The following is a 53,999-nucleotide window of genomic DNA, read 5'->3' as shown; positions in this document are numbered from 1 at the left end:
TGCGCCAAGGGAGTGGTAAGCTCGCGCTGCATGATGCCGGAATACCATGATAAATCGGCGTCCAAAGTCTCCTGTCGAAGGCCTTGGGCCCAATCCTTTATCGACGCGTCGCACTCGCGCCGCGTGGTGTGCCAAGCCATGCCGGTGGGGCAAAGTTCGGTGTCCGGACCCCCTGGCTTGGGCAAGGCGGGATCAAAACGGGACAACCAGATTTGATCACACCAAAGAAGATGGTTGAGGGTGCCCAAGATCGAGCCGAAAAACGCCTTGCGATCTTGCGTTAACGCATCCTCGTCCATCACCTCAATAACGCTTGCCAACTGACTGTTTTGCCAAGCGTTATATCGCGCCATTTCCTGAGCATAACCGGGGGTGATCACGCAGCACCCTGCCAATCGATCGCGCAGACCTCAGCCGATTTGCCGCCGAAATCCCAAACCCGCCCATAGTCGCGGACCTTAGATTTCACCCCACGCGCCGCCGCGATATTCGGTCCCATCCAATATTTGGAGTTGGTGATCTTCACCGGTTCGCCCGGTTCGGCCCCGGCGAGCAGTTCGATCTCGCCGTTGATCTTCCGGCCGATGTTAATGACACGGCGGTTGCCGTCGCGAATAATCTCAACCGGGGCACGTTCGGCGCCGATGATCTCACTCACCAGCATGGTAAACAGCCCCGTTGTGCCGCCCGCCGCGCCGCTGAAGATTTTCAACAGCCCGTCATAGGCCGCCTCGCTCGCGCGGTCGTCCACATAGGCGGCGACCTTCCAGTTCCCCTCGCCCATACGGCCAGGGATGTCGACCAACAGGCCCACGTTCAGCCCTGCCAAATCCTCCCCTTCGAAATGGCCTTCGTCGATCACGATGCCCATCCACGCATGGCAGTGGCCTTCGGTCGGCAAATGCGCGCCAAGGCTGACCACGCAGGGGCAGAAGACGTCGCAAGAGCAGTTGAGGAAAAGCTCGCCTTTTACGGCCCAATTCGCGGGTGTCATCTCTCTGTTTGGCATATTATCCTCCTGTGAACACGGGCCAACCCGCCACGACGAACGCGCCGAGGATCAGGGTTAAACCCATTGGTTTTGTTACGTAATGTCCGATTTGCGGTAGCTTTTCGATGACCATGAAAAGCGTCGCCAGCCCCATCCAAGCAAGGTTCATCACCCCACCAGCAAAGCCCAGCAACATAAAGCCCCAGCAGCAGCCCGCACAAAAGGCGCCAAGGCCCAATCCCATGCGGAAACCGCCTGCGACACCGGGGCGCCAATGGCCCATGAAATACATCATCGGAGAGTGGCAGACGCCGTGGCAGACCTCCTTGGCGCGGGTGAATTGGAACAGGCCGACGCCCAGTAGCAGCGCCGCCGCAGTCCAGCGCGATTTGGCGATGCCCAGCATGTCGATGACCCCGCCGTGCAAGAGAAGCAATTGCAGCCCTGCGATCCCCGCCGCAAAGGCAAGCCAGACCGCGAAGTAGCCTGCAAGCACCGCCAGCCAGCCCGCGCGGGTGCCGTTGGCCGAGGTCATGAGGTCTTCGTAAGCGCGCAGCGTCGGGACCATGGTCGGGACCATCATCGCAGCCATCATCGCCCCCCACATCGTGAAAAGCGGAAAGAAGCGCGCCATGGGCATATACATATCCATGCCCGGATCCATCTGCCGCATCCGTTCACCCATCGTGCCCGGACGACCCAGCAGATCGACATCCATCTGCATCGCCATGCTGTACATCATCCACCAAGCCGCTAGAATCAGGGCGAAAAACCCCAGCCAAAGTGTTGACCGTACCATGCCCGTCATCGCCGCCCTCCCCTGCGTGCTCTTGTAGATTTAATGTCAGACAATTAAACTCCTCGCAAACACTAATTGTAAGACATATGAAAATCGATCCAAGCAGCCCCGCCGATCTATCGGCTCAAATCGCCACGGCCATTCGCGACGCCATCATCGGCGGGCGTCTGATCGTCGACCAACGCCTGCCATCTGAGGCGGAATTGGCCGAGCAGTTCGAGGTCTCTCGCCCCACGGTGCGCGAAGCGTTGAAGCGCCTTGCCGCGCAATCGCTGATCCGCACGCAGCGCGGGGCCACGGGGGGCGCTTTCGTGAATCGCCTCAGCTTTCTAGATGCTTACGCGCAGCAGATCACCACATCTACGTTGCTATTGTCGATGAACGCGGTGAGTTTCGAAACGGCATGCGAAGCCCGCTTCGCCCTAGAGCGCGCATGCGCGCCCCTCTCGGCAGAGCGGCGCACGGCGGATCACCTTGCCACGATGCGCGCTGAAATCCACCGGCAGGCGCAGGCGGGGCTGACCGATGAAGCGTTCTGCGCGTCCGATGTCGCCTTCCACCGGGCGCTGGTTGACGGCGCGGGCAACCCGGTGCTGAGCTATCAACTTGCCGGTGCGGTCGAAGCCATGCAGCCTTTGATGAATATTATCACCTTCACTGCAAGAGATCGGGCGCGGATCATTGCCCTGCACCAAGAGATCGCCAATGCCGCAGAAGCGCAGAACGGCAAAGCGGTAACGGCAGGATTGACGGCGCTGGAAGCGGAGACCCAAGACCTTGCCCAGAGCGTTTTCGCCGCGCGTGCTGCGCGGAACGCCGGAAAGGCTGGCTGAGAAGTTGCGACTTCACTTATAAATCAATGGGGTGCGCGTGAACCTTGATGTCATAATTTCCCGCCGTCGCACCCCTTGCAATTCACCCATGACGGCCCTACTTTAATCTTGTCCTTCGGGACTATGGACATAAACGCGCTCGTAATAAGCGGTTCGGACCCGGGGGCGGTACCCGGCGGCTCCACCAAACATCCTTCATTTGGGGATCATGGGGCCGAAATAGGATCGACGAACGTCTAAAGGGGTTGCTTTGTTTCGGTGAGATACCACCGTTATCGGTTCAAACTGTACAATTGCAAATGACAATCGTGCTCCAGTTGCGATGGCCGCGTAAGCGGTTTCAGCGACTGAAATCTAAGTCCTTAGGCTTTGCAGCTTAAGGCGGGGTTCGCAGGTACCTGGCAACAGAAACCTGCACTTTTCCCCTCCATATCTCGGCGAATTCAATTGCTTGAGCGGTGTTCTTGACCCTGTGCTTCCGTGCCCCTATCCGTTATAAAACGAAGCCGCTGTGGCTTCTTTCGCGCAGGAAGTTCGCATGACCCCGCCCAGCTGGCCCGAAATGTTTCGCGTCTTCGGACGCATCGGGCTGATGTCATTCGGCGGCCCCGCAGCGCAGATCGCCGTGATGCACCGTGAGTTGGTCGAGGACCGCCCGTGGCTAAGCGAGCAGACCTACCTGCGGGCGCTCTCACTCTGTATGCTGTTGCCCGGACCGGAAGCGATGCAGCTGGCGACCTATGCAGGCTGGCGTCTGCGCGGTGTGGCTGGCGGGCTGCTCGGCGGATTGCTTTTCGTGGTGCCGGGGGCAGCATTCATCGCTGTGCTGGCTTTGCTATATGCGTGGTATGGGCAGTTGCCCCTTGTGCAGACGGCTTTTCTCGGCATCAAAGCCGCCGTCATTATCGTGGTATTCCAAGCGCTTCTGAAAGTTTCTTCAAAGGCGTTGCATGGGCGTCTTGGCTGGGCGCTGGCCTTTGGGTCGTTCATCGGCATTTTTGTTCTGGGCTTGCCATTTCCACTGATCATTCTGCTGGCCGGTGCCATCGGGATGTTGACCAAAAGCCCCACTGCGGTGGCCGAGCCGGCAAATCTGCCACCTGCGCGCAGTCTGCGCACCCTGCTGATCTGGGGCGGGCTTTGGGCCGCGCCGCTTGTGCTTTTGGCGCTGCTGGGTGAGGATTTTCTGCTGCAACTCGGCCTGTTCTTCTCCAAGCTCGCTGTGGTGACCTTCGGCGGTGCCTATGCCGTGCTGGCCTATATGACCCAGACAGTGGTTCAGGATTTCGGTTGGATTAACACGGACCAAATGATTGACGCACTCGGCTTGGCCGAGACGACGCCCGGCCCGCTGATCCTCGTTACGCAATTTGTCGGGATGTTGGCAGGCTTTGCCCAAAGCGGCCCGTCGGGCGCGCTCGCTGCCGGGCTGCTGGCGCTTTGGGTGACTTTCACGCCATGCTTTTTGTGGATTTTCCTTGCAGGCCCGTATCTTGAGGCGCTTTCTGAACAGCCGAGCATCGCGGGGGCGCTGCGGGCCATCACGGCGGCAGTGGTGGGGGTTATCGCCAATCTCTCGGTCTGGTTTGCGCTGCATGTGCTGTTTGATCGGGTCGCCCCTGGGGTCACCCTCGCCCTGCCCGCGCCGGTTTGGGCAAGCTTCAATCCGCTGGCCGCCGTGCTCACCCTATTGGCCGCTGTGCTGATGCTGGCGCTCAAGCGTGGTTTTGTCGTCACGATGATCCTGCTCGCGGTGCTTGCTCTGCTCCTTCGCGCGATTTAGCGCCGCGCCCCCTTTCACTCGCCTGTGAATGGGGTATGCTGACCCCTGCCCATCGCCCGGACCGGAGAGAAGAATGAGCCGCAGCATTGATTACGGCAACCTGATGCACGAAGCCATGCGGGGTTTGATCCGCAGGGTCTTGCAGGATGTATCGGACCAAGGGCTACCGGGGAATCACCACTTTTTCATCACCTTCGATACCTCGCACCCGGATGCGGAATTGGCCGATTGGCTCTCCGACCGTTATCCCGATGAGATGACCGTGGTGATGCAGCACTGGTACGATGGGCTTGATGTTGGCGCAGACGGATTTGCCATCACGCTGAACTTCGGCGATGCGCCCGAGCCGCTTTATATTCCCTACGACGCGATCCGCACCTTTGTGGACCCTTCGGTGGAGTTCGGCCTGCGGTTCGAACAGCAAGAAACCGAAGAAGAAGACGAAGATCGCGATGAGGCCACGCTTGACCAAACCGATGAGGAAGAGCTGGAAGTCGCGGAAGAGCCCGCCAAGGACGCCGAGATCGTCTCGCTCGATTCCTTTCGGAAGTAGCGCAGGATTGGCCGTTAGCGCCATCCCTGCATTGCGCAGACCGTAAGGCGCAGGTACACCGCTGGGCAACGATAAGTCACAGCAGGAGCCACAAAATGGCCGATACCCGCACCGAAACCGACAGCTTTGGTCCGCTCGAAGTTCCTTCCGATAAATATTGGGGCGCGCAGACGCAGCGCTCGATCATCAACTTCCCAATCGGCTGGGAAAAGCAGCCCATCGCCATCGTGCGCGCGCTTGGCGTGATCAAGAAGGCCTGCGCGCAGGCCAATGTGGCACAGGGTTCGCTTGATGAGGACCGCGGCAAGGCGATCGTTCAGGCCGCTGGCGAAGTTTTTGAGGGCAAGTTCGACGACAACTTCCCGCTGGTTGTCTGGCAGACCGGCTCGGGCACCCAGTCGAACATGAACGCCAACGAGGTTATCGCCAACCGCGCGATTGAGCTTATGGGCGGCACCATCGGGTCCAAGGACCCAGTGCACCCCAACGATCACTGCAACATGGGCCAGTCGTCAAACGACACTTTCCCAACCGCCATGCATATCGCCACCGCGATGACGGCGCGGGACGTGCTGCTGCCGGGGCTGGAGAAGCTGCACGGCGCGTTGCAAAAGAAAGTCGAGGAATTCGACGGCATCATCAAGATCGGCCGCACCCACACGCAGGATGCGACGCCTCTGACGCTGAGCCAAGAATTCTCAGGCTACACCCATCAGGTCGCCATGAGCATCGCCCGCGTGCGTGACGCTCTGGGCCGCATTTATGAGTTGGCGCAAGGCGGCACCGCCGTTGGCACCGGGCTGAACACCAAACAGGGCTGGGCCGAGACCGTGGCGCATAACATGGCCGAGATCACCGGCCTGCCCTTCGTCACCGCGCCGAACAAGTTCGAGGCGCTCGCCGCCCATGACGCGATGGTGGAGATCTCGGGCGCGCTGAAAACCGTCTCCGCCAGCCTGTTCAAAATCGCCAATGACATCCGCCTGCTGGGGTCCGGCCCGCGTTGTGGTCTGGGCGAGTTGATCCTGCCCGAGAACGAACCCGGCTCGTCGATCATGCCGGGCAAGGTCAACCCGACCCAGTGCGAGGCGCTGACGCAAGTCTGCATTCATGTGATGGGCAACGACGCGGCGGTTGGCTTTGCCGGGTCTCAGGGACATTTTGAGCTGAACGTCTACAAGCCTATGATGGCCTATAACGTTCTGCAATCCATGCAGCTTTTGGGGGACGCCGCCTCGGCCTTCACTGATAATCTGGTGGTTGACCTCAAGGCCGACGCGGACCGCATCGAAAAGCTGATGCGCGAGTCGCTGATGCTGGTGACCGCGCTGGCGCCCGAAATCGGCTATGACAATGCCACCAAGGTCGCCAAGACCGCGCATAAGAACGGCACCACGTTGAAAGAAGAGGCCATCGCACTGGGCTTCGTGGATGCCGAAACCTTTGAACGGGTCGTGCGGCCCGAAAATATGATCGGACCAAAATGAGTGCGCCCATCAACCTTAACAAGGTGAAGAAAGAGCGAGACCGTTCGTCTCGCAAAGCACGCGCGAACGAAAACGCCGTGGGTTTTGGCCAGACCAAAGCGCAGAAAGAAGCGCTGAAAGCCCGCGCCGAGCAGATCGCCCGCAATCTGGAAGCGCATAAGCGCGAGACATGAACGCGCGGCCCCGCAAACATTCGGTGACCCTACGGGGTCACCGGACATCAATCTCTCTCGAAGATGAATTCTGGGATGAGTTCCGGGCCATTGCCGCCGCGCGGGGGCTGCCGATCAATGCGCTGGTGACTGAAATCGACGCGGCGCGTGGGCTGGACATCGGGCTTGCCGGGGCAATCCGGTTGTTCGTGTTGCGCGCGTTAAAGGAACGTTTACCAAAGGCAGATTAGCGTCGGGCCATGGCCCTCGGATCCCCTCTCTCACCCGCCGCTTGGCTGGATGATATTTTTGCCTCTAAGGCGGCCATTCGCGGACAGGTCATTCGACGTAAAGCGCGCGATATTGAGAAGTTTGTCGGACGCCAAGAATTTGAAGACGAATTGAAACGTCGAGGTTTCCAAGCGATTGAGAACGCCGGACAGGTCATCATATTTTGCAATAGAGAACCCATCCGGCGGATTGCCTAGCCGTTTTCTTTTAAAGAAAACGGATCCGGAATTTTCAAAAAATTCCGATTTAGCAGATCGACGCTTGGTAAATCTTCTCGATGTTCTGACCAAGCGCCTCGTTGAACTCCGCATCTGTCATCTTGACGTTCAGCCCTTCAGTCAAAGCGCGCGAGAAGCTGGCGATCATGGTGCGGTTCTTGCCCAGCCGTTCGCAGGCTTCCGCCGTGGAGTAGCCGCCCGATAGCGCAACGACACGCAGCACGTTGGCGTGGCCGGCCAGTTCGTCATAGAGACCGGCTTTTTCAGGAATCGTCAGTTTCAACATCACCATCTCGCCCTCGGGCAGCGCGTTCAGGTTCTTTTCAATCTCTCCGCGCAGGATCTCTTCGGCCTCTGCCTTCGTGTCGGAGTTGATGTTCACCTCAGGCTCAATGATCGGCACCAGACCGGCAGCGCAAACCTGTTTGGCCAGTTCGAACTGTTGCGCCACCACGGCGGCGATGCCGTTCTCGTTGGCCTCGTGAATGACCGAGCGTTCCTTGGTGCCAAAGATGCCGTGTTTCACCGCGCGGGCCAGCAGATCGTCGATCTCCATGATCGGCTTCATCATCTGCACGCCGTTGTTGGTTTCCTCCAACCCCTTGTCGATCTTCAGGAAAGGCACCACGCCCCGGTCTTCCCACAGGAGCTGGGCGACGGGTTTGCCGTTGATGCTGTCATCCATCGTGCGCTCAAAAAGGATTGCGCCGATTACTTTCTCGGAGGTGAAATCGTCGGCCAGAATGATCCGCGCCCGCATGTCGTGGACGGCTTTGAACATTTCTGCGTCGCCGTTGTAATCCGACGGTTCCACGCCATAGAGGCTCAGCGCCTTGGGGGTGGAGCCGCCCGATTGGTCGAGCGCCGCGATGAAGCCTTTGCCGCTGTTCATTTGCTCAAGTTGCGCCTTGTCGTAGCCCATGTCACCCACGTCCTATTTTGATTCCGTTCGCTGCGTTTCTAATTGAAACGCAAAGCCGATGATAGAAGCTAGCGCCTTGATAGCGCTAACCAAATGCCCTTATCTGAACGGACGGTCAAATGTGCGACTGGCACCGGCACGCGGTCAGGCTGGGCGGTCACGCGAAAGTCTCGCAGGATACGCGACAGGATCAGGGGCCCTTCGACCATGGCAAAACCCGCGCCAGTGCAGACCCGTGGCCCGGCAGAGAATGGGATAAAGGCGTCGCGCTGGCACTGCTTTCCGTTTTCGGTCTGCCAACGGGTTGGGTCAAAACCATCAGGATTGTCCCAAAGCCGTTCATGCCGGTGCAGGTGCCACGGGCTGAGCACCAGTTGCGCCCCCTGTTTCACCTTTCGGTCGCGAAACGCTTCGGGGCAGCGGTTCTCGCGCACCATCATCGGCACGGGTGGATAAAGCCGCAGCGTCTCACGAAACACATCGCGGCTAAGCTTGAGCTTTGACATCACCGCGAAATCACAGGTCTCAAGCGCCTGTGCCTCTTCCGCCAACCACTCCTGCCATTCGGGATGGGTGGCCATGAGATAGAGCGCCCAAGCCAAAGCCGAGGCGCTGGTTTCATGCCCCGCGAGGAAGAAGATCGCTACCTGATCAACCATCTCCTCGGTGTCGAAGATCTCACCTGTTTCGGGGTCGGCTTGGGTCATGATCTTGGTGGCTAGGTCGTCGGGCGCGGTGCCCGCTTTGATCTGCGCCATCCGCTCTTGGGTCAGGTCCGTGATCAGCGCCCTGATTCGCGCGGCGCTGGCCCGCGTGTCGCGCCGAAACAGGCGCGGCATCCAGCGCGGTAGCGGCAGAAGTGCCCCAAGGTTCAGGATCGGCTGGCTGCGCTGGTAATTGCGAAACTCATCAAAGACCGCCCGGGCAACCTCATGTTCGATCGGCAGGGAAAATAGCGTGCGAAAGATCACATCGGCTGCGGCGTGGCTGGTCTCGGCTTCGATCTCGACCACCTGCCCCGCCTTGCCTCCCAGCCGTGTGGCGGCGGCCTCTGCTGCGTCCCACATCGCCGGAAAGGTCTCGCGCAGCCGGCCGCCTTCAAAGGCGGGGTCGATGATGCGGCGCTGGCGTTTCCATGTCTCGCCGTTGGTCAGAAAGACAGAGTTGCCCAAGAGCGGGCGCAGCCCCTCGCCGATCCGGTCGGATTTCGGAAAATCCTCGGGGCGGTCTTTCAAAATGGTCTTCACCAGTTCGGGCTGGTTCATCAAATAGCTGCGGAAGAACGGCGTTTTGAATTCTGCCATCCATGCCCGATAAAGCCGGGCGGGCTGGGCCGAGAGGATATCGGCGCGAAACAGTTTGGCATAGCGCCAGAGCGACACACGGTCGGGCCGCGCGGGGGGCTTGGGCGGTTGGGTCATGCGGCGACAGAGGTGTATTTGCTGACCGCGTGGTCGATCCGGGATTTCGACGCGGGCCGCCCGTCATAGCGCGCGGCCAAGGTCTGTGGCCCGGCGGTGATCTGGAAATAGTCATAGTCGCGCGGGCGGTCGAAGGCGCAGAGATACTGGAAATGCAGCCGAAAGAACCGCCAGCGCAGCGCCTTCCAGCGGGCGGGGCTAAGCGTTTGGGTGAAGGCAGCCGAAAAGACCAGCGGCCAACGTTTCCCCTCAGGCGCCACGCCGGAGACCGAGACCGGATCGCAAAGCGCAAAGGCGCAGCCATCGCCGGGGGCCGTCACGTCGACCCATGCCAGTTCCTCGCGGGTTGAGAGATAGCGCAGGTCGCCTCGCAAACGCTCGGCCCGGGGCAAGAAGGACACCATTGGCACCACCTGCCCGAGCGAGAGAAAACCCAAGGCAGGCCCGCGCTCGGGCACCCTGCCCCCGCGGATCAGATCGGCCAGTACCGAGACGCCCAGATGCGCGCCGGATGAGTGGCCGACAACCAGTACCTCGTCGACATCCTCGGTCAGAGCAGCGGCGATGTCATTGCCAAACTGCGCCATGCGGGCTTCCAACTCCGGCGGGTTCGCGCCCCGCGTGGCGGCGGAATAGGCGTAGTCATGCATCAGGTAATAGGCGAAAAACTTGCCGTCTTTCTTTTTAAACCAGCGCAGCAGCGCGATGCACAGCCCAGTGCCCACTGCCGCGAAGGCGAGCCGCGCCGCCCAATGGTCCGTCACCATTCCAAGGGCGCGATAGGTCAGCAGGCCAAGCGCCACAGCCAGCAGCGCCTGCACAATCAACATCCCCACCGGATAAAGCGCCGCAATAACCGGCCCCTTGCGCAGGCGCATCAGCCGCCAAAGCGCGCCGGAGCCGATGTAGACCCATGCGGTGCGCAGCAACTGCCAATAGGTCGCGGGGATCGAATTGCTCATGCTTTCGCGCACGATGTCGGACCAGACCAGCACTTCGACTTGCGAGGTCACCTGATGACCGTCGATCCCAGCGTTAACGCGCCAGCCGTAATTGCCCTTGCCCGCTTTTGGTTTCAGCGCAATCTCATAGCCCGAAATCGCGGCCTGCGCCGCGCCCTCCTTGCGGTAAAGCTCACGGTAGCGGCGCGGGTGAATCGGATCGTAGCCGGGGATGTAGAACACCCGCCGCGTTTTCACCGTCTTTGCCTGCCCTGTGCTCACCATGCCCGCCCTCTTCTTCGGCATAGTCTAGCCGCAATTCGGGGCAAGATTAAGGCTTAACCTACGGTTGCGAGAATCGGAAAAGTCTCAAGCAGCCAGAAGGAAAAGGCGGTGAATGCGCCGGTCAGCAGCGCCAGACCAACAATCACCAACAGGCCCCCCATGATCCGCTCGATCAGCTTCATATGCGGTTTGATCCGGTTCATCAGCGTCATCGCGCGGGTGATGAACATCGCGGCCAGCAGGAAGGGAATGCCAAGCCCCGCCGCATAGACGCCCAGCAAAAGCGTCCCGCGGGAGACGGAGGCCTCGCTTGCTGCCAGTGACAAGATCGCGCCCAGCTGTGGCCCGATGCAGGGGGTCCAGCCAAAGGCAAAGGCCAGCCCCAAGACATAGGCGCCGAAACTCGACCCGCCCTTGTCGCCCGCGTCCATCCGCGCCTCTTGATCGAGAAACGGAATGCGAAAGAGCCCAATGAAATGCAGGCCGAAGACAATTATCACCACACCGGAAATTTTAGCGAGAAGCGCCTGATTCTGTAAAAAGAACATCCCAAAGGCCGAGGCGGTGAAGCCCAGTAGGATGAACACAGTGCTCAGCCCCAGCACAAAGAACAACGCCGCCACGACCGCCCGCCGCCGTGCGCTGGATTGGCTGGACATGTCATTGATCGACACGCCCCCCATATAGGCCAGATAGGGTGGCACGATGGGCAGCACGCAGGGCGACAGGAAACTGAAAATCCCGGCAACCAGAGCGATGATCATGGCCGGCAGGATCCCGGCGTCGATGAGGCTTATATCAAACATGACCAACTCCTAGACCGACAACGCCCCGGCGTCACCTGTCATATTGTCACAAGATCGTGGACCTCGGGATTGGCTTGGATTAACTGGTCTTATGAAGATCGAAAAACTGGATGCCACGGGGCTTCTGTGCCCCCTGCCCGTGCTGAAAGCACGCAAACGACTGGCGGCCCTCGCGCCGGGCGATCAGCTTCATATGACAGCCGATGATCCGGCCGCGGTGATCGACGTGCCACATTTCTGCGTGGAAGCCGGTCATGCGCTGACCGAAACCCGGACCGAGGGCGCGGCAGAGCTTTATATCATCACCAAAGGTGGCTGAGCCGGACCCGGCCGGAACGCGCGCTTCAACCCTACGACAGAATCGAAAACGGCGGGCCTGAAAGCCCGCCGTTTCCTTTTATATGTCGTGGCTTAGCTGCCCAGCGACCACCAGCCCCGGCGTTTTGGCTTGGGCTTTTCGGCGGGTTGCTCTTCCACCTTTTCGGCCACCGGCTCAGGAGCCGTTTCGGCAGCGGGCGCTTCGGCTTCCACCAGCTGGGCCGTGGGTTCGGGCTGCGGCTCAGGCTGCGGTGCTTCCGCGACAGGTGTGGCAGTTTCCGGCGACGGCGTCGCGTTGGTCGCTTCGGTCGGCAGTGCTTCGGCCATCGCCTCGGGCGTGGCTTCGGCTACCGGCTCGACCGGCTTGGCTTTGGCCCGGCTCCGGCGCTTGGGTTTTGGCGCGGGTGCGGCCTCTTCCTCGGTCGCCACGGCGTCTGTTGTCACCGTCTCTTCTGCCGCTTCCACCACGGGCTTTTTGGTCCGGCGGCTGCGCTTGGCCTTGGGCTTGGGCGTCCCTTCACCTTCAGCCTCGGCACTGACCTGTGGCGTTTCGCCTTCTGCGGCGGCAAGCGCTTCGGGCGCGGGTTCCGCTTCGGGGGCTAGTTCGGCTTTGGGCTTGCGCGACCGGCTGCGGCTTTTGGGCTTGGGCTTTTCCTCGGCGTCGGTGTCGGCTTGCGCTGCCTCCGCTTCTACCGGTTGGGCTTTATCGCCTTCGTCCGGCTTCGCCTCTTCCTGCTGCTGACCACCGTTCTGATCGTCTGCACCATTCTGCTGCTCGCCATTGCCATTGCGGCCACGGCCACCCCGGCTGCGACGACGACGGCGGCGGCGTTTGGATTTGCCCTCGCCCTCGTCACCATTGCCGTTGCCATTCCCGTTTCCGTTCTCGGATTGCGGGGCCTCCTGTGCGGCGGGTGCCTCTTCCACTTCGACCTCTGCGGCGCTCTCATCCTCGTCGATCTGATCCATCAGCGATGTATCGACCGAAACGACGTGATCCGAGACGGGCGGCACGGTGCGGGTGGCGGTCTTGAACTTCTCGATGTGGAAATCGGGGCTGACCAAGGTTGGGTCGCCTTCGATCCGCACAGACATGCCGTAACGCATCTCGATATTGGCGATATGCTCACGCTTTTGGTTCATCAGGAAGTTGGCGATGCCCACGGGCGCACGCACCAGCACTTCGCGCGAACGGCGGCGGGTGCCCTCTTCTTCGATCTGGCGGATGATCGACAGGGCGAGGTTGTCGTCAGAGCGCACCAGACCGGTGCCGTGGCAGGCGTGGCAAGGCTGGGTCGTCGCCTCGATCATGCCGGGACGCAGACGCTGGCGCGACATTTCCATCAGGCCAAAGCCCGAGATGCGGCCCACTTGGATGCGCGCGCGGTCGGTCTTGAGCTTGTCTTTCATCATCTTTTCGACGGCGGCGTTGTTCTTGCGCTCATCCATGTCGATAAAGTCGATGACAATCAGGCCCGCGAGGTCACGCAGACGCAGCTGACGCGCCACTTCGGCGGCAGCCTCAAGGTTGGTCTTGGTCGCGGTCTGCTCGATCGAACCTTCCTTGGTGGCCCGACCAGAGTTCACGTCAATCGCCACCAGCGCTTCGGTCACGCCGATCACGATATAGCCACCCGAGGGCAGTTGCACCGTGGGGTTGAACATGCCCGAAAGGTAGCTTTCCACCTGATAGCGCGCAAAGAGCGGCAGGCTTTCGTTGTAGAGCTTCACGTTTTTCGCGTGGGACGGCATGATCATTTTCATGAAGTCCTTGGCGATGCGGTAGCCGCGCTCGCCCTCAACGTGAATCTCGTCAATCTCGCGGTTATAGAGGTCGCGGATCGAACGTTTGATCAGGTCGCCTTCCTCATAGATTTTCGCGGGCGCGATGGACTTCAGCGTCAGCTCGCGGATCTGCTCCCAGAGGCGCTGGAGGTATTCGTAATCGCGCTTGATCTCGGCCTTAGTGCGTTTCGCGCCGGCAGTCCGAACAATCAGACCTGCACCCTTGGGCACTTCGATCTCAGTCGCGATTTCTTTAAGTTTCTTACGGTCAGCCGCATTGGTGATCTTGCGCGAGATGCCGCCGCCGCGCGCGGTGTTGGGCATCAGCACGCAGTAGCGACCCGCAAGGCTGAGGTAGGTGGTCAGCGCCGCGCCCTTGTTGCCGCGCTCTTCTTTGACGACCTGCACCAGCAGGATCTGGCGGACCTTGATGACCTCTTGAATCTTGTAGCGGCGCGGGCGCGGTTTGCGCACGGGGCGAATGTCTTCGCTGTCATCTTCGTCGGCGACGGATTCGATGGAATCGTCTTTCGCCGTGGCATCGCTGCCTTTGTCGTCTTCGTTGTCGGCGTCGTCGGCCTGGGCGTTGCTGGCGTCAGCGTCATCGGACGTAGCCGCTGCCGTTTCATCTGCCTTAGCAACCTCGGCCTCGGCTTCGCCGTTCTCAGGCTCTTCGACCGGCGTTTCCGCGACCCGCTCCATGGGCGAGCTGCCCTCTTCGCTGTCGAGATCAACAGTTTCCATACCGGCGATTTGATCGCTGTTGTCGTCAGCTACCTCTGCTGTGACCACGGCATCATCGCTGTTGGTCTCAGCCGCTTGGCTTTTCGATCGGCTGCGCGACCGCGAGCGGGTCCGCTTGGGCTTTTCGTCTTCGTCGTCTTTGGCGGCCTGCGCTTCGGCATAGGCGCGCTCTTCTTCCAGCAGCGCCTGACGGTCGGCCACGGGAATTTGGTAATAATCGGGGTGGATTTCCGAGAACGCGAGGAAGCCATGACGGTTGCCGCCATAGTCAACAAAGGCAGCCTGAAGCGACGGTTCGACCCGTGTAACTTTGGCTAGATAGATATTGCCGGCAAGCTGGCGTTTGTTTTCTGATTCAAAATCGAATTCTTCGACCTTGTTTCCGTCCACGACCACAACGCGAGTTTCCTCGGCGTGGGTGGCATCGATAAGCATTTTCTTAGACATAGATCCATTATGCACAGCACCCGCGCACGGAAGGCCCCTGGCGGGGCATCGGGCTGGGAGGTGTGACTTGTCAGGGCGATGGAGGACGCGGCAACAGCAGGGCCACGAATGGCCCCCATCTGTCTGCTCTGAGCATCTGCGCGCGTCATCGCGGTTCTTCTCCGATGCGAGGGCCTTTGCGCCTCTCCCATCCATTAATTAGCTGTGCTTCGGTTGGGCTAACCCTCGCGAATATCAGCGGTTCTTCGGCCGTTTCCGGCCCAATCGGTCTGCTGGCCCCCCGGTGTCGGGCTGGCACGGCAGCGAAACTGTCAAAAGTCACCATACGCCAGTCGGGCGTTACAGGACTTATCCGGCTAGTTAAGGGCTTTAAGGGGTGAAACACAATGGTCAATCGAATGAGCAACAGTCAAATGCGGTTTATCTCGGGTCGGTTGACAAGGCGCATGGGCTTGGAAACATTCAGACTGTCGCCGCAAGGATCGCTGGGCGGCACCATAGAATTGCTTTGCCGCCCCCGCGGCCCAGAGTTTCAAAGGACCGCTTCATGCAAATATTCCTGCGCCCCGCGCTTTGTCTGACCCTTTTGGGCCTTGCCGCCTGTGATGAGATCGCCGTGGCCGATAATCCGGCGGCGCTGGCCGAGTTGCGCGGGCAGAAAAGCTGTGTGGCCGCGGTGACCCAGCAAACCGGCGCGGCGGGTGTCGCCGTTAATACAACACGCCCTGTGGTGGAGCTTTATCGTCATATCGTTGACGTACCCGGCGGCGCGAGTTGGTCCTGCATCACCGATCCGAATGGCAAAGCGGTCGAGATTGCAGAGCAGCGCAGCGGTTAAACCGCGCTGCTTAAGGGGCGTGGTCAGAGGTAATCTGACCGCTGCAACCCGTATTTCGCCATCTTCTCGTTCAGCGTCCGGCGTGGCAGGCAAAGCTCGTCCATCACGCTGGCGATAGAGCCCTTGTGACGGCGCATGGTGTTGTCGATCAACATGCGCTCGAATGCCTCGACATATTCCTTGAGCGGTTTGCCTTCGGTGGTCATCACCGGCTGCATCTCGTCATGGTCGCTCATCAAGAGGGAGGCGATGGTGCCCGAGCCGCGGCGCGATTGCAGCACGGCGCGTTCGGCCACGTTAATGAGTTGGCGCACGTTGCCGGGCCATGGCGCTTGCAACAACTGTGCCGCCTCTTGTGCACTGACCTGAGGCGCCTCGCAGCCGTATTCATCCGCGAACTGATCGCTGAGCCGGGTGAAGAGCGTCAGGATATCCTCACCACGCTGGCGCAGCGGCGGCACGGTGATGCGGAGCGCTGCCAAACGATAAAACAGGTCTGATCGCAGCGCGTCTTCCGAGGTGCGCCCGGCTTCTTGCAGGTTCGAGATGGCGACGATTCGTGTCTCTGCCGGGGTGCCTTGTTCGTTGATGGCGCTTAACAGCCGCGCCTGCAGGCTTTCGGACAGGGCTTCGATGTCTTCCAACACCAATGTCCCGCCGCGCGCTTCTTCGATGGCGGGCAGTTGCGCGTCTTCGGGCTGCATCGGGCCGAACAGCCGCTTGGCGAGCGCGTCTTCCTCCAGAGCACCACAGGAGACGAGGACAAATTTCTTGCCCGCGCGGCTGCCGACCGCGTGCAGCGCATGGGCCACGAGGGTCTTACCGGTCCCGGTTTCTCCGTCGATCAGCACATGCCCATCGGCCTGCCCCAGATCGAGGATATCTTCGCGCAGGCGTTCCATGACGGGCGATTGGCCGATGAGCTTTTTCATCAGCTGGCCGCCGTCCGACAGCTCACGCCGCAGGGCGCGGTTGTCCATCACCAGACGCCGCGCATTGGTGGCCTTTTTGGCCAGTTCGCTCATCCGGTCGGGGTTGAAGGGCTTTTCAAGAAAGTCGAAAGCGCCGACGCGCATCGCTTCGACCGCCATCGGCACGTCACCATGACCGGTGATCATGATGACCGGCAAAGCCGAGTCGCTGCCCATCAGCTTTTTCAGGAATTGCATCCCGTCCATGCCCGGCATTTTGATGTCGGAGATGACGATGCCCGGATAATCCGGCCCCAAAGTCTTTAGCGCGTCTTCGGCGCTGCCGAAGGTTTCCGTGTCATACCCCGAAAGGGCCAGCCACTGGCTGATCGACTGCCGCATGTCCTGTTCGTCGTCTACAATCGCGATTTTCATTGCCTGAGCCATGCGTTCACTCCGCCGCTTCTATCTTCGTTTCATCTGCCAATATAGGCAGTTGCATCTCAAATACAGCGCCACCGTTTTGTCCGTTGCGCGCCATAAGCCGTCCCCCAAGGTCGTTGACGATCCCCGATGAAATGGCAAGACCCAGCCCAACACCATCGCCGGGCTGTTTGGTCGTGTAAAAAGGTTCGAACAGCGCGTCCAAGTCCTCAATCCCCGGGCCATTGTCGCGCACGGTTAATGTCGCCGTCTCCCCCGCTGATAGTATAATGTCCACCTGAGGGTTTCGTTCCGATTTTGTTGCGTCTAATGCGTTTCTTAACAGGTTTACCATAACTTGTTCGATCCGCATACGGTCTCCCATCACCATGACGGGATTATCGGGCAGGATGCGGCTGATCTGAACCTGTCGCTGGCGCAACTGCGGCTCCATCATCGACAGGGAAGACGCCAGCGCCGCGCCCATATCAACCGGAGAGAAGGCCTCCTGCCCCTTGCGGGCATAGGATTTAAGCTGCCGGGTGATCGCGCCCATTCGTTCGATCAGGTCGTCGATGCGCCCAAAGGACGACAGCGCCTCATCCTGCCGGTTGCGGTTCAGCAAAAGCCGCGCGCCCGCTAGATAGGTTTTCATCGCCGCAAGCGGTTGGTTCAACTCATGGCTGACGGCGGCAGACATTTCACCCAATGCGGCAAGTTTTGATGACTGTTCTAGGGTTTGCTCGGCCACGGCGAGGGTCTGTTGCACCCGCTTGCGCTCAGCGATCTCACGTTGGAGGGCAAGGTTCAGGGCCCTGAGTTTCGCCGATTCCCGTTGAAAGATCGCCAGCCGCCCCGCCGTGCGGCGGCTCAGGAAATAGAAGGCCAACGCCAGCAGGATCGCAAAGCCCATGACCTCCAACGCCAGCACGCCGTTCACCTTTTCGCGGACCGAGGCATAGGTTGTGTAGCTGCTCATCCGCCAGCCGCGGAACGGTATCCGGTTTTCCAGCCGCATCACCGCCTCGCCCTGCAGATAGGCATCGGGCGGCAGCGCGGTCCAATCGGTGGTGGCTTGAATGGCGCGTTCAATGGCGCTTTGGGGCGTGTGGTTGGCCAGCGCTTCGGGTTCTGTCAGCCCGCGCCAACGCGACTCGGTGGCGAGGATAATCTCGCCCGTGCTGTCCATCACGATGACCGCGTCCGAGATCCCGGCCCAAGCCCGTTCAAACTTTTGCAGATCAACCTCAACGGCGATCACCCCAAGTGTGGTCCCGCCAGACTGCATGCGCCGCGAATAGAGGAAGCGATAGCCGCCCTGCTCACGCTCAATGGTCGAAAAGATCGTCGCATTTGAGCGGATGGCATCAACGAAATAGGGCTCGGATTTATGGGCGGAGCCGAGGCGATTCCGGTCCGTCGCCGCCACGGTGCGCCCATCGATGTCATATAGCATCAAGGATGCCGCGCCGATTTCCTCAACGAAAGAGATAAGCCGCTGTGTCGACAAGGAATAGTCCGCCGATTGCAGCGCCCCGATCAACGTGGGGTCGCGCGCCAAAAGCTGTGGCACAATCGCGTTTTGCCGCAACTCGGCCAGCAGGTTGCCGCTGTATAGCGCGATGCGCAGTTCCGCGCGGTTGCGGGTGCTTTCGGTAAAACGGTCGGTCAGCAGCTTGTTGGTGATCGAGATCGTCACCACGGCGAGGATCATCAGCAATGCAATGGCAAACCGCACCCGCCAGGATACGGCCATGCTATTGCCTTCGGAACCGGATGCATCACTCATCGCGGCAATCTACGCGCTACGTGCGATGCACTCAAGTCAAGCGGTCTGCAGCGCGCCGGTCAATGCGCGGAAGAGCGCCGCCCCATCCGTATTGCCATGAGCCGCTTCCGCCGCCCGCTCAGGATGCGGCATCATGCCCAGCACACGGCGGTTTTCCGACAGGATGCCCGCAATATCGTCGCGCGCCCCGTTTGGGTTCTCGGCATAGCTGAAAGCCACACGATCTTCGCCGCGCAGTTTCGCGATGGTCTCATCGTCGGCAAAGTAATTGCCATCGTGGTGCGCGATCGGAATGTTGATCACCTGACCGGCGCTGTAGCCGTTGGTGTAGTCGCTGGCCGTGGTCTCAACCTTGAGACCTACAGTCTTGCAGATGTACTTCAGCCCTGCATTGCGCAGCAGCGCGCCCGGCAGCAGGCCGGTTTCGGTCAGCACCTGAAATCCGTTGCAAATGCCCAGCACATAGCCGCCGCGCTGCGCATGAGCCGCCACAGAGCGGCAGATCGGCGAATTCGCGGCAATGGCCCCGCAGCGCAGGTAATCCCCATAGGAGAACCCGCCGGGAATGCCTACCATATCAACGCCTTGCGGCAGTTCGCTGTCCTTGTGCCAGACCATGGAAACCTTGGCGCCCGCGGCTTTGAAAGCCACGGCAAGGTCGCGGTCGCAATTGGACCCGGGGAAGACAACTACCGCTGCGTGCATCAGGCCAGCTCCACCGAATAGGATTCGATCACCGTATTGGCCAAGAGCTTTTCGCACATGGCGGTCACATCGGCCTCGGTCGTGCCCTCGGCGAGGTCAAGCTCGATCACCTTACCCTGACGCACGCCGTTCACCCCGTCAAAGCCCAAGGCTCCGAGCGCGTGGCGGACAGCTTCGCCCTGAGGGTCGAGAACCCCGTTCTTCAGCATCACATGCACCCGTGCTTTCATGGCGCGACACCCCTTTGTAACATCTGCAAATTGAACGGCGAAGCCGCGTTAGTTGATCAACGTCGGCTTGGAGACCGGCGCATTGTTCTTGGGCATGACGCCGAGACGTTTGGCCACTTCGGTATAGGCATCGGTGAGCGAGCCCAGATCGCGGCGGAACACATCTTTGTCGAGTTTCTGGCCCGTCTCGATGTCCCACAGACGGCAGCTGTCGGGGCTGATCTCATCGGCGACGATCAGACGCTGGAAGTCACCATCGTAAACGCGGCCAATCTCGATCTTGAAGTCCACCAGCTTGATGCCGACGGCCATCATGACGCCCGACATAAAGTCGTTGACCCGCAGCGCGAGGCTCAGAATATCGTCCATGTCTTGCTGGGTTGCCCAGCCAAAGGCGGCGATATGCTCTTCGGTGACCAGCGGATCACCAAGCGCGTCGTCTTTGTAGCAATACTCGACAATCGGGCGCGGCAGTTGCGTGCCCTCTTCGATCCCCAACCGCTTGGACATGGAGCCCGCCGCATAGTTGCGCACGATCACTTCCAGCGGAATGATCTCAACCTGCCGCACGAGCTGTTCGCGCATGTTCAGGCGTTTGATAAAATGCGTCGGCACGCCGATGTTGTTCAGCCCGGTCATAAAGAACTCGGACAGGCGGTTGTTCAACACGCCCTTGCCCTCGATCGTGGCTTTCTTCTCGGCGTTAAAGGCGGTGGCATCGTCTTTGAAATATTGCACGATGGTACCGGGCTCAGGACCTTCATAGAGGATCTTTGCCTTGCCTTCGTAGATCTTGTTGCGCCGGGCCATGGGCATCCTTTCCAACAGGGGGCCGGGAACATCCCCGCCGCTTGCGCTTCTCTTAGTGCAACCACCCCGCTGCTGCAAGCATGGCCCGTCACCTTTGACGCGCCACTTGTGGGAACGCGGGGGCGACCGCATATGAATAGGGTAACACCAGCAATCGGAGACCCGCTATGAGCAAGTTCGACGACCGTGCAAATGCCTTTGAAAGCAAGTTCGCCCATGATGCAGACATGCAATTCCGCGCCGAAGCGCGCCGCAACAAACTTCTGGGCCTCTGGGCTGCTGAACTTTTAGGCAAATCGGGCAGCGACGCCGACGACTACGCCAAAGAGGTGGTGAAATCCGACTTTGAAGAGGCGGGCGACGAGGATGTTTACCGCAAAGTCTCGGGCGATCTGGGCGACCGCGCCGATGAGGCAACGATCCGCGCCAAGATGCAGGCGCTAATGGTCGAAGCCAAAGCGCAGCTGCTGAGCGAGACCAGCTAACCCATTCCACCCCGGCCACGCGCCGGGGTGACCCGCCTTGCCTGTCCTCATAATGAAGATGAATATTATGAGATTGCCCCCATGAAGGCATCATGACATCAGGCGAAATTCCCAGACCCTACAGGAGCCCCCATGAGCAACGCATTCACCGATCTTTTGGCTGAAAAGGGCACATTGCTCGCGGATGGAGCCACGGGCACCAATCTGTTCAACATGGGGCTGATGTCGGGCGACGCGCCTGAGATGTGGAACACCGATGAGCCGAAGAAGATCATCAAGCTTTACCGTTTCGCGGTGGATTCGGGCAGTGATCTGTTCCTGACCAACTCTTTTGGGGCGAATGCTTCGCGGCTCAAGCTGCACGGTGCCGAAAAGCGGGTGCATGAGTTGAGCCGCGTCTCTGCCGAACTGGCACGCGAAGTGGCCGATACCGCCGAGCGCAAAGTCATCGTCGCAGGCTCTGTCGGCCCCACGGGTGAGATCATGGAGCCGGTCGGCACCCTGACCCATTCCCTCGCCGTTGAGATGTTCCATGAGACTGCCGACGGCCTCAAAGCTGGTGGTGCCGATATTGGCTGGCTGGAAACGATCAGCGCCCCCGAAGAATACCGCGCCGCTGCCGAAGGCTTTGCGCTGGCGGGTCTGCCATGGTGCGGCACGATGAGCTTTGACACCGCGGGCCGTACGATGATGGGCCTGACCTCCGAAGGGATGGTCGATATGGTGCACGGGCTGGACAACATACCGCTGGCATATGGTGCCAACTGCGGCACGGGCGCGTCTGACCTGCTGCGCACGGTACTCGGTTTCGCCGCCAAGAATGGCACGCTGCCGATCATCTCCAAGGGCAACGCGGGCATCCCGAAATACGTCGAAGGCCACATCCATTACGACGGCACGCCCGAGTTGATGGCGCGCTATGCGACCATGGCGCGTGACGCGGGGGCCAGCGTCATCGGCGGTTGCTGCGGCACCCTGCCCGAGCATCTGGTCGCGATGCGCGAAGCGCTCGATAGCACGGAAAAAGGTCCCGCCCCGACGTTGGAGCAAATCCGCGAAGAGATCGGTGATTTCTCGTCCGAAAGCGACGGCACCGACGGGCAAGGTCCAGTGCGCGCGCCGCGCCGTGGCCGCCGCCGGAGCTAAGCTTCAAAACAAGCTCAATTGATCGCCCTTTTCGGAGGGCGGTCGAAACAGATCGCAGCGCAGCGGCACGCCCGCGCGGGTCAGCCCCAGACGTTTGACTGCCAGATCAAACCGCTGGGCCACCATCTGCGCATAGGGCCCCTCGCCCCGCATGCGTTTGTGCCAGCCCGCATCGTATTCCTTGCCCCCATGCATATCGCGCAGCCGCGCCATGATCCGCTCGGCCCGGTCGGGGTAATGGGTGGCGAGCCACTCTTGCACCAGCGGCGACACCTCACGCGGTAGGCGCAGCATGATCCAACTGGCGTGCCGCGCCCCGGCGTCACGTCCGGCGGCAAGGATCGCCTCCAACTCCGGGTCGGTCAGCGCCGGAACCATTGGGGACGCCATGATCCGCACCGGGATGCCAGCCTCCGACAGCTTTCGGATCACCTGCAGCCGCCGCTGCGGTGCGGGCGCGCGCGGTTCCATCAAACGGCTGAGCTTTGCGTCCAGCGTAGTCACCGAAATGCCAACCGCCGCCAATCCGCGCTCGGCCATATCGCCCAGAATGTCGATGTCGCGTTCGATCAGGCTGCCCTTAGTGACGATTGCCACCGGGTGATTGAATTCAGACAGCACCTCAAGACACTCCCGCATGATGCCATGGGTCTTTTCGATGGGCTGGTACGGATCGGTGTTAGTGCCGATGGCGATGGGCGCGACCTGATAACGCTTCGACCGCAGTTCCCGCGCCAGAACGCCCGGCGCTTCGGGCCGGGCGATCAGCTGCGTCTCAAAATCCAAGCCCGGAGACAGGCCGAGGTAGGCATGGCTGGGCCGCGCGAAACAGTAAACGCAGCCATGTTCGCAGCCGCGATAAGGGTTGATCGACCGATCAAAGGGCAGATCCGGCGAGCGGTTGTAGGTAATTACCCGGCGCGGCACCTCGATGCTGGTGTTGGTACGCAGCACCGGAAGCACCTCTTCCCGTGCCCAGCCATCGTCCTCCGCCACGCGGGCGTGACGCTCAAACCGGCCTGCGTCATTGCTGCCTGCCGCGCGGCCAAGCACGCGGAATCGCTGGTCTTCCCTATCCATGAAAGAAGGTTAGAACATTGTGCGAACATCAGCAAGTAAACTTGCGCAAACCCTTGTCCTTACACCGCAAAAAGCAGTAGTTTGCTCCCAAGGCGTCGCGCATGGCGCGGCCGATGTCGCAAACCGCGACCCCGGCGCTAACATTCCGTGAGACAAGGGCCCAAGTGTCATGCACCTGCACGCCCAGCAGAAGGAAACACCATGTCAGAAGAAGACGATATCATCCTGGCCGAGTTGGACGATGAAGAACTGGTCCAGCAGATGTTCGATGACCTCTATGACGGTCTTAAGGAAGAGATCGAAGAAGGGGTGCAAATCCTGCTCGACCGCGGTTGGGAACCCTATGAGGTTCTGACCAAAGCGCTGGTCGGCGGCATGACCATCGTGGGCGCGGATTTCCGCGACGGTATCCTCTTTGTGCCCGAAGTGCTGCTGGCCGCTAATGCGATGAAGGGCGGCATGGCCATCCTCAAACCGCTCCTGGCCGAAACCGGCGCGCCCCGGGTGGGCAAAATGGTGATTGGCACGGTCAAAGGCGACATCCACGACATCGGCAAAAACCTCGTTGGCATGATGATGGAAGGCGCGGGTTTCGAAGTTGTCGATCTGGGCATCAACAACGCGGTCGAAGCCTATCTAGAAGCGCTTGAGACGGAACAGGCCGACATCCTCGGCATGTCCGCCCTGCTGACCACGACCATGCCCTATATGAAAGTTGTGATCGACACGCTGATCGAACAGGGCAAGCGCGACGACTATATCGTGCTGGTCGGTGGCGCGCCGCTGAACGAAGAGTTCGGCAAGGCCATCGGGGCTGACGCCTATTGCCGCGATGCCGCCGTAGCAGTGGAAACGGCCAAAGACTGGATGGGTCGGAAACATAACTCCGCCAACGCCTAGGCTGCTGGCACCGCTCCACTTGGCTTTGGCATCGGTGACATGCGATGGTGACGCCATGAGCGACAGCAATCTGCCAGATGATCGGACCCTCACCCAAGAGGGGCTCGCGCCCACCCGCGCGGGCCGCATTCTGCTGATCGCCTGTGGCGCGCTGGCCCGTGAGATACTGGATTTGAAGGCCGCGAACGGCTGGACCCATCTTGACCTGACCTGCCTGCCCGCGAAATATCACCTCTACCCGGAAAAGATCACCCAAGCGGTGCGCGACACGGTCGCCAAACACCGCGCGGACTATGACGATTTCTTTGTCGTCTACGCCGATTGCGGGACGGGCGGCGGGCTGGAGCGGGCCTGCGAAGAGATGGGCGTGCAGATGGTCGCAGGGCCACATTGCTACAGCTTTTTTCAGGGCAACGAGAGTTTCGCCAAAACCTCGGAAGATGAGATCACCACCTTCTACCTCACCGATTTTCTGGTGCGGCAGTTTGAGGCTTTCATCATCAAGCCAATGGGACTCGACCGGCACCCGGAACTGCGCGATATGTATTTCGGCAATTACGAGAAACTGGTCTATCAGGCGCAGACGGACGACCCGGCGCTGACCGAAAAGGCGCAAGGCTGCGCCGCGCGGCTCGGCCTTGCGTTCGAGCGGCGCTTCACGGGCTACGGGGATTTGCAGACCGCTTTGCGCGACCTTTAACCGTCAGGCTTCCTGAGCGGCCGTCTCGCGCACGCGCTCAATCATCGCGCGCAACCCGTTGGAGCGTTGCGCCGAGAGGTGGTCATTCAATCCCAGCCGCGCAAGTTCCGCTTTGGCATCGACAGCGCCCACTTCGGCAGGCGTCAAACCGTTGTAAAGATTTCGCAAAACCGCGATCAGCCCCGAGACGATCATCGCGTCGCTTGCGCCGTCAAAATGCAGCTTGCCGCCGTCAAACTGTGCATGAAGCCAGACCTGAGAGGCGCAGCCGTCGACCTTGGTCGCCGGCACGCGCAGCGGCTCGGGCAGCGGGTCCATCGCTTTACCAAGGTCGATCACATGGCGGTAGCGGTCTTCCCAATCGTCCAGAAACTCGAAATCCTCGACCAGTTCTTCAAAGGCAGGCGTGGCCATCTGTGCACTCTCTTTGGGTGAATTCCATTGCCTGACAGGTAGGATGCCGATGCGCAAAGGTCCACCCCCTTCCCATGGCTGGCGTGATGGGGTAGCACAAGACAAGTTAACTTAACGGCGGATCCCATGCGCAAGACACTCCTCGCTCTTTTGGCCTCGACCCTTTTGGTATCCGCCTGTGGCACGGTCCGTGACAGCCGCATCAACCCGCTGAATTGGTTCGGCCCCGCGCGTTCGGCACCGTCCGCGCCGGAAGAGAGCAACAACCCGTTGATTCCACAGCGCAGCGGGCTGTTCGCCCGGCGCGCGGTTGAGGTCGACACCTATGAGGGGCGCCCTTTCGAGCAGATCACCGACCTTACGATAGAGCCGGTCCCGGGCGGTGCGATCCTACGCGCCACGGGCCTTGCCGCGCGGCAGGGCATTTATGCGGTGCAGCTAACTCCTGCGACGATTGATGAGACGCCTGTCGACGGTGTTCTGACTTACCGTCTGGAAGGGGTACGCCCCGACAAGGCGACACCGCAAGGCAGCCGCCCCACCCGTGAGGTCATCGCGGGCCGTCGTCTGACAGATCAAATGCTGGCCGGGGTGCGCGAGATTCGCGTCGAAGGGCAGATGAATGCGCTGGTCTCTCGCCGCTAAGCGGCCAAGCCACGCACCATAAGAAAGAGCCGCCCCAATCGGGCGGCTCTTTTCAGTTCAGACTTTGACTGCTTTCACATCCGTCCCATCGGCGGCCAAAGCAATCTTGCCCTCGCAGAGCAGCAGCGCATCGGCGCCAAAGACCTCATGCCGCCAGCCGCGCAGGGCCGGCACGTCGCGCTCTCCCGCCGACAACATATCCAGATCACTGGCCGAGGCGATCAACTTGGCCGCGACGCCTGCGCTTTCGGTCTTGGCCTTGAGCAAAACCCGCAGCAGATCGGCCAGCGCCGGGTTCACCTGCAGCTTGTCGCGCTTGCGGTCGGGTTGCGGCATGTCGGCGGCTTTGCAGGCCACGCCTGCGGCCACGGCTTTCAAAATGCCCTCGGCGATTTCCCCCTTGCGGGCCTCGCGCAGCAGCAGACGGGCGCGGTTCAGCTCCTCGCCGTTAGAGGGTTTGAGGCTTGCCAATTCGACCAGCGCGTCATCCTTGAACACGCGATTGCGCGGGATATTGCGGGTGCGGGCGTAATCCTCACGAAAGGCGGCCAATTCGCGGACGATCGCCAGAAACTTCGGCGAATTGGTCCGGGTCTTGACCCGCTTCCACGCATCCTGCGGCTGGGTCACATAGGTATCGGGGCTGAGCAGCGTCTCAAGCTCCTCGGCCACCCAACGGGCGCGGCCGGTCTGTTCAAGCTTGCGCGCCAGAAACTCGTAAATCTGCCGCAGGTGGGTCACATCGGCCAGCGCATAGGTCTTCTGTGCGTCGGTCAACGGACGGCGGGACCAATCGGTAAAGCGCGAGGTCTTGTCCAGCGACTCATGCGCGATCTTGCGGACCAAGGTCTCATAGCCCACCTGTTCGCCAAAGCCGCAGACCATCGCGGCCACCTGCGTGTCGAACAGCGGTTCGGGAAAGACTTTGGCGTCGACGTAGAAGATCTCAAGATCCTGTCGTGCCGCGTGGAACACTTTGACCACAGATGTGTCGCGGAACAGATCGTAAAGCGGCTCAAGCGAGATGCCGTCGGCCAAGGGATCGACCAGCACGGCGTTGCTGTCGTCGGTTCCGGGCATGGCAAGTTGGACGAGGCAGAGCTTGGAGTAATAGGTCCGCTCACGCAGGAATTCCGTGTCGACGGTCACGTAATCATGGCGCGCAGCTTCTTCACAGAATTGCGCGAGGTCGGCGGTCGTGGTGATGGTTTTCATAAATGCTCTTTGACAAGTTGCACGCCCGGTCATCGGGCTTTGTCAAAGAGGTACATCACAAGGGAAGCTTTGACCAGCGTCAGCCCGTCAGCATGACTGGCTGACGCTCACCGGCGGCGAAACGGCGCAGCACGGCGGGGTAAAGGCGATGTTCTTGCACCAGCACCCGCTGGGCCAATGTATCAGCCGTGTCGCCCGGCAGAACCGGAATGCGCGCTTGGCCAAGGATCGGACCATCATCCAAAGCGGCAGTGACTTCATGCACGGTGCAGCCATGTTCGGTATCGCCCGCCTCAAGCGCGCGGGCATGGGTGTGCAGCCCGCGGTATTTCGGCAGCAGCGACGGGTGGATATTGATCATCCGCCCGGCCCAAGCATCGGTGAAGCCTTCGGTCAGTTTGCGCATAAAGCCGGCAAGGCAAATAATGTCCGGCGCATGGGCCTCAAGTGCGGCGCTCAAAGCCGCCTCAAACGCGGGGCGGTCTTTGCCGTAGGGGCGGTGATCGACCACTTCGGTCGCGATCCCCTGCGCCTGCGCCCAAGCGATCCCGCCCGCGTCCGGGTTGTTGGACAGCACCAAACAGGGGCGGCCCGCATGGTCGCCAGTCATATCCTCGACCAGCGCCCGCATGTTAGAGCCGCCGCCCGAGACGAAAATCGCAACCCGCTTGGTCAAAGCAGCGCGCCGGAATAGGTGACGCCATTGCCGGTGGTGATACGCCCGATTTCGATGGCAGCGTGGCCATCCTCGGCAAAAGCGGCCTTGGCCGCGTCGACCTTATCGGCAGAGACGACGGCAACCATGCCAATGCCAGCGTTGAAAGTCTTGAGCATCTCGGCCTCGGCCATGCCCCCCTCGGCGGCCAGCCATTTGAAGACCGGCGGCAGGTCCCATGCGTTCAGGTCAATCTCGGCCGCCAGCCCCACGGGCAACACGCGCGGCAGGTTTTCAGTGAGGCCACCGCCCGTGATATGCGCCAGCGCCGACACGGCATCGGCGCGCAGGGCCGCAACGGCGCCCTTGACGTAAAGCTTGGTCGGTGTGAGCAGCGCACTGCCCAGATCACCTTCGCCCCATGGGCAATCGTCGCTCCAGCCCAGACCGCTGCGCTCAACGATCTTGCGCACGAGGCTATAGCCGTTGGAATGCACCCCGTCGCTGGGCAGGCCCAAGAGCACGTCGCCCTCTTTCACATCGCGCGGCAGCTCGGTTCCGCGCTCCATCGCGCCGACGGAAAAACCGGCGAGGTCGAAATCGCCCGCGTGATACATGCCCGGCATTTCAGCGGTCTCGCCCCCGATCAGGGCACAGCCGGAATCGGCGCAGCCTTTGGCGATGCCTTCGATGATCCGTGCGGCACTGTCGAGTTCCAGTTTACCGGTCGCGAAATAGTCGAGGAAGAAAAGCGGCTCGGCGCCTTGGCAGACCAGATCGTTGACGCACATGGCCACCAGATCAATGCCGATGCTGTCGACGTTGCCGGTATCAATCGCGATGCGCAGCTTGGTGCCAACGCCATCCGTCGCCGCAACCAGCACCGGGTCGGTGAAACCTGCGCCTTTCAGGTCAAACAGTGCGCCAAAGCCGCCAAGGCCAGACATAACGCCCGGCCGTGCGGTGGATTTCGCCGCTGGCTTGATCCGCTCTACAAGCGCGTTGCCTGCGTCAATATCCACGCCTGCTTCGGCATAGGTGATTCCGTTGTCGGATTTCGTCATGGTCATGGCCCCCGGCGCGCATTTTCCCTTGCGCGCGGAGTTAGAGTATTGTGCGGGTCACTGCAATCATTTGGTGCAGCTAATGTCTTGACGCTCGGGCTGCGGCGTCATACCCAAACGCCCATGGCGGGCCTGTAGCTCAATTGGTTAGAGCAGAGCGCTCATAACGCTTTGGTTGCGGGTTCAAGTCCTGCCGGGCCTACCATTCCGCCCCCGCTTTTCGCCCAAACCTCAGCGTTTGGCGCTGACATGCCAGTTCACCTGCATCTCAACGACCGTCTCACCCGCCTCATTCTGGATGTCGACCGCCACGTCAAAGGCGACTTTTCCGTCTTCTTGCAGCGCGGTCAGCAGCTCGGCCCCGGGGCGCGAGGTTTCGGCATGGGCGGTCAGCGTACCCTCGGCGATCTTTTTAAAGGTGATTTGCCCCATGGCCGCGACGGGGCGCATGTCCATAATCACCGGCGCAATCGCCCCGGCCATGGCAGCACCCGAGGCGGCTTCGCCCAGCGTGAACATCGCCCCTGCGTGCTGCGTGCCGATGTGGTTAGAGGTCTCATGCCGCTGCACCAGTTCGGCGCTGGCGGTGCCGTCGCCGATCTTGAGCAGTTTCACCCCGACATGGGCGGCAAAAGGCACGGCGGTGTCGAGATGGGCTTTGATCATGTCGTAGGGGGTCATGGCTGCGCTCCGTTCTAAGGTCGGCTCACTGTGGCAAAGCCGCGCGCGCGGCACAATCCTGCCGCCGGGTCACCGCGCGATGACAATATCTGCACGCAGCCCACCAAGCCGCGCCGATTCCCCCAGCCGCAGCACCCCGCCATGGGCGCGCGCAATGTCGGAGGCGATGGCAAGGCCCAGCCCAACGCCGCCGCCCTTGTCTTGATTGCGCGCAGGATCAAGCCGCGAGAACGGCCGCGTTGCCTCGTCGCGCCGCTCTTCCGGGATGCCGGGGCCGTCGTCTTCGACACGGATACGCAGGGTGCGGTCGCTCAGCATGACCGAGACTTCGGCCTGCGAGCCATAGCGCACGGCGTTGGAGATCAGGTTATCCACCGCCCGGCGCATCGCCACTTTGCGCAGTTTCACAAAACCCTCGCCCGCGCCCTCGGGCGGCAATAGCGTAACCTTGCGCCCGGTGCGCTGCGCGTCTTCGACAATAGCGCTGACGAACCGATGCGGCGCCACCTTCTCCGGCTCGCCCTCGGCGGCACCTTTGGCAAAGTTGAGAAACTCATCCAGCATCCGCTGCATATCATCCACATCGGCCAGCAACGGGGTGGCATCCTCTTCATCGATCATCGACAGGCCAAGGCGCATACGGGTCAGCGGTGTGCGCAGATCGTGGCTTACCCCTGAGAGCATCAGCGTGCGCTGCTCAATCTGCCGTTCAATCCGTGCGCGCATGTCGACAAAGGCGTTGCCCGCCGCGCGCACTTCGACAGCGCCAGTGGGGGTGTAGGGTTCATGCCGGCCCCGGCCAAAGGCTTCGGCGGCACGGGCCAAGCGTTTGATCGGGCGCAATTGATTGCGCAGATAGATCGACGCGATAACGCTTAAAAGCACGCCGAAAAACACCGTGTAAACGAAAAGCTGGTGGGGGTTGGAGGCCGAGATCCGCCGCCGTTCAAACTGGATGCGCAACGGGCCATGCACACTCTCGATATAAAGCACGACAAAATCGTCATCGCTGAGGTCCACCGCTTCGATACCGTCCATCTTGCTGCGCAGACGAGGGATCAGCACCCGGCCCGAATAATCGTACCACAGCATGCTGTCTTCATCCGGCAGCGGAGGATTGGCGCGGGTCACCACGAAATCAAGCGGGCCCGCCCGCGCCTCCACCGCCATGGGCACCGATTGCGCATCGGGAGCCGTGCCGACTGCCAGCATGACCAGTTCCAATTCGCGCAGGACGGTGTCGGTCATCTGCCCGGTGACGCCTTCAAAATGCCTCTGGGCAAAGATCACCACGACGACCAGCTGCAAAAACACCACTGGTAACAGCAAGATCAGCGCGGCGCGTCCGTAGATGCCGCGCGGCACATATCGTTTGAGCCAGGCAAAATTCATGGCTAGACCTTAGCCAGCCCCCTCCCCCAGCGAAAGGTGAATCCATGCTGCCGCCCGACAACTTCGACCCCGAGATTGGCCTTGCCGAAACCTTGGAGCCCGGGCTGCGCCGTATCGTGGCGCCCAACCCCTCGCCGATGACCTATCGCGGCACCAATACCTATCTTCTGGGCCAGTCCGAGGTTGCCGTGATCGACCCCGGCCCCGACAGCCCCGCGCATCTTGACGCGATCCTCGCCGCGCTCCAGCCGGGCCAGCGGATCAGCCATATCATTGTGACCCATACGCATCTCGACCATTCCCCCCTCGCGCGTCCCTTGGCCGCGCGGACCGGGGCCGAGGTCTGGGCTTTTGGCAACGCCACGGCGGGCCGGTCCCCAGTAATGCAGGGATTGGCCGAGGCGGGGCTGATGGGCGGTGGTGAAGGTGTGGATCACGAATTTATCCCCGATCATACCTTGGCCGACGGTGACGTACTGGAGGGGGAAAGCTGGGCGCTGGAGGTGCTGCACACGCCGGGCCATATCGGCAATCACCTCTGCCTCGCTTGGGGGGATGCCTGTCTCACGGCGGATCACATCATGGGCTGGGCCACCTCGCTGGTCTCGCCGCCCGATGGGGATCTGACCGATTTCATGACCTCTTGCGAAAAGCTGGCTGCCCGACAGTGGCGTGTGTTCTACCCCGGCCACGGCGCGCCGGTCCTCGATCCCAACACGCGGCTCGACTGGTTGGTGGCGCACCGCCGCGCGCGGGAGGCGTCGATCCTTGAGGCGCTGAACGCCGGGCCTGCCACGGCTGAGGACCTCGCCCGCGTGATCTATACCGAGACCCCCGCCGCGCTTTTGGGGGCTGCCACGCGAAACGTGCTGGCGCATTTGGTCGATTTGACAGGCCGGGGCCGCGTTGCCCCGCGGAGCGTCTTGCACGCAGAGGCGCATTTCGCCCTCACCTCATAGGGGAAAACCGCGGATTCCGTCGCAAAATCGCAACAAATGCCTCAATCTGGGCGCAATTCGGCCCCTTTATGGACCTGAACCGCGCCCAAGCTGGTTGCGAGGGTGAGAGACATCAAACCCCAGCGAGCAGCAAAGGAGCTACCCGATGGCCCGACTTGACAGAACGCCGCAACCGCAAAAACCGAAGCCCGAGCAGACGCCCAAGGGCACCTCGGCCCAGCCACCGCAGCGTCCCACACCGTTGATTACCGATTACGCCAGCCTTTGAGCAGGCCCCGCGACGCGCCGGATGGGGCCGGTGCTTTGGGGAACTTTGCAGCCTGACCGCGCGTTTGCAGCCTAGAGCAACACGCAAGGACAGATATGGAACCCCACGCCCCCTCTCACGAAGCCGACCTCGCCCGTCTGCGCCGTCTGGCGGTCAGCATGGACAGCGCCTTCAAAGTGCCGATTGTCGGTGTGCGCATGGGATGGGATTCGATTTTGGGTTTCGTGCCCGTGGTGGGCGATACGCTCGCCCTGCTCCCTTCGGCCTATATCCTTAAAGAATCGCACCGGATGGGCGCGCCAAAGGGGATGCTGGCGAAGATGTTGGTGAACACCGGGATCGATTACGTTATCGGTTCGGTCCCGCTGGTGGGTGACCTTTTTGACATCGGTTGGAAGTCGAAACTGCGCAACGTCGATCTGCTGGAACGTCACCTGAAGGACCAAGCCGCCAAAGCGCCGCCCACGGGAAACGTCGAAGGGCGCATGTCTTCGCATCACCCCACGCTCAATAACTGATCCCTAAACGCAAGAGGGCCGCCCGAAGGCGACCCTTTCAATCGTTTTCCGAAGAATGGTGGCTTAGCCGACCAGTTCCAGACCGGAGAAGAAGTAGGCGATCTCAACCGCTGCGGTTTCCGGTGCGTCGGAACCGTGCACGGAGTTTTCGCCAACGCTTTCAGCGAATTCTGCGCGGATGGTGCCTTCGGCGGCGTCCGCAGGGTTGGTGGCGCCCATGACTTCGCGGTTTTTCGCGATGGCGTTTTCACCTTCGAGAACCTGAGCAACGATCGGCGCGGAGGCCATGAACTCGCACAGTTCGTCGTAGAAGGGACGCTCAGCGTGCACCTTGTAGAACTCGCCCGCCTGCGCCTTTGTCAGGTGGATGCGCTTTTGTGCGACAACGCGCAGGCCAGCGTCTTCGAATTTCTTGACGATGGCGCCGGTCAGGTTGCGGCGGGTTGCGTCGGGCTTGATGATCGAGAAAGTGCGTTCGAGGGCCATTGGCTGTACTCCATAGCGGGTGTTGATTTGCGCGCTCCCTAGCATGGGGTCTAACACATGAAAAGCCGTGATTGACCTTCGGCCCGGCTTGCTCCAAACGGCGTGCATGTTACGCATTTCAGAAATCAACTACTCCGTCGAAGGCCGCCCTCTGTTTGAGGAAGCCTCCGCCGTGATCCCCGAGGGCCACAAGGTGGGCATCGTCGGGCGCAATGGCGCGGGCAAGACCACGCTGTTCAAGATCATTCGTGGCGAGCTGTCGCTCGACAGTGGCGACATCTCTCTGCCGTCCCGCGCCAAGATCGGCGGCGTGGCGCAGGAAGTGCCCTCATCCGAGACCTCGTTGATCGACACGGTGCTGGCTGCCGATGTGGAGCGTGCCCGGCTGATGCTAGAGGCCGAAACCGCCGAAGACCCGACCCGCATCGCCGACATCCAGACCCGTCTGGCCGATATCGACGCTTGGTCCGCCGAAGGCCGCGCCGCGTCGATCCTCAAAGGTCTGGGCTTTGACGACGAAGAACAACAGATGCCCTGCTCTGCCTTTTCCGGCGGTTGGCGGATGCGCGTGGCGCTGGCCGCCGTACTTTTTGCCCAGCCTGACCTGCTGCTGCTCGACGAGCCGACCAACTACCTCGACCTTGAAGGTGCGCTGTGGCTGGAAAGCTATCTGGCAAAGTACCCGCATACGGTGCTGATCATCAGCCACGACCGCGGTCTGTTGAACCGCGCCGTGGGCGGTATCTTGCACCTCGAAGACCGCAAGCTGACGTATTATCAGGGTCCCTATGACCAATTCGCCCGCCAGCGCGCCGAGAAACGCGCGTTGCAGGCGGCGATGGCCAAGAAACAACAGGCACGCCGCGATCACATGCAAAGCTTCGTGGATCGCTTCAAGGCCAAAGCCTCCAAGGCGAAACAGGCGCAATCGCGCCTGAAGATGATCGAGAAGATGGACATGATCACCGCGCCCGAGGATGTGGCGCGCAAGGTCTTCACCTTCCCTGAGCCCGAGGAACTCTCGCCGCCGATTATCAATATCGAGAACGGCTCGGTCGGCTATAGCGACGACAACCCGGTGCTGACCCGTCTGAACCTGCGCATCGACCAAGACGACCGTATCGCGCTCTTGGGCAAGAACGGTCAGGGCAAATCAACGCTGGCCAAGCTTTTGTCGGACCGTTTGCCGCTGATGGCCGGGCGGCAGGTCAACTCCTCCAAGCTGCGGGTGGGCTTCTTTGCCCAGCACCAAGTGGACGAGCTGATCGTCGAAGAGACGCCGCTGCAACATATGATCGCCGCCCGCCCCGGTGTGATGCAATCGAAACTGCGCGCGCAATTGGCGGGCTTTGGTCTTGGCCCGGAACAGGCCGAGACCGAGGTGGGCCGACTGTCAGGCGGGCAGAAGGCGCGGCTTTCGCTGCTGCTGGCCACGCTGCACGCCCCGCATCTGCTGATCCTCGATGAGCCGACCAACCACCTCGACATCGAAAGCCGCGAGGCGCTGGTCGAGGCGCTGACGCGCTACTCGGGTGCGGTGATCCTTGTCAGCCACGACATGCACCTATTGTCGCTGGTGGCCGACCGGCTTTGGCTTGTATCGAACGGCACGGTCAAACCCTATGAGGAAGACCTCGAAGCCTATCGCAAGATGCTGCTGACACCCGAAAAGCCTGTCAGCAAGAACCCATCGAAACAGCCCAAAGAAGCCCCCAAACCCAAACGCGCCAGCCGCGATGAGGTGCTGGCCCTGCGCAGCGAAGTCCGCAAGGCCGAAGCGCGGATGGAAAAGATCAACGAGATGCGCGACAAGCTGGCCAAGAAACTGGCCGATCCGGCGCTCTACGAAGATGCCAAGACCGGCGAGCTTGAGGTCTGGAACAAGAAATACGCTGAAGTGATGGAAGCGCTGGAGCGTGCGGAGAGCCTCTGGGTCGGCGCGCAAGAAAAGCTGGAGAAAGCCACAGCCTGACCCAGCAAGGCCCAATTTATCACATCGCGGGGGTCGCCTAAGGGGCGGCCCTCGTGCATTCTGGCAAGAAGCCCCGCGCCAAGGAAGACCTATGACCCTCGACACCGCCTATATGATCACCGCCCTCGTCACGATGTTCGTGGTGATCGACCCCATCGCCATCGCGCCGGTCTTCCTTGCCTTGACCCGTGGGATGAGCAATGCACAACGCCGCCTGATCGCATGGCGCGCGGTGGGTGTGGCGGGCTTGGTGCTGTTGATCTTTGCCGCCTTTGGCGAGGCGGTGCTGGGCTTTATCGGCATCTCGATGCCCGCCTTCCGTGTGGCGGGCGGCATTCTTTTGTTCATCACCGCGCTCGACATGCTGTTCGACCGCCGCACCAAACGCCGCGAAGACCGCGCGGATGAGGATGACCACGACGATCCGTCGGTTTTCCCTATGGCCATTCCGCTGATCGCTGGCCCCGGCTCCATCGCCTCGGTGATCCTGCTGACGGGTGAAAAACCGGGCGGCGAAGGGCTGCTGACCATCATCGTGATCACCGCGCTGACGCTGGTGGTCATGGCGTTGACGATGCAGGTCAGCGGCGCGCTAGAGCGGGCGATGGGCAAGACCGGCATCAACATCATCACCCGTCTGCTGGGCATGTTGCTGGCGGCCCTCTCGGTTCAATTCGTGCTCGACGGGCTGGCGGCCTTTGGTTTTGGCCCCGGCCCGACGCCCGGCTGACATTTGCCCGGCCCCTTCCTATATGAGGTGTAAGGGGGCGCATTCATGGCCGAAATCGATACAGCACATCTGATCTACCTCATCGTTTTGCTGGCGATGCTGGCGGGCTGGTTCTTTTTGCAAAGCCGGCCCAATATGAACAAGACGCTGCAACAGGCGGCGGTCTGGGGGCTGATCTTTACCGGCGCGGCGGCCGGGGTCGGCCTGTGGCAAGACATCACCCGCGACACCGCCCGCCAACAGCTCTCCGTCAACCAAGAGGGTGAGATCGTCCTGCCGCGCGGGCGCGATGGGCATTACTACCTGATGGCCCAGATCAACGGTGCTTCGGTGCGTTTCGTCTTCGACACCGGCGCGTCTGATATCGTCTTGACCAAATCCGACGCCGCGCGGATTGGCATTGACCCCGAGGGGCTTGATTACCTTGGCCGCGCGGGCACCGCCAATGGCGAGACGCGCACCGCTTTCGTGCGGCTGGACGAGGTCGTGGTGGGCGAGGCGGTTGACCGCAATGTTCCCGCGGTGGTGAATGACGGGGTCATGTCCCAATCGCTTTTGGGGATGGGATACCTGCAACGCTGGGGCCGGATCGAGATCAGCGGCGGTGAGCTGCGCTTGAGCCGGTGATTTGGGGCAGAACCTTGCCCGAAATGCGAAAAGAAGAATCAAACTCGCCGCAAAATGACGCCGCATTCGCCGTGAATTGAACAGGTTTCCGCCCTTTTGGGCAGATATCTGTAAGGCACAACTGTACCCAATTTTGGAGAACGTGCTGCTATGCTGACCAATATTATGGGTGGGTCAACTGCCTACCAACAAAGCAACAAACCCGCCAAGGCGGAAAAGGCTGAAAAGCCTGAGAAAACCAAGAACGAAGCCCCGCAGGCAGAAGCAAAACCCGCCAGCGAAGGGCAGACCACGCAAAACAGCGCGGCAGCCCAAGAGGCGTCCAAACCTCAGTCCGTGCAAGCCCCGGCCAAGACCGAAGCGGTGCAAGCCGTAGCACAGGCAAAGCCGACCGAGACGGCCCCAAAGGCCACGACAGCGGATAACGAAGCCTTTGCCCGTGCGGCTGCACAGCGCAGCGTCGACAGCCAGCGCACCCGCGCCTTGCTGGATACGATCGCACCGGTGAACAACAGCGCGGTCGAAGCTGCCAAATCCTACGTCAGCAAGGTCGAACCGGATGCGCCAGAGGCCACCGCAAGCAAAGCCACGGCTGCCGCGAAACCCGCCCTCGACAAAGCGGCCTGACCAGCAGTCAGGGGCGGCGGCCTTGCGGCCCTGCCCCTGCTCCGCTGGCCTTTAGGTCTCGGCCTTCTTTTCCCAGCGACCACTTTCCTCAGACCAATATTGCGCCGACGCGCCTTCGGATTTCAGCCGCTTCCACAGGCCGCGTGCTTGATCCAGCGCCACGGGGTCATGCCCGTCGAACAATACGCAGACCCGTTGCAGCGACGCGATCTCTTCGGCGGTGACATCGGCACCATGCACCGCCATCAAACAGTCCGCGCGATTGGGCGTGCCATCCTCCAAGGTCAGCAACACCGGTTGCTCTGCATCCTGCGGCCCGCCCGCCATGCCATGGGGCAGAAAACTGTCGTCCGAATAGGTCCAAAGCGCCCGGTCAAGCGCTTGCAGCCCCGCATGATCGGTCCCGCGCAGGGCCACGCGCCACCCGTTGGCGAGCGACTTTTCCAGCAGCATCGTCAGCGTCTCGACCAGAGGTCGCTGGGTCAGGTGGTAGAAGTAAGCCGCCCCCATATCCGGCTCAGCCCTTCTCGAAACGGTCGGCGACCAGTCGGTTCAGCGCCGCCACGCCCCAGCCCGTCGCGCCCGCGGGGGCCAATGTGCTCTCGGACTTCAGCGAGGCGACCCCAGCGATGTCGAGGTGGATCCATGGCGTCTCATCCTTGACGAAACGCTTGAGAAATTGCGCCGCGGTGATCGACCCCGCCGGACGCCCCCCAATGTTTTTCATATCAGCGATACGGCTTTTCAACTGATCGTCATAGCCTTGGCCCAAAGGCATCCGCCAGGCGCCTTCGCCTTCGTTCTCAGCGGCTTTTAGGAACGCGTTGCACAGCTCATCGTCGTTTGAGAAGACGCCCGCGTTTTCATGACCCAGCCCGATAATAACCGCACCGGTCAGCGTGGCCAGATCGATCATCGCCGCAGGTTTGAAGCGGTCCTGTGCGTACCACATCACATCGCAGAGCACCAAACGCCCCTCGGCGTCGGTGTTGATGACCTCAACCGTGTCGCCCTTCATAGTGGTAATCACGTCGCCCGGACGGGTCGCATTGCCCGAGGGCATGTTTTCGACGATGCCCACCAGTCCGACAACATTCGCCTTGGCCTTGCGCAGCGCCAGCGTGCGCATCACGCCCGAAACAACGCCTGCGCCGCCCATGTCCATGGTCATGTCTTCCATGCCCGCGCCGGGTTTGAGGCTGATGCCGCCGGTGTCAAAGACAACGCCCTTACCGACCAGCGCCAGCGGGGCCGCATCATCTGTGCCGCCATCCCACCGCATCACGACGACTTTGGAAGGGCTGTCAGACCCCTGCCCCACAGACAAAAGCGTGCGCATACCAAGGCTTGCAAGCTCTTCCTCATCCAGCACTTCAACTTTAAGGCCCAAGCTCTCCATTTCCGCCAGACGTTCGGCAAAATTGGTTGTGGTCAGGATGTTGGCAGGCGCGTTGGTTAGATCGCGCGTCATGAAAGCGCCCTCGGCCACCGCCATCAACGGCGCTGCGGCCTCGCGGGCCTCCTCGGGTTTGGAGCACATCACCTCAACACTGCCTTTACGCGGCTTGGGGGCGGATTTGTGATCCTCGAACCCATAGTCCCGCATCGCCAAACCAAAGGCCACATCCGCCACCCGGCGGGTCGCGGCGGTAAGCAGCAAAAGATCACTGTCGCCCCGGCGCTTGGCCAGCGCGGCCCCGGCTTTGCGCGCGGTCATCACATCGGTCCGGCGCGGCATGTGGATCACGTCCACCGCCTCTGCTGCCATGCCAGCGGGATAGCCCATGCTGAGCATGTCACCGGGTTTCAGCGCTGCGAAACGCTCACCTTCCATCAGCCGCTGCAAGGCGCCTTTGGTCAGCCGATTGACCCGCCGCGCGCCGGCATCGAGCCGCCCTTCAGGCTCAAGAAACACCGCGATCCGCCCGGAATGCCCCGCGATACGGTCGATGTCGGTCTCGGCGAAAGTGATGGGGGTCAGATCGGTCATGGCATGCCTCATGGTTGATTTTGCCCCAGACCTATCGCGGCGCGCCGCGCATGGCCAGATAGCAGTTTTCCCGCCCCGCGAATTGCTTTACGATCTGCGCAAAGGCCGTCAGAGCATCTCGGGGGATCAGAGTGGCAAGAATTGACCGCTACATGCTGTCGCAACTTCTGGTTATGTTCGGCTTTTTCGCTCTGGTGCTTGTGGCGCTGTTCTGGATCAACCGGGCGGTGGTCCTTTTCGACCGTTTGATCGGCGATGGCCAATCTGCACTGGTGTTTTTGGAGTTCACGGCCCTTGGCCTGCCCAAGCTCATCGTCACCGTCCTGCCCATCGCGACCTTTGCCGCTTCGGTCTATGTGACCAACCGCATGTCGGGCGAATCTGAGTTGACCGTGCTGCAGGCCGCAGGCTCGGGCCCATGGCGGTTGGCTTGGCCTGTCTTTGTCTTCGGGCTGTGTGTGGCGGTGATGATGACGGTGCTCAGCCATTTTCTGGTGCCCATGGCGCAGGGTCAGTTGAAACAGCGCGAGGCTGAGATCTCGCGCAATCTCACCGCGCGGCTGCTGACAGAGGGGACTTTTCTACACCCTTCCGACGATGTGACCTTCTACACTCGGGCCATCGACAACGATGGAGTGCTGCGTGATGTTTTTCTGTCGGATCGGCGCAAGGCCAATGAGGGGGTGATCTATACCGCCGCCGAAGCCTATCTGGCGCGCAATGGCGATAGCACGACGCTGATCATGCTCAGCGGTATGGCGCAGCGGCTGGACACCGAACGCAACCGTTTGGCCACGGCCAAATTCCGCGACTTTTCCTTTGATATTTCTCCCTTGGTGAGCAGTGGCGATGCGATCGACCCGTCGGTCAGCGCCATGGTGACGCCCGATCTGCTTTGGAATTGGGGCGAGGTTGCGGCGCAAACCGACACCACAGCGGGCGTCGTCGCCGAAGAGCTGCATGGCCGTTTTGCGCAACCGCTGTTTTGCCTCGTCGCGGCGATGATCGGTTTTGCCACTTTGATCCTTGGCGGCTTTTCCCGTTTTGGCGTCTGGCGCGAGGCGGTGATCGCCTTTGGCCTGCTCATCGCCATTGACGGGCTGCGGGGCACGATGGTGGTGCAAATCCGTGAGACCGCGGCCCTTTGGCCGCTGGCCTACCTGCCCTCGCTTATCGGGGCCGTGCTGACGCTGGCAATGCTATGGCAGGCGGCACATCCGCGCTGGATAAGGCGGCGGCTACGTGGCAAAGGGGCGGCCGCATGATCCTCCATCTCTACTTCGCCCGCCGCTTTTTCATGAGCTTTCTCGTCATCACCGGCGTGCTGGCCGCCTTGGTGATGCTGGTCGATGGTGTGGATCAGGCCCGGCGCTTTGCCGATGATGATGTGGGCTGGGATCAGGTCTTGGGGATGACGCTGCTGCACATGCCGCAGACCATCAATATGATCCTGCCGCTGATCATGATCCTTGCCACGGTGGCGCTTTTCATCGGTCTTGCGCGGTCCTCGGAGTTGGTGGTGACCCGTGCCGCAGGCCGCTCTGCCCTGCGCGCGCTGGTGGCACCGGTGGTGGTGGCGCTGATCATCGGCACGTTGGCGGTGGCCTTTCTCAACCCCATCGTCGCCGCGACCAGTGAACGGGCCGAGCAACTGACCCAGAAATACCGCTCCAACGGTCGCTCGGCCCTGTCGGTGAGCGACGAGGGGCTTTGGCTGCGTCAGGGCACGGAAGAAGGCCAATCGGTCATTCGCGCGTGGCGCACCAACAGCGATGCCTCCGTTCTCTATAATGTGACGATCATCAGCTATGACGCCGAGAAAGGTCCGATCCGCCGGATCGAAGCCGAAAGCGCGCAGCTGAGCGGTGGCGACTGGGAATTGACCGGGGCCAAGATTTGGCCGCTGGAGGCCGGGGTGAACGCCGAAGGCGCCTCTGAAGAGCATGAGACCCTGACCATCCCCTCATCCCTGACCGTTGAGCGCATCCGCGAGAGCATTGGCCGGGTGGCTGCCGTGTCCATCTACGAGCTGCCAGAGTTCATCCGCCAGTTGGAACAGGCGGGTTTCAGCACGCGCCAGCATGAGGTCTGGTTGCAGGCCGAACTGGCGCGGCCCTTCTTTCTGGTCGCCATGGTTCTGGTTGCGAGCGCATTCACCATGCGCCATACCCGCTTTGGGGGGACCGGCGTTGCTGTGCTGGCCTCGATTTTGCTGGGGTTCGGTTTGTATTTCATTCGCAGTTTCGCACAGATCCTTGGCGAAAACGGCCAGATCCCCGTGATACTCGCCGCTTGGGCACCGCCCGTGGCCGCGATTTTTCTGGCGTTAGGCCTGCTTTTGCACGCGGAGGATGGCTGACATGCGCGCGGCCCTTGTTGGACTTGCCCTTACTTTTGCGCCCCTGACTTTCGCGCCGCTGACGGTCAGCGCACAGACCGCCCCGGCCAGCGACCGCCCCGCCGTTCTGGTGGCCGATCAGGTGTTCATTACCCGTGACAAGGTCTTGGTTGCGCAGGGAAATGTCGAAGCCTTCCAAGGTGAGACGCGGCTGCGCGCCACGGCGATCCGCTATGATCAGGCCACCGGCGCGCTCAGCATCGAAGGGCCAATTGTGCTGTCGGAGGGCGAGAATACCACGATCCTCGCCGATGCGGCCTCCCTCGATGCGGGGTTGCAATCGGGGCTGCTGCGCGGCGCGCGGATGATCCTTGAACAGCAATTGCAGCTCGCTGCCGTGCAGATCAACCGGGTCGAAGGGCGCTATAGTCAACTTTACAAAGCCGCCGTAACCTCTTGCAAAGTATGCGAAGATGGCGAAACGCCACTTTGGCAAATCCGCGCCAAACGGGTGGTGCATGACCAACTGGCCCAGCAGCTTTACTTTGACGAGGCGCAGTTTCGCATCAAAAACGTGCCCGTCGCCTATCTGCCGCGCCTGCGCCTGCCCGACCCGACATTGGACCGCGCAACCGGCTTTCTCGCCCCCTCGGTGCGCTCAACCTCGCAATTGGGCGTGGGGCTGAAACTGCCCTATTTCATCAAGATTGGCGATCACCGCGATCTGACGCTGACGCCCTATCTTTCCGCCGAAACCCGCACGCTTGAATTCCGCTACCGTCAGGCTTTCGTTTCTGGCCGGATCGACTTTGACGGCGCGATCACCGATGACGAATTGGAGCCGGGTGAAACCCGTGGCTACCTGTTTGGCACCGGCACCTTCGATCTGCGGCGGGACTACAAACTTTACTTCGGGATCGAGGTCACCAGCGACCGGTCCTACCTCAGTGACTACGGCTATTCCGACAAGGACCGCCTGACCAGCGAGTTGACCGTCAGCCGCGCGCGGCGGGATCAATATGTCCGGGCAAGCCTGCTGAACTACCAGTCGCTGCGCGATGGCGAAGACAATGATCTGTTGCCCAATCTGGTCTTGGACGGCGAACACCAGCGGCGCTATTTCCCCACGTCACTTGGCGGCGAAGTTCGTCTGACGCTTGAGGCCCATAGCCACCGCCGGGCCTCTGATCTCAGCACCGATGGCGACGGCGATGGCGAAGCAGACGGGCGCGATGTGTCGCGGCTCAATGGCGAGGCTGAATGGCTGCGGCGCTTTACCTTTGGCAACGGTCTGGTCACCGATCTCCGGGCCGGGGCGAGCTTTGGTCTGTTCAACATCGCGCAGGATGCCTTTTACAGTGAGCGGCACTACGACCTCGTCCCGCATGCCTCTGTTGCATTTCGCTACCCCATGCAGCGCCGCGAGGCGCGCGGTGTGGTGCAACAGTTCGAACCGATTGTGCAGTTCGGCTGGACCGGGGGGGACCGGCTCAATATCCCGAATGAGGAAAGCACGCTGGTCGAATATGACGAGGGCAACTTCTTGTCGCTCAGCCGCTTTCCGCGCCCCGACCGGCGTGAACGCGGTGCGGTCGCGGCTTTCGGTGTGAACTGGGCGCGGATTGATCCGACCGGTTTGGATACCAGCTTTTCTTTCGGGCAGGTCATCCGGGCCAAGGCCGATGATGCCTTCACCTTTAGCTCGGGGTTGCAGGGCACCCATTCCGATTTCCTGCTGGCCGGGCAATTGCGCAGCGACGACGGTTTGGCGCTCATTGGGCGCGGGTTGATCGATGATGATTTCGAAGTCGCCAAGGCTGAGCTGCGCGGCATCTGGGATTTCAAACGCGGGCAGATCGCGGGCAGCTATGTCTGGCTGCATGAAGACGCCGCAGAGGACCGCGACGAAGATGTGTCAGAGATCACCTTTGACGGCAGCTATTCGATCAACAGCCAATGGCAAGCTTCGGCCGAATGGCGGTTCGACCTCGCTGATGAACGCGCCGCGACGGCAGGTCTTGGCCTGAGCTACAACAATGAATGCGTGCAGGTCGACCTTTCCGTTAACCGCAGCTATTCATCCTCAACAAGTGTTGAGCCCTCAACGGATATCGGTTTTAACATCGGCCTCAGGGGCTTTGCCGCAAACACCGGAACAGAAAGATACGTACGCTCATGTGGGAAGTAACGAAACAGACAGTCCGTGCCGGGATCCGTGGCACTGCAGCGCTCGCCCTTGCGTTGGTCGTCGGCCAATCCGCAGCGGCGCAGAACCTTTTTGCGCCCGTGGCCCGTGTCAACGATGAGGTCATTACCGGTTACGAAGTCCAGCAGCGGCAGCGTTTCATGCAGCTGATCGGCGCACCGGGAACGGATACCAACAGCGTGATCGACAGTCTGATCGACGACCGGCTGCGCGGGCAAGTGCTTGACCAAGCCGGGCTCGAAGTCACGCCAGAGGGCATTCAATCCGGCATGTCCGAATTTGCCAGCCGCGCGGATCTGACGACCGAAGAATTTCTCAAGGTTCTGGGTCAGGCGCAGATCTCGGAAGAGACCTTTCGTGACTTCATCGTGATCAGCGCCGCGTGGCGTGATCTGATCCGCGCGCGCTATAATGGCCGCGTCGACATCACCGACGAAGAGGTCGACCGCGCCCTTGGCAGCAGCCGGGGCAACAATGGCCTGCGCGTGCTTTTGTCCGAGATCATCATCCCCGCCCCGCCGCAGAACGCCGATCAGGTGAATGCGCTGGCCGCGCGGATCGCGCAAAGCCGGACTGAGGCTGAGTTTTCCTCCTATGCGAGCCAATATTCCGCCACCGCCTCACGCGGGCGCGGCGGCAAGATGCCTTGGACCCCGCTTGAAAATCTGCCCGCCAGCCTGCGCCCGATCCTGCTGGCGCTTGCCCCCGGTGAGGTGACGGCCCCGCTGCCGATCCCCAACGCCGTGGCCCTGTTCCAGCTGCGCGGCATCGAAGAGACTGGCAAGCCCAGCGTTGAATATTCCGAGATTGACTACGCCGCCTATTACATCCCCGGTGGCCGGTCCGAGGCCGCCCTGTCGCGCGCGGCGCAGCTGCGCGGTCAGGTAGATCAATGTGATGACCTTTACGGTGTTGCCAAGGGCCAGCCCGCCAATGTGCTCGACCGCGGCTCAAAGGCACCGGCAGAGATTCCGCAGGACGTGGCCATCGAACTGGCCAAACTCGACCCCGGCGAAGTCTCGACCACGCTGACCCGTGCCAATGGGGAGACGTTGGTGTTCCTGATGCTGTGCAACCGCACCACGGCGGCCAATGCCGATGTGAACCGCGACGCGGTGGTAAGCTCAATCCGGCAGCGCAAGCTTGAGGGCTACGCCACGCAACTGTTGGAACAGGCCCGCGCCGAAGCCCGTATCACCCGCCAATGAGCGGCCCCTCCCGGCCGGTGGCCATCACCTGCGGTGAACCCGCAGGTATCGGCCCAGAGATCGCCGCCCGTGCTTGGGCGGCGCTTTCGTCTGACATCCCGATGTTCTGGATCGGCGACCCGCGCCACCTGCCCAAGGATGTGCCCCACCGTGTGATCGACAGTGCGGATGATGTGGGCTGGCCAAATGCCGATGCGCTGCCTGTGTTGCCTCACGCTTTTGACAGTGCCGCGCTCGCCGGGGTGCCGCAGCCCGGCCATGCGCAGGGGGTGATTGACGTGATCGCCCGCGCAGTCGATCTGGTGCAAACGGGGGCCGCTTGTGCCATCTGCACCGCGCCGATCCACAAGAAGGCGCTGCAGGACGGCGCGAATTTCGCCTACCCCGGCCATACCGAATATCTCGCAGCACTTGCTGGTGTCGACGACGTGGTGATGATGCTGGCCTCTGACCAGTTGCGCGTCGTGCCCGCCACGATCCACATCGCGTTGGATCAGGTGCCGCAGGCGCTGACAGCCGCGGGCCTGCGCCGCACGATTGAGATCACGGCGCAGGAATTGCAGAGCCGTTTCGGTGTTGAACGTCCGCGCATTGCTGTGGCCGGGCTGAACCCCCACGCGGGCGAAGGCGGCAGCATGGGGCAGCAAGAGATCGACTGGATCGCGCCGCTGATTATCGAAATGCAAGGCGAAGGCTATGCCCTGGCCGGGCCGCTGCCCGCCGATACGATGTTCCACGCCCGCGCCCGCGCAGGCTATGACGCGGCAGTAGCGATGTATCACGACCAAGCGCTGATCCCGATCAAGACGTTGGACTTTGACCGGGGGGTGAATGTGACGCTGGGGTTGCCTTTCGTGCGCACCTCCCCCGATCACGGCACCGCCTTTGACATCGCGGGCCAAGGGCGCGCCAACCCGACCAGCATGATCGAAGCGATCAAACTGGCATGGCAGATGGGCCAAAAAACATGAGTGCAATCGACAACCTTCCGCCGCTGCGCGAGGTGATCAACACCCACGAACTGGCCGCGCGGAAATCGCTGGGCCAGAACTTCCTGCTGGACCTGAACCTCACGGCCAAAATCGCGCGGCAAGCGGGGGATATGGCCGATTGCGACGTGCTGGAAATCGGCCCCGGCCCCGGTGGCCTCACCCGTGGGCTGCTGGCCGAGGGCGCGCGGCACGTGCTGGCGATCGAGAAGGACCGCCGCTGCCTGCCCGCGCTGGCCGAGGTGGCGGAATATTACCCCGGTCGCCTGACGGTGATCGAAGGCGACGCGCTGGAGATCGACCCGCTGAGCCATCTGACCCCGCCGATCCGCGTGGCCGCCAACCTGCCCTATAACGTCGGGACCGAGTTGCTGGTGCGCTGGCTCACCCCGCCTGAGTGGCCGCCGTTTTGGCAAAGCCTGACGCTGATGTTCCAACGCGAAGTGGCCGAGCGGATCGTCGCGACGCCCGGCTCCAAAGCCTATGGGCGGCTGGCCGTGCTGGCGCAATGGCGCAGCGATGCGCGTATCGTCATGCAATTGCCGCCGGGGGCTTTCACACCGCCGCCAAAGGTCTCGTCGAGTGTGGTGCATCTGACCGCCCTGCCCGAGCCGCGCTATCCGGCTGATCCCGCCGTGCTCAGCCGCGTGGTCGCGATGGCGTTCAATCAACGTCGCAAGATGCTGCGCTCGGCCCTCAAGGGCGCCGCGCCGGATATCGAAGATCGCCTTCACGCCGCCGGGCTGAAACCCACCGACCGGGCCGAGCAGGTGCCGCTAGAGGGCTTCTGCGCCCTTGCCCGTGAAATCGCCAAGGGGTGAAAATGTTCTACCGTCTATTGCTCGTCTGCACGCTGCTGCTGACGCTTTCCGCCTGTGCCTTGCCCCGCAACGGGCCACCACCACTGGGGACTGAGGCCGATATTTCGGCGCTGACCCGTGCCATTACAGAACTCTCGCCCAGTGTGGACCCGGCAGAGGCCGCCCGTGCAGCGCGGATCGCCTACCGTCATACCCATGAGCTGGCGATTGCCTATCAAATCACCGACCCGCCGCTGATCCATAACGTGAAGGTCAACAACGGCAGCAAGCCACGGGGCCTGTGTTGGCATTGGGCAGAGGATCTGGAGAAACGGCTGTTGGCCGAAGATTTCGCCACGCTCGACATGCACCGCGCCATCGCCAATGGCGACTCGCGATTGTTGCTGGATCATTCGACGGCCATCATCTCGGCGGCGGGTGCCCAGATGGAGGCAGGGCTTGTCCTTGATCCATGGCGGCAGGGCGGCGAGTTGTTCTGGTCGCCGGTCATGAGCGACCCGCGCTACGACTGGGAGCCGCGTGAAGAAGTGCTGCGGCGTAACGGGCGTGTCAGATATGTGCAGGCGGGGATGGAAGGGTAAGCCCACCCCGCGCGCCCTACCAATGGCCCACACGAAAAAGCCCCGCAATTTGCGGGGCTTTTGTTATTCTGCGGCTTTGGCAGTGTCGTTACCGTCGCCATCGCTGCCATTGTCCTGCGGCTGTGTCTCTGCCCCTTTCGGCTTGGGCTTGCGACGCGGAGCGCGTTTCGGCTTGGGCTTGCTCTCGGGCGTGTCGACCAGCGTGCTCTCTTCGCTGTTCGTTTCGGCCTCGGCTTGCTGCTGAGCGGGCTCTTGCTCGGGCTGTTTCTCCGCTTTTGGCTGATCGCCTTGCGGTTGGTTTCCCTGAGACTGATTGCCCTGAGGTTGATTTCCGCCCTGCTGCGCTTCGCGCTCCTGACGCTCTGCACGCTCGCGATCCCGCTCGGCTTGGCGCTCACGGTTCTGGCGCTCTTGCTCTTCGCGGCGCTGATCCACCTCGCGCTGCGCTTCGCTCAGCAGACGCAGATAATGCTCGGCGTGCTGTTGAAAGTTCTCGGCCGCAACACGGTCATTGCTCAACTGTGCATCGCGGGCCAGCTGGTTGTATTTCTCGATAACCTGCTGCGGCGTGCCGCGCACCTTACCCTCGGGGCCGGAGCTGTCAAAAACACGGTTGACGACATTGCCGCCGCCACCTTGCGACGAGCGTTTGCGGTTATTCTTCGACCGGGAGCGTGATCTGGGAGAATTCATGGAATGATGTCAGCCTTGTGTGCTGTGTGTCGTTCACCGGGGGGTGCAAAGCACGTCTTGAACCCGGCCTAAGCGATATGTTGGGCATAGTGCCGCGCGGGACCGCCTATGGCATCCACCGCTGCAACACCCCTGACTAACCATGCCAGACAGGCTTGGGCAAGAAGAAACTGCCGCTGAACCCGCCAAAGAGCCGTTTTTTCGCGATTTCACGCCGGTTTATCGGCTGAAACGACCCTTGGCCGCCCATCCAGATCATGCGCCAGCGTCACCCGTCCCCAGCCTGCGGCGGCAAAGATTTCCTGCACCGCTTCACCCTGTTGCCAGCCGATTTCGACCATGACCCGGCCTTCGGGCGTGAGATAGCCCTGCGCCTCGGCGGCGATGATGCGATAGATGCTCAGCCCGTCCTGCCCATCGGTCAGCGCCATCTCTGGCTCGTGCTGACGCAGTTCCGGAGAGACCGCTGCCATTTCATCGGCAGCCAGATAGGGTGGGTTCGACAAGATCAGATCAAAGCGCCCGTCAACGGCGCTGAACCAATCGGATTGACGGATGTCGGCCCGCTCGGCCACCCCATGCTGAACCGCATTGGCGCTGGCCTGAAGGCAGGCGGCTTCGGAAAGGTCAACGCCCAGCCCCGTCGCGCGCGCCCTTTCGGCCAGCAGGGTGACGAGGATACAGCCCGACCCGGTACCAAGGTCCAGAATGCGGGAGAAATCATTGCCGAGGGCCAGATCAATCAGGGTTTCCGTCTCTGGCCGCGGGTCAAGCACATCGCGGCTGATCGCAAAGTCGCGGCCATAGAATGCCCGCCGTCCAATGAGTTGTGAGACCGGTACCCGCACGGCCCGCAGGGCGATTAGCTGCTCAAAGCGTTCGGCGACCTCGGGGGCGATTTCCTCGGGCGCGATCAGGGTCACGCGGGCGGCATCCACGGCGGCGGCATGGGCCAACAAAAGCCGCGCATCCCGCGCCGGATCGGGCACGCCCGCCGCCCGGAGCCGCCCGGCCGCGGCGGCCATGGCTTGGGCCGCGGTCTGGGGGCTCACCCCTCCATCTCCGACAGTTGCCGCGCTTGGGCGTCGGCGGTCAGCGCATCGACGATCTCATCCAGATCGCCCTGCATCACGGCCTCAAGCCGGTACAGCGTTAGGTTGATCCGGTGATCGGTCATCCGCCCTTGGGGGAAATTATAGGTTCGGATTCGCTCGGACCGGTCTCCCGTGCCCACCTGCGCCGCGCGGTCGGCGGACCGTGCGCTGTCGATCCGGCTGCGCTCCATGTCATAGAGCCGCGCTTTGAGCACCTGCATTGCCTTGTCGCGGTTGCGGTGCTGGGATTTCTCGGATGAGGTCACCACGATCCCGGTTGGGATATGGGTGATGCGCACGGCGGAATCGGTGGTATTAACGTGCTGGCCGCCCGCACCCGAGGAGCGCATTGTATCGATCCGCAGGTCATTTGCGTTGATCTCGATATCCACGTCCTCGGCTTCGGGCAGCACCGCCACGGTGGCTGCCGAGGTATGGATACGCCCGCCGCTTTCGGTTGAGGGCACGCGCTGCACGCGGTGCACGCCGCTTTCAAATTTCAGGCGGGCGAAAACGTTTTGGCCAGTGATATGAGCGACGACTTCTTTGACGCCGCCCAATTCGGTCATCTGGCTTTCGATCAGGTCAAACCCCCAACCGCGCGCCTCTGCATAGCGCTGATACATGCGCAGCAAGTCGGCCGCGAATAGGGCCGCTTCGTCGCCGCCGGTGCCGGGGCGGATCTCTAGCATCGCGGGTTTTGCATCGGCCGCGTCGCGCGGCAGCAGCGCCAATTGAAGCGCGCCTTCAACCTCGGGCAGTCGGGCGCGTAGACGCGGCAATTCCTCGCGCGCAAGCTCGGCCATCTCGGGGTCTTTCAGCATCTCTTGGGCTTCTTCAAGGTCGCGCTGAAGCTGCTGGTAAAGGTCGATTTGATCCACCACGGGCTTCAAATCACTGTATTCTTTGGCGAGGGCTGCAAAATCGGCCCCATCGGAGCCAGCAGACATGCTGGCCTCCAAAAACTGGAAGCGTTGCGAGATTTGCGCGAGGCGGTGCATCGGGATCATGGGGTTCCTGTCGCTTATGCAAAAGCTTTGGTCAAGAGGCGGCTTATGCTATCATGGGCTATGAAACACATCTTGCCGCTCACCTGCCTTGTGGCCCTGACGGCCCTGCACCCTGCCCTTGCGGATGTCAAAGCGCCGGGCGGCAAGACGATTGATTGCTATTGCACCAACAGCACCGGCGCCCGTGTGGAACTGGGTGAAACTATCTGCCTACAGGTCGGTGGGCGCATGTTCATGGCGCAATGTCAGATGTCGCTCAACGTGCCGATGTGGCGCGAGGTGCAGCAAGGCTGCCTGTCATCGCGCCTCAATCTGAGCGAGCCAGCCGTTGACCCGTTTGGCGTTGACACCCAGATCTGACCGGCCAAAGCGCGAGCGGCCATAGACTTCCATGTAGCGCGGATCAGCGCCGTAGACGCCGATGGTGGTGAAATCTGGATAGCCCATCAATTTCGTGCGGGTGACATAGGTGACCTGCCCCTCGGCCAGTGATCCGGCGACGACCTCGGTACGCGGGGTCTGCATGATGGCACTATCAAGCTGCGCCAAAGTCTCTTGCCCGTCGCCGTCAACCGGTGCGCGCCAGATATAGCTGTTGGTGCCTTGGGTCTTGCCCATCTTTTGCCCTTCGGCCTGCGCATGCCAACGCGCGATATCGGTTGGCGCAAATCGGACATAGGCCACCAAGGCGACGAGGGCGATCACGATGATCCAGAACAGCATTTTAAGCACCTTTCAAAGGTCGGCGATTTGAGGCGACGCAGGTGGTCGCGGTGAGGTGGGCGGCCCCCAAGCCTGAGGGCTGCCCGATGAAGTTGTGGCCTTCGCTCACGCGGTTCTCATGCGGTGGCCCAGCAACGACAGAATCTCGGTCGCGACATGCGCGCCCGCGATCGCTGTCGCGCCTGTGGTGTCGAAGGGCGGAGAGACCTCAACCACGTCGCCGCCCATGATGTTGATCCCGGCCAGATCGCGCAGCATGATCGAGGTCTGCGCCGAGGTCAGCCCACCCCAGACCGGCGTGCCGGTGCCGGGGGCAAAGGCCGGATCAAGCGCGTCGATATCAAAGGTCAGATAGCAAGCTCGATCGCCAAGGACCTCTTTGATCTTGGCCACGGTCGCCTGCGGCCCCTTCTCATGCACCTCACGTGCGTCGATGATGTTGACGCCCATCGTGTCTTCGTTGGTGGTGCGGATGCCGACCTGCACGCTGGTCGCGGGATCGACGATACCGGACTTCACGGCCTTGTAGAACATGGTGCCGTGATCGATCCGGTCCATGTCGTCGTCGGCCCATGTATCGGTGTGAGCGTCGAACTGTAACAGGCTGATCGGCCCGTATTTTTCGGCATAGGCCTTGAGGATCGGGAAGGAGATATAGTGATCCCCGCCCAGCACGACCGAGGCCGCACCGGCATCCAGAATGGTCTTGATATGCGCAGTGAGTGCCGCCGGAAACTGGCTGACATGGCCATAGTCGAAAGCCAGATCGCCATAATCCGCGATGGCGAATTCGCTCAGCACGTCAAAGTCCCAGCCATAGGGCGCGTCGGGCGCTTGCAGCGCGCTCGCCTCGCGGATGGCGCGGGGGCCAAGGCGGGTGCCGGGGCGATTGGTCACCGCTTGGTCAAAGGGCACGCCGGTTACGGCAATGTCCACGCCGGTCAGATCTTTGGTGTATTTGCGTCGCAGGAAGGAGGTCGCACCGCCAAAGGTCAGCTCATAGCTCGGCCCTTTGAGGTCCTCGCGGGTAAAGGCCATATCCATCTGTTTGGCCGCGTCTTCCAGTGCCATTACTTGCCTCCTGCTGGCTGTGCCCGCTCAACGATGCGGGCGAAAAAGGATGCGCCGAGCGGCGCGATCTCGTCGTTGAAGTCGTATTCCGGATGGTGCAGCCCCGCGCCCTTACCGGTCCCGAGGAACAGATAGGCACCGGGGCGTTTTTCAAGCATAAAGCTGAAATCTTCCGCGCCCATTTCGCGGCCATAGTCGCCATACACGCGGTCCGCGCCCACCACTTCGCTTGCCGCCGCGATCGCGGTTTCGGTCTTGGCGGGATCGTTGACCGTGGCGGGATAGCCGACCTCATAGACCAGCTCTGCTGAAACGTCATAGCTTGCCGCCTGCCCGTCCACGATCTGCTGCATGCGGCGCATCACCATCTCCTGCACCTCGCGGTCAAAGGTGCGCACGGTTCCGTTGATATAAGCGGTCTCAGGAATGATGTTATCGGCGCTGCCGGTGTGGATTTGCGTGACCGAGACCACCAAATCCTGCGAGGCGAGATGATTGCGGCTGACGATGGTCTGGATCGCTGTGGCGATGCCGCAGGCCGCCACCACAGGATCGCGGGTGTCATGGGGCATCGCGCCATGGCCGCCTTTGCCCTTGATGTGAATGTGAAACTCGTCCACCGCTGCCATGAACGGCCCCGGGGTGGTGAAAAACGCACCTTCGTCCAACCCGGGCATGTTGTGGATGCCGTAGACCTGCGCGATGTCGAACCGCTCCATGATGCCTTCGTCGACCATGATACCAGCGCCGCCGCTGGCCTCCTCAGCAGGTTGAAAGATTAGCGCCACCCGGCCCGAAAAATTGCGTGTTTCGGCCAAATAACGCGCGGCGCCCAGCAACATCGTGGTATGCCCGTCATGCCCGCAGGCGTGCATTTTGCCCATGCGGGTGCTGGCGTAGTCCTTGCCTGTCGCTTCATGTATGGGCAGAGCATCCATATCGGCGCGCAGGCCGATTGTCGGCCCTGCGCCTTGTCCGTTGATGATGGCAACCAGACCGGTTGTCGCGATGCCTTCGTGCAGTTCATCGACGCCAAATTCCCGCAGCCGTTCGGCGACAAAGGCGGCAGTCTCATGACATTCCAGATCCAACTCGGGGATCGTATGCAAATGGCGCCGCCACGCTGTCATATCCTCCGCAAAGGCGTTGATGCGGTTTACCACGGGCATGGGCTGGACTCCTTGGGGTTGGTTTGGTCAGGGTGCATCTGACACCAGACATACGGGGCCTGCAATGCCGGACGACACAAAAGCCGATCTCATTCACGATTCCGATGCTGGCATTGAACGGCTGCTGGAAATCATGCGCCGCCTGCGCGATCCCGAGACGGGCTGTCCCTGGGATATCGAGCAGGATTTCGACAGTATCGCCCCCTATACCATTGAAGAGGCATATGAAGTTGCCGATGCCATTGCCCACCGCGATTGGGCGGAACTTGAGGGCGAACTGGGCGATCTGCTGCTGCAATCGGTCTATCACACGGCCATGGGCGAAGAAGCGGGGCATTTCACCTTTCAATCTGTGGTGCGCAACATCAGCGATAAGATGGTGGCGCGCCACCCGCATGTCTTTGGCGACGAATCCCGCGACAAGAGCGCCGAACAGCAAACCGCCGATTGGGAAAAGATCAAAGCCGCAGAGCGCGCTGGCAAAGCACAGGGCGGCACGCTGGACGGGGTGGCGATTGGCCTGCCCGCTTTGTTGCGCGCGATGAAATTGCAAAAACGCGCAGCGCGGGTCGGCTTTGATTGGCCCGAGACGACACAGGTGCTGGACAAAATCACCGAAGAGGCCGCCGAATTGGTCGAGGCGAAAGATACGCTTTCGCAGGCCGAGGTTGAGGAGGAATACGGCGATCTGCTGTTTGTGATGGCCAATCTCGGCCGCCACCTTGGGCTTGATCCCGAAGCCGCCCTGCGCGCTGCAAACGCCAAATTCACCCGCCGGTTTGAAGGGATTGAAACGCGGCTCGCGGCCATGGGCAAAACCCCGCAAGACAGTGATCTGTCTGAGATGGATGCGCTTTGGGATGCCGTGAAACTGGCGGAACGCGGCTAATCGCCGGGCCTGCGGCTGGACAAAGACATGAGCCTCCGGCAAGGCTCTGCCCCAAGCAATTTGACGAAAGTAAGCCCATGACCCCGCGCAAAATCATCATCGACACCGACCCCGGACAGGACGACGCCGTCGCGATCCTCCTTGCGCTGGCCAGCCCCGAAGAGATCGACG

60 protein-coding genes, 1 tRNA gene and 1 other RNA gene (2 of these 62 cut by a window edge) are annotated in these 53,999 nt (G+C 61.5%); 33 read left to right on the top strand and 29 right to left on the bottom strand.

The window, feature by feature from the left end:
• The 3 genes in view from B5M07_RS09005 to B5M07_RS08995 are tightly spaced (at most 1 nt apart) and all read right to left on the bottom strand, a layout consistent with a single transcriptional unit that may run on beyond the window.
• Positions 1-380, bottom strand: partial view of a DinB family protein gene (locus B5M07_RS09005; RefSeq protein ID WP_254693912.1) — the 5' portion only. Its footprint begins 121 nt before the window's first position; the window shows 380 of its 501 coding nt (coding positions 1-380); it begins with the start codon at positions 378-380; its stop codon lies beyond the left edge, outside the window.
• Complete coding sequence (locus B5M07_RS09000) at positions 377-1,009, bottom strand: DUF1326 domain-containing protein (RefSeq protein WP_120351053.1); 633 nt, start codon at positions 1,007-1,009, stop codon at positions 377-379. The genes B5M07_RS09005 and B5M07_RS09000 overlap by 4 nt, the downstream gene beginning before the upstream one ends.
• Position 1,010: 1 nt before the next feature.
• The gene (locus B5M07_RS08995; protein ID WP_120351052.1) at positions 1,011-1,799 is read right to left on the bottom strand and encodes a DUF2182 domain-containing protein; all 789 of its coding nucleotides are present in this window, start codon (positions 1,797-1,799) and stop codon (positions 1,011-1,013) included.
• Positions 1,800-1,876: 77 nt separating this feature from the next.
• Between B5M07_RS08995 and B5M07_RS08990 the strand changes: the two genes are divergently transcribed.
• The 8 genes from B5M07_RS08990 to B5M07_RS08955 all read left to right on the top strand — a co-directional run bounded on the left by B5M07_RS08990 (position 1,877) and on the right by B5M07_RS08955 (position 7,086).
• Entirely contained in the window at positions 1,877-2,623 is a 747-nt protein-coding gene (locus B5M07_RS08990) for a FadR/GntR family transcriptional regulator (RefSeq protein ID WP_120351051.1), read from the top strand.
• Positions 2,624-2,694: 71 nt separating this feature from the next.
• Positions 2,695-3,042: a transfer-messenger RNA gene (ssrA, locus tag B5M07_RS08985) on the top strand.
• Positions 3,043-3,161: 119 nt separating this feature from the next.
• Positions 3,162-4,406: a chromate efflux transporter gene (gene chrA, locus B5M07_RS08980; RefSeq protein ID WP_120351050.1), complete on the top strand. Its 1,245-nt coding sequence runs from the start codon at positions 3,162-3,164 to the stop codon at positions 4,404-4,406.
• A gap of 73 nt (positions 4,407-4,479) precedes the next feature.
• Positions 4,480-4,959, top strand: coding sequence for an SspB family protein (locus B5M07_RS08975; RefSeq protein WP_067624690.1), 480 nt, complete (start codon positions 4,480-4,482; stop codon positions 4,957-4,959).
• Positions 4,960-5,054: 95 nt separating this feature from the next.
• On the top strand, positions 5,055-6,446 hold the full coding sequence (gene fumC / locus B5M07_RS08970) for a class II fumarate hydratase (RefSeq protein ID WP_120351049.1): 1,392 nt from the start codon (positions 5,055-5,057) through the stop codon (positions 6,444-6,446).
• Positions 6,443-6,619 (top strand): DUF4169 family protein, encoded by a 177-nt coding sequence (locus B5M07_RS08965; RefSeq protein ID WP_007119696.1) that lies wholly within the window; start codon positions 6,443-6,445, stop codon positions 6,617-6,619. The genes fumC and B5M07_RS08965 overlap by 4 nt, the downstream gene beginning before the upstream one ends.
• Entirely contained in the window at positions 6,616-6,849 is a 234-nt protein-coding gene (locus tag B5M07_RS08960; RefSeq protein WP_120351048.1) for a ribbon-helix-helix domain-containing protein, read from the top strand. Before B5M07_RS08965 ends, B5M07_RS08960 begins: the two co-directional genes overlap by 4 nt.
• A gap of 9 nt (positions 6,850-6,858) precedes the next feature.
• Entirely contained in the window at positions 6,859-7,086 is a 228-nt protein-coding gene (locus B5M07_RS08955) for an N-(5'-phosphoribosyl)anthranilate isomerase (RefSeq protein WP_120351047.1), read from the top strand.
• A 49-nt stretch (positions 7,087-7,135) separates the two neighbouring features.
• On the opposite strand, the gene B5M07_RS08950 is transcribed toward B5M07_RS08955, so the two are convergent.
• The 4 genes from B5M07_RS08950 to B5M07_RS08935 form a co-directional block, all read right to left on the bottom strand.
• Entirely contained in the window at positions 7,136-8,029 is an 894-nt protein-coding gene (locus B5M07_RS08950) for a fructose bisphosphate aldolase (protein ID WP_067624675.1), read from the bottom strand.
• Between the two features lie 68 nt (positions 8,030-8,097).
• Positions 8,098-9,450, bottom strand: coding sequence for a cytochrome P450 (locus B5M07_RS08945; RefSeq protein ID WP_120351046.1), 1,353 nt, complete (start codon positions 9,448-9,450; stop codon positions 8,098-8,100).
• On the bottom strand, positions 9,447-10,676 hold the full coding sequence (locus B5M07_RS08940; RefSeq protein ID WP_120351045.1) for a hypothetical protein: 1,230 nt from the start codon (positions 10,674-10,676) through the stop codon (positions 9,447-9,449). Before B5M07_RS08940 ends, B5M07_RS08945 begins: the two co-directional genes overlap by 4 nt.
• Before the next feature lie 53 nt (positions 10,677-10,729).
• Complete coding sequence (locus B5M07_RS08935; RefSeq protein ID WP_067624666.1) at positions 10,730-11,482, bottom strand: cytochrome c biogenesis CcdA family protein; 753 nt, start codon at positions 11,480-11,482, stop codon at positions 10,730-10,732.
• Positions 11,483-11,573: 91 nt separating this feature from the next.
• Between B5M07_RS08935 and B5M07_RS08930 the strand changes: the two genes are divergently transcribed.
• A complete protein-coding gene (locus B5M07_RS08930) occupies positions 11,574-11,801 on the top strand; it encodes a sulfurtransferase TusA family protein (protein ID WP_067624663.1) in 228 nt (75 codons plus the stop codon).
• 92 nt (positions 11,802-11,893) lie between these two features.
• On the opposite strand, the gene B5M07_RS08925 is transcribed toward B5M07_RS08930, so the two are convergent.
• Positions 11,894-14,776 carry an Rne/Rng family ribonuclease gene (locus B5M07_RS08925; RefSeq protein ID WP_120351044.1) on the bottom strand — a complete coding sequence of 961 codons (2,883 nt, stop codon included), beginning with the start codon at positions 14,774-14,776 and terminating at the stop codon, positions 11,894-11,896.
• Positions 14,777-15,323: 547 nt separating this feature from the next.
• Between B5M07_RS08925 and B5M07_RS08920 the strand changes: the two genes are divergently transcribed.
• Entirely contained in the window at positions 15,324-15,614 is a 291-nt protein-coding gene (locus tag B5M07_RS08920; RefSeq protein WP_067624657.1) for a hypothetical protein, read from the top strand.
• 23 nt (positions 15,615-15,637) lie between these two features.
• On the opposite strand, the gene B5M07_RS08915 is transcribed toward B5M07_RS08920, so the two are convergent.
• The 5 genes from B5M07_RS08915 to purC all read right to left on the bottom strand — a co-directional run bounded on the left by B5M07_RS08915 (position 15,638) and on the right by purC (position 20,482).
• Positions 15,638-16,972 (bottom strand): sigma-54-dependent transcriptional regulator, encoded by a 1,335-nt coding sequence (locus tag B5M07_RS08915; RefSeq protein WP_067624654.1) that lies wholly within the window; start codon positions 16,970-16,972, stop codon positions 15,638-15,640.
• 4 nt (positions 16,973-16,976) lie between these two features.
• Complete coding sequence (locus B5M07_RS08910) at positions 16,977-18,704, bottom strand: sensor histidine kinase (RefSeq protein ID WP_205570851.1); 1,728 nt, start codon at positions 18,702-18,704, stop codon at positions 16,977-16,979.
• Positions 18,705-18,773: 69 nt separating this feature from the next.
• Complete coding sequence (purQ, locus tag B5M07_RS08905) at positions 18,774-19,442, bottom strand: phosphoribosylformylglycinamidine synthase subunit PurQ (RefSeq protein ID WP_120351042.1); 669 nt, start codon at positions 19,440-19,442, stop codon at positions 18,774-18,776.
• Positions 19,442-19,672, bottom strand: coding sequence for a phosphoribosylformylglycinamidine synthase subunit PurS (gene purS / locus B5M07_RS08900; protein WP_067629083.1), 231 nt, complete (start codon positions 19,670-19,672; stop codon positions 19,442-19,444). Before purS ends, purQ begins: the two co-directional genes overlap by 1 nt.
• Before the next feature lie 48 nt (positions 19,673-19,720).
• The gene (purC, locus tag B5M07_RS08895) at positions 19,721-20,482 is read right to left on the bottom strand and encodes a phosphoribosylaminoimidazolesuccinocarboxamide synthase (RefSeq protein WP_067629081.1); all 762 of its coding nucleotides are present in this window, start codon (positions 20,480-20,482) and stop codon (positions 19,721-19,723) included.
• A 167-nt stretch (positions 20,483-20,649) separates the two neighbouring features.
• Here purC and B5M07_RS08890 point away from each other — a divergent pair, with 167 nt between their 5' ends.
• The gene (locus B5M07_RS08890) at positions 20,650-20,967 is read left to right on the top strand and encodes a DUF1476 domain-containing protein (RefSeq protein ID WP_120351041.1); all 318 of its coding nucleotides are present in this window, start codon (positions 20,650-20,652) and stop codon (positions 20,965-20,967) included.
• Between the two features lie 132 nt (positions 20,968-21,099).
• Entirely contained in the window at positions 21,100-22,113 is a 1,014-nt protein-coding gene (gene bmt, locus B5M07_RS08885) for a betaine--homocysteine S-methyltransferase (protein WP_120351040.1), read from the top strand.
• A 3-nt stretch (positions 22,114-22,116) separates the two neighbouring features.
• Here bmt and B5M07_RS08880 read toward each other — a convergent pair whose 3' ends face one another.
• On the bottom strand, positions 22,117-23,193 hold the full coding sequence (locus B5M07_RS08880; RefSeq protein ID WP_120351039.1) for a PA0069 family radical SAM protein: 1,077 nt from the start codon (positions 23,191-23,193) through the stop codon (positions 22,117-22,119).
• A gap of 201 nt (positions 23,194-23,394) precedes the next feature.
• Between B5M07_RS08880 and B5M07_RS08875 the strand changes: the two genes are divergently transcribed.
• The gene (locus tag B5M07_RS08875; RefSeq protein WP_067629073.1) at positions 23,395-24,093 is read left to right on the top strand and encodes a corrinoid protein; all 699 of its coding nucleotides are present in this window, start codon (positions 23,395-23,397) and stop codon (positions 24,091-24,093) included.
• 55 nt (positions 24,094-24,148) lie between these two features.
• A complete protein-coding gene (locus B5M07_RS08870) occupies positions 24,149-24,793 on the top strand; it encodes a DUF1638 domain-containing protein (RefSeq protein WP_120351038.1) in 645 nt (214 codons plus the stop codon).
• 3 nt (positions 24,794-24,796) lie between these two features.
• Here the strand turns inward: B5M07_RS08870 and B5M07_RS08865 are convergent, their stop codons facing one another.
• The gene (locus tag B5M07_RS08865) at positions 24,797-25,207 is read right to left on the bottom strand and encodes a SufE family protein (protein ID WP_120351037.1); all 411 of its coding nucleotides are present in this window, start codon (positions 25,205-25,207) and stop codon (positions 24,797-24,799) included.
• A 126-nt stretch (positions 25,208-25,333) separates the two neighbouring features.
• Between B5M07_RS08865 and B5M07_RS08860 the strand changes: the two genes are divergently transcribed.
• Entirely contained in the window at positions 25,334-25,852 is a 519-nt protein-coding gene (locus B5M07_RS08860) for a hypothetical protein (protein ID WP_120351036.1), read from the top strand.
• Between the two features lie 57 nt (positions 25,853-25,909).
• On the opposite strand, the gene rnd is transcribed toward B5M07_RS08860, so the two are convergent.
• The 3 genes from rnd to purM all read right to left on the bottom strand — a co-directional run bounded on the left by rnd (position 25,910) and on the right by purM (position 28,786).
• Positions 25,910-27,067, bottom strand: a complete 1,158-nt coding sequence (gene rnd / locus B5M07_RS08855; protein ID WP_120351035.1) for a ribonuclease D — start codon at positions 27,065-27,067, stop codon at positions 25,910-25,912.
• Between the two features lie 79 nt (positions 27,068-27,146).
• Entirely contained in the window at positions 27,147-27,743 is a 597-nt protein-coding gene (gene purN, locus B5M07_RS08850; RefSeq protein WP_120351034.1) for a phosphoribosylglycinamide formyltransferase, read from the bottom strand.
• The gene (gene purM / locus B5M07_RS08845; RefSeq protein WP_120352199.1) at positions 27,740-28,786 is read right to left on the bottom strand and encodes a phosphoribosylformylglycinamidine cyclo-ligase; all 1,047 of its coding nucleotides are present in this window, start codon (positions 28,784-28,786) and stop codon (positions 27,740-27,742) included. Before purM ends, purN begins: the two co-directional genes overlap by 4 nt.
• A gap of 128 nt (positions 28,787-28,914) precedes the next feature.
• On the opposite strand from purM, the gene B5M07_RS08840 reads away from it, so the two are divergent.
• Positions 28,915-28,991: transfer RNA gene (locus B5M07_RS08840), tRNA-Ile, on the top strand.
• A gap of 26 nt (positions 28,992-29,017) precedes the next feature.
• Here B5M07_RS08840 and B5M07_RS08835 read toward each other — a convergent pair.
• The gene (locus B5M07_RS08835) at positions 29,018-29,467 is read right to left on the bottom strand and encodes a DUF4442 domain-containing protein (RefSeq protein WP_067629061.1); all 450 of its coding nucleotides are present in this window, start codon (positions 29,465-29,467) and stop codon (positions 29,018-29,020) included.
• Between the two features lie 69 nt (positions 29,468-29,536).
• Positions 29,537-30,859, bottom strand: coding sequence for an ATP-binding protein (locus B5M07_RS08830; protein WP_120351033.1), 1,323 nt, complete (start codon positions 30,857-30,859; stop codon positions 29,537-29,539).
• 44 nt (positions 30,860-30,903) lie between these two features.
• Between B5M07_RS08830 and B5M07_RS08825 the strand changes: the two genes are divergently transcribed.
• From B5M07_RS08825 to B5M07_RS08820, 3 genes are all read left to right on the top strand, one after another.
• Positions 30,904-31,818 (top strand): MBL fold metallo-hydrolase, encoded by a 915-nt coding sequence (locus tag B5M07_RS08825; RefSeq protein ID WP_120351032.1) that lies wholly within the window; start codon positions 30,904-30,906, stop codon positions 31,816-31,818.
• Between the two features lie 145 nt (positions 31,819-31,963).
• Entirely contained in the window at positions 31,964-32,086 is a 123-nt protein-coding gene (locus B5M07_RS19665; RefSeq protein ID WP_259980958.1) for a hypothetical protein, read from the top strand.
• A 95-nt stretch (positions 32,087-32,181) separates the two neighbouring features.
• Positions 32,182-32,604: a DUF4112 domain-containing protein gene (locus B5M07_RS08820; protein ID WP_120351031.1), complete on the top strand. Its 423-nt coding sequence runs from the start codon at positions 32,182-32,184 to the stop codon at positions 32,602-32,604.
• 63 nt (positions 32,605-32,667) lie between these two features.
• Here B5M07_RS08820 and ndk read toward each other — a convergent pair whose 3' ends face one another.
• Entirely contained in the window at positions 32,668-33,090 is a 423-nt protein-coding gene (gene ndk, locus B5M07_RS08815) for a nucleoside-diphosphate kinase (protein ID WP_067266630.1), read from the bottom strand.
• 106 nt (positions 33,091-33,196) lie between these two features.
• Here ndk and B5M07_RS08810 point away from each other — a divergent pair, with 106 nt between their 5' ends.
• The 4 genes from B5M07_RS08810 (at position 33,197) to B5M07_RS08795 (ending at position 37,046) form a co-directional block, all read left to right on the top strand.
• On the top strand, positions 33,197-35,062 hold the full coding sequence (locus B5M07_RS08810; RefSeq protein ID WP_067629091.1) for an ABC-F family ATP-binding cassette domain-containing protein: 1,866 nt from the start codon (positions 33,197-33,199) through the stop codon (positions 35,060-35,062).
• A 91-nt stretch (positions 35,063-35,153) separates the two neighbouring features.
• On the top strand, positions 35,154-35,792 hold the full coding sequence (locus tag B5M07_RS08805) for a MarC family protein (protein ID WP_067629053.1): 639 nt from the start codon (positions 35,154-35,156) through the stop codon (positions 35,790-35,792).
• Positions 35,793-35,837: 45 nt separating this feature from the next.
• Positions 35,838-36,419 (top strand): retropepsin-like aspartic protease family protein, encoded by a 582-nt coding sequence (locus B5M07_RS08800; RefSeq protein ID WP_120351030.1) that lies wholly within the window; start codon positions 35,838-35,840, stop codon positions 36,417-36,419.
• Positions 36,420-36,569: 150 nt separating this feature from the next.
• On the top strand, positions 36,570-37,046 hold the full coding sequence (locus tag B5M07_RS08795) for a hypothetical protein (protein ID WP_067629049.1): 477 nt from the start codon (positions 36,570-36,572) through the stop codon (positions 37,044-37,046).
• Positions 37,047-37,097: 51 nt separating this feature from the next.
• Here B5M07_RS08795 and B5M07_RS08790 read toward each other — a convergent pair whose 3' ends face one another.
• Both B5M07_RS08790 and B5M07_RS08785 read right to left on the bottom strand, forming a co-directional pair.
• Positions 37,098-37,556 carry a DNA polymerase III subunit chi gene (locus B5M07_RS08790; protein WP_120351029.1) on the bottom strand — a complete coding sequence of 153 codons (459 nt, stop codon included), beginning with the start codon at positions 37,554-37,556 and terminating at the stop codon, positions 37,098-37,100.
• 7 nt (positions 37,557-37,563) lie between these two features.
• Positions 37,564-39,036: a leucyl aminopeptidase gene (locus tag B5M07_RS08785; RefSeq protein WP_120351028.1), complete on the bottom strand. Its 1,473-nt coding sequence runs from the start codon at positions 39,034-39,036 to the stop codon at positions 37,564-37,566.
• A gap of 131 nt (positions 39,037-39,167) precedes the next feature.
• On the opposite strand from B5M07_RS08785, the gene lptF reads away from it, so the two are divergent.
• From lptF to B5M07_RS08750, 7 genes are read left to right on the top strand one after another with little or no spacing between them, the layout of a single operon-like run.
• Positions 39,168-40,301, top strand: coding sequence for an LPS export ABC transporter permease LptF (gene lptF, locus B5M07_RS08780; protein WP_120351027.1), 1,134 nt, complete (start codon positions 39,168-39,170; stop codon positions 40,299-40,301).
• A complete protein-coding gene (lptG, locus tag B5M07_RS08775; RefSeq protein ID WP_120351026.1) occupies positions 40,298-41,395 on the top strand; it encodes an LPS export ABC transporter permease LptG in 1,098 nt (365 codons plus the stop codon). Before lptF ends, lptG begins: the two co-directional genes overlap by 4 nt.
• Before the next feature lies 1 nt (position 41,396).
• The gene (locus B5M07_RS08770) at positions 41,397-43,562 is read left to right on the top strand and encodes an LPS-assembly protein LptD (protein WP_120351025.1); all 2,166 of its coding nucleotides are present in this window, start codon (positions 41,397-41,399) and stop codon (positions 43,560-43,562) included.
• On the top strand, positions 43,550-44,788 hold the full coding sequence (locus B5M07_RS08765) for a peptidylprolyl isomerase (RefSeq protein ID WP_120351024.1): 1,239 nt from the start codon (positions 43,550-43,552) through the stop codon (positions 44,786-44,788). The genes B5M07_RS08770 and B5M07_RS08765 overlap by 13 nt, the downstream gene beginning before the upstream one ends.
• Positions 44,785-45,759, top strand: a complete 975-nt coding sequence (gene pdxA / locus B5M07_RS08760) for a 4-hydroxythreonine-4-phosphate dehydrogenase PdxA (RefSeq protein ID WP_120351023.1) — start codon at positions 44,785-44,787, stop codon at positions 45,757-45,759. Before B5M07_RS08765 ends, pdxA begins: the two co-directional genes overlap by 4 nt.
• Positions 45,756-46,598, top strand: a complete 843-nt coding sequence (rsmA, locus tag B5M07_RS08755; protein ID WP_120351022.1) for a 16S rRNA (adenine(1518)-N(6)/adenine(1519)-N(6))-dimethyltransferase RsmA — start codon at positions 45,756-45,758, stop codon at positions 46,596-46,598. The genes pdxA and rsmA overlap by 4 nt, the downstream gene beginning before the upstream one ends.
• A 2-nt stretch (positions 46,599-46,600) precedes the next feature.
• Positions 46,601-47,179, top strand: coding sequence for a hypothetical protein (locus tag B5M07_RS08750; RefSeq protein WP_120351021.1), 579 nt, complete (start codon positions 46,601-46,603; stop codon positions 47,177-47,179).
• Between the two features lie 63 nt (positions 47,180-47,242).
• Here the strand turns inward: B5M07_RS08750 and B5M07_RS08745 are convergent, their stop codons facing one another.
• The 3 genes from B5M07_RS08745 to prfA form a co-directional block, all read right to left on the bottom strand.
• The gene (locus B5M07_RS08745) at positions 47,243-47,872 is read right to left on the bottom strand and encodes a DUF4167 domain-containing protein (RefSeq protein ID WP_120351020.1); all 630 of its coding nucleotides are present in this window, start codon (positions 47,870-47,872) and stop codon (positions 47,243-47,245) included.
• A gap of 209 nt (positions 47,873-48,081) precedes the next feature.
• Positions 48,082-48,924 (bottom strand): peptide chain release factor N(5)-glutamine methyltransferase, encoded by an 843-nt coding sequence (gene prmC / locus B5M07_RS08740; protein WP_067629029.1) that lies wholly within the window; start codon positions 48,922-48,924, stop codon positions 48,082-48,084.
• Positions 48,921-49,976, bottom strand: coding sequence for a peptide chain release factor 1 (gene prfA, locus B5M07_RS08735; protein ID WP_120351019.1), 1,056 nt, complete (start codon positions 49,974-49,976; stop codon positions 48,921-48,923). The genes prmC and prfA overlap by 4 nt, the downstream gene beginning before the upstream one ends.
• Positions 49,977-50,036: 60 nt before the next feature.
• Between prfA and B5M07_RS08730 the strand changes: the two genes are divergently transcribed.
• Positions 50,037-50,336, top strand: coding sequence for a hypothetical protein (locus B5M07_RS08730; protein ID WP_120351018.1), 300 nt, complete (start codon positions 50,037-50,039; stop codon positions 50,334-50,336).
• On the opposite strand, the gene B5M07_RS08725 is transcribed toward B5M07_RS08730, so the two are convergent.
• From B5M07_RS08725 to B5M07_RS08715, 3 genes are all read right to left on the bottom strand, one after another.
• Positions 50,274-50,699, bottom strand: coding sequence for a DUF1499 domain-containing protein (locus tag B5M07_RS08725; protein WP_120351017.1), 426 nt, complete (start codon positions 50,697-50,699; stop codon positions 50,274-50,276). The genes B5M07_RS08730 and B5M07_RS08725 overlap by 63 nt on opposite strands.
• 105 nt (positions 50,700-50,804) lie before the next feature.
• Positions 50,805-51,770 carry an agmatinase gene (gene speB / locus B5M07_RS08720; protein ID WP_120351016.1) on the bottom strand — a complete coding sequence of 322 codons (966 nt, stop codon included), beginning with the start codon at positions 51,768-51,770 and terminating at the stop codon, positions 50,805-50,807.
• A complete protein-coding gene (locus B5M07_RS08715) occupies positions 51,770-52,939 on the bottom strand; it encodes a M20 aminoacylase family protein (RefSeq protein ID WP_120351015.1) in 1,170 nt (389 codons plus the stop codon). Before B5M07_RS08715 ends, speB begins: the two co-directional genes overlap by 1 nt.
• 64 nt (positions 52,940-53,003) lie before the next feature.
• On the opposite strand from B5M07_RS08715, the gene mazG reads away from it, so the two are divergent.
• Both mazG and B5M07_RS08705 read left to right on the top strand, forming a co-directional pair.
• Positions 53,004-53,828, top strand: a complete 825-nt coding sequence (gene mazG / locus B5M07_RS08710; RefSeq protein ID WP_120351014.1) for a nucleoside triphosphate pyrophosphohydrolase — start codon at positions 53,004-53,006, stop codon at positions 53,826-53,828.
• Between the two features lie 77 nt (positions 53,829-53,905).
• Positions 53,906-53,999, top strand: partial view of a nucleoside hydrolase gene (locus B5M07_RS08705; protein WP_120351013.1) — the start only. It continues 848 nt past the right edge of the window; 94 of the gene's 942 nt are visible here — the first part of the coding sequence; it begins with the start codon at positions 53,906-53,908; its stop codon lies beyond the right edge, outside the window.

This window comes from Sulfitobacter sp. D7 (assembly GCF_003611275.1).
In the GTDB taxonomy this organism is placed as follows: Bacteria; Pseudomonadota; Alphaproteobacteria; order Rhodobacterales; family Rhodobacteraceae; genus Sulfitobacter; species Sulfitobacter profundi.
The sequence above is the reverse complement of the archived record's forward strand: the minus strand, read 5'-3'. Positions and strand labels throughout refer to the sequence as shown.

What these genes read in the sequence shown, in the direction of transcription:
- B5M07_RS08730 (WP_120351018.1), top strand. Translation starts at nt 50,037, where the DNA reads ATGAAACACATCTTGCCGCTCACCTGCCTTGTGGCCCTGACGGCCCTG.
- mazG (WP_120351014.1), top strand. Translation starts at nt 53,004, where the DNA reads ATGCCGGACGACACAAAAGCCGATCTCATTCACGATTCCGATGCTGGC.
- B5M07_RS08915 (WP_067624654.1), bottom strand. Translation starts at nt 16,972, where the DNA reads ATGGCTCAGGCAATGAAAATCGCGATTGTAGACGACGAACAGGACATG.
- B5M07_RS08975 (WP_067624690.1), top strand. Translation starts at nt 4,480, where the DNA reads ATGAGCCGCAGCATTGATTACGGCAACCTGATGCACGAAGCCATGCGG.
- B5M07_RS08715 (WP_120351015.1), bottom strand. Translation starts at nt 52,939, where the DNA reads ATGCCCGTGGTAAACCGCATCAACGCCTTTGCGGAGGATATGACAGCG.
- purQ (WP_120351042.1), bottom strand. Translation starts at nt 19,442, where the DNA reads ATGCACGCAGCGGTAGTTGTCTTCCCCGGGTCCAATTGCGACCGCGAC.
- purC (WP_067629081.1), bottom strand. Translation starts at nt 20,482, where the DNA reads ATGGCCCGGCGCAACAAGATCTACGAAGGCAAGGCAAAGATCCTCTAT.
- B5M07_RS08825 (WP_120351032.1), top strand. Translation starts at nt 30,904, where the DNA reads ATGCTGCCGCCCGACAACTTCGACCCCGAGATTGGCCTTGCCGAAACC.
- B5M07_RS08810 (WP_067629091.1), top strand. Translation starts at nt 33,197, where the DNA reads ATGTTACGCATTTCAGAAATCAACTACTCCGTCGAAGGCCGCCCTCTG.
- B5M07_RS08890 (WP_120351041.1), top strand. Translation starts at nt 20,650, where the DNA reads ATGAGCAAGTTCGACGACCGTGCAAATGCCTTTGAAAGCAAGTTCGCC.
- B5M07_RS08750 (WP_120351021.1), top strand. Translation starts at nt 46,601, where the DNA reads ATGTTCTACCGTCTATTGCTCGTCTGCACGCTGCTGCTGACGCTTTCC.
- B5M07_RS09000 (WP_120351053.1), bottom strand. Translation starts at nt 1,009, where the DNA reads ATGCCAAACAGAGAGATGACACCCGCGAATTGGGCCGTAAAAGGCGAG.
- B5M07_RS08910 (WP_205570851.1), bottom strand. Translation starts at nt 18,704, where the DNA reads ATGGCCGTATCCTGGCGGGTGCGGTTTGCCATTGCATTGCTGATGATC.
- B5M07_RS08945 (WP_120351046.1), bottom strand. Translation starts at nt 9,450, where the DNA reads ATGACCCAACCGCCCAAGCCCCCCGCGCGGCCCGACCGTGTGTCGCTC.
- rsmA (WP_120351022.1), top strand. Translation starts at nt 45,756, where the DNA reads ATGAGTGCAATCGACAACCTTCCGCCGCTGCGCGAGGTGATCAACACC.
- chrA (WP_120351050.1), top strand. Translation starts at nt 3,162, where the DNA reads ATGACCCCGCCCAGCTGGCCCGAAATGTTTCGCGTCTTCGGACGCATC.
- B5M07_RS08930 (WP_067624663.1), top strand. Translation starts at nt 11,574, where the DNA reads ATGAAGATCGAAAAACTGGATGCCACGGGGCTTCTGTGCCCCCTGCCC.
- B5M07_RS08940 (WP_120351045.1), bottom strand. Translation starts at nt 10,676, where the DNA reads ATGGTGAGCACAGGGCAGGCAAAGACGGTGAAAACGCGGCGGGTGTTC.
- B5M07_RS08870 (WP_120351038.1), top strand. Translation starts at nt 24,149, where the DNA reads ATGAGCGACAGCAATCTGCCAGATGATCGGACCCTCACCCAAGAGGGG.
- ndk (WP_067266630.1), bottom strand. Translation starts at nt 33,090, where the DNA reads ATGGCCCTCGAACGCACTTTCTCGATCATCAAGCCCGACGCAACCCGC.
- B5M07_RS08860 (WP_120351036.1), top strand. Translation starts at nt 25,334, where the DNA reads ATGCGCAAGACACTCCTCGCTCTTTTGGCCTCGACCCTTTTGGTATCC.
- B5M07_RS08800 (WP_120351030.1), top strand. Translation starts at nt 35,838, where the DNA reads ATGGCCGAAATCGATACAGCACATCTGATCTACCTCATCGTTTTGCTG.
- B5M07_RS08950 (WP_067624675.1), bottom strand. Translation starts at nt 8,029, where the DNA reads ATGGGCTACGACAAGGCGCAACTTGAGCAAATGAACAGCGGCAAAGGC.
- B5M07_RS08745 (WP_120351020.1), bottom strand. Translation starts at nt 47,872, where the DNA reads ATGAATTCTCCCAGATCACGCTCCCGGTCGAAGAATAACCGCAAACGC.
- pdxA (WP_120351023.1), top strand. Translation starts at nt 44,785, where the DNA reads ATGAGCGGCCCCTCCCGGCCGGTGGCCATCACCTGCGGTGAACCCGCA.
- B5M07_RS08935 (WP_067624666.1), bottom strand. Translation starts at nt 11,482, where the DNA reads ATGTTTGATATAAGCCTCATCGACGCCGGGATCCTGCCGGCCATGATC.
- B5M07_RS19665 (WP_259980958.1), top strand. Translation starts at nt 31,964, where the DNA reads ATGGCCCGACTTGACAGAACGCCGCAACCGCAAAAACCGAAGCCCGAG.
- B5M07_RS08795 (WP_067629049.1), top strand. Translation starts at nt 36,570, where the DNA reads ATGCTGACCAATATTATGGGTGGGTCAACTGCCTACCAACAAAGCAAC.
- rnd (WP_120351035.1), bottom strand. Translation starts at nt 27,067, where the DNA reads ATGAAAACCATCACCACGACCGCCGACCTCGCGCAATTCTGTGAAGAA.
- lptG (WP_120351026.1), top strand. Translation starts at nt 40,298, where the DNA reads ATGATCCTCCATCTCTACTTCGCCCGCCGCTTTTTCATGAGCTTTCTC.
- B5M07_RS08960 (WP_120351048.1), top strand. Translation starts at nt 6,616, where the DNA reads ATGAACGCGCGGCCCCGCAAACATTCGGTGACCCTACGGGGTCACCGG.
- B5M07_RS08830 (WP_120351033.1), bottom strand. Translation starts at nt 30,859, where the DNA reads ATGAATTTTGCCTGGCTCAAACGATATGTGCCGCGCGGCATCTACGGA.
- bmt (WP_120351040.1), top strand. Translation starts at nt 21,100, where the DNA reads ATGAGCAACGCATTCACCGATCTTTTGGCTGAAAAGGGCACATTGCTC.
- B5M07_RS08865 (WP_120351037.1), bottom strand. Translation starts at nt 25,207, where the DNA reads ATGGCCACGCCTGCCTTTGAAGAACTGGTCGAGGATTTCGAGTTTCTG.
- B5M07_RS08770 (WP_120351025.1), top strand. Translation starts at nt 41,397, where the DNA reads ATGCGCGCGGCCCTTGTTGGACTTGCCCTTACTTTTGCGCCCCTGACT.
- B5M07_RS08955 (WP_120351047.1), top strand. Translation starts at nt 6,859, where the DNA reads ATGGCCCTCGGATCCCCTCTCTCACCCGCCGCTTGGCTGGATGATATT.
- B5M07_RS08765 (WP_120351024.1), top strand. Translation starts at nt 43,550, where the DNA reads ATGTGGGAAGTAACGAAACAGACAGTCCGTGCCGGGATCCGTGGCACT.
- B5M07_RS08820 (WP_120351031.1), top strand. Translation starts at nt 32,182, where the DNA reads ATGGAACCCCACGCCCCCTCTCACGAAGCCGACCTCGCCCGTCTGCGC.
- prfA (WP_120351019.1), bottom strand. Translation starts at nt 49,976, where the DNA reads ATGATCCCGATGCACCGCCTCGCGCAAATCTCGCAACGCTTCCAGTTT.
- B5M07_RS08835 (WP_067629061.1), bottom strand. Translation starts at nt 29,467, where the DNA reads ATGACCCCCTACGACATGATCAAAGCCCATCTCGACACCGCCGTGCCT.
- B5M07_RS08875 (WP_067629073.1), top strand. Translation starts at nt 23,395, where the DNA reads ATGTCAGAAGAAGACGATATCATCCTGGCCGAGTTGGACGATGAAGAA.
- B5M07_RS08995 (WP_120351052.1), bottom strand. Translation starts at nt 1,799, where the DNA reads ATGACGGGCATGGTACGGTCAACACTTTGGCTGGGGTTTTTCGCCCTG.
- B5M07_RS08925 (WP_120351044.1), bottom strand. Translation starts at nt 14,776, where the DNA reads ATGTCTAAGAAAATGCTTATCGATGCCACCCACGCCGAGGAAACTCGC.
- B5M07_RS08965 (WP_007119696.1), top strand. Translation starts at nt 6,443, where the DNA reads ATGAGTGCGCCCATCAACCTTAACAAGGTGAAGAAAGAGCGAGACCGT.
- purS (WP_067629083.1), bottom strand. Translation starts at nt 19,672, where the DNA reads ATGAAAGCACGGGTGCATGTGATGCTGAAGAACGGGGTTCTCGACCCT.
- B5M07_RS08880 (WP_120351039.1), bottom strand. Translation starts at nt 23,193, where the DNA reads ATGGATAGGGAAGACCAGCGATTCCGCGTGCTTGGCCGCGCGGCAGGC.
- B5M07_RS08725 (WP_120351017.1), bottom strand. Translation starts at nt 50,699, where the DNA reads ATGCTGTTCTGGATCATCGTGATCGCCCTCGTCGCCTTGGTGGCCTAT.
- purM (WP_120352199.1), bottom strand. Translation starts at nt 28,786, where the DNA reads ATGACGAAATCCGACAACGGAATCACCTATGCCGAAGCAGGCGTGGAT.
- B5M07_RS08790 (WP_120351029.1), bottom strand. Translation starts at nt 37,556, where the DNA reads ATGGGGGCGGCTTACTTCTACCACCTGACCCAGCGACCTCTGGTCGAG.
- B5M07_RS08920 (WP_067624657.1), top strand. Translation starts at nt 15,324, where the DNA reads ATGCAAATATTCCTGCGCCCCGCGCTTTGTCTGACCCTTTTGGGCCTT.
- fumC (WP_120351049.1), top strand. Translation starts at nt 5,055, where the DNA reads ATGGCCGATACCCGCACCGAAACCGACAGCTTTGGTCCGCTCGAAGTT.
- speB (WP_120351016.1), bottom strand. Translation starts at nt 51,770, where the DNA reads ATGGCACTGGAAGACGCGGCCAAACAGATGGATATGGCCTTTACCCGC.
- B5M07_RS08990 (WP_120351051.1), top strand. Translation starts at nt 1,877, where the DNA reads ATGAAAATCGATCCAAGCAGCCCCGCCGATCTATCGGCTCAAATCGCC.
- B5M07_RS08805 (WP_067629053.1), top strand. Translation starts at nt 35,154, where the DNA reads ATGACCCTCGACACCGCCTATATGATCACCGCCCTCGTCACGATGTTC.
- B5M07_RS08785 (WP_120351028.1), bottom strand. Translation starts at nt 39,036, where the DNA reads ATGACCGATCTGACCCCCATCACTTTCGCCGAGACCGACATCGACCGT.